Here is a 56,823-nt window from a genome sequence, read left to right as displayed (position 1 = left end):
TTACCGCGTTGCTGGCATGGCAACGCGGCGCCGCTCGAACCTTGCCGGCGCGCGCCGTGGTCATCACGGTGGACGACGACCATCGCTCCGTCTATCACGTGCTATGGCCCTTGCTGCGTGCCATTCAGCCCACCATGCCCATCACCCTTTTTATCTATCCTTCGGCGATATCGAATGCAGCATACGCGATGACATGGGACGACCTGCGCACGTTGGGTCGGGACAGTGCTATCGCGATAGAGTCTCATACGTACTGGCACCCCAACTTCCACACGGAACGTGGGCGGCACGATGCGGCCGGGTACCGGGCGTTCGTGCTGGACCAGCTTGCCCGGGCGCGCGTACGGATCCAGTCCGAAACAGGCGCAGAGGCCACCATTCTGGCGTGGCCGTTCGGCATCCATGACCGGGAACTTGAAGCGCTCGCAGCAGAAGCCGGCCACACTGCGGCGTTTACCCTGGACGCCCGCCCTGTCACGCGCCAGGACAGGGTCATGGCGCTACCGCGCTACCTGATAACGGATTCCTGCAACCAGTCCTGCATCCGGCAGATCCTGATCCGCTCGGAGACAACTGATGATTGACGCGTTACGCCGTTGCAGAATGTGGATGGCCCTCCCGACGATAGTCATCGCGGCAATCCTCTCTTCACCAGCTGGTGCGCAGGTGACGACGATCGTCCAAAGCGCCACATCGCACGATCCCATAGCAGGCGCCATCATTTCGCAGGGCGCTTACGAAGTTCGCACCGAAGCGGATGGTCGCTTCACACTGCCTTCCCATGTCGGTTGCAACCATGCGCCGGTCAACATCCGCGCGCCCGGCTATTGGCGCACTTCCGTGAGATTTGATTGCGAACGGACCGACTTCCCACTCGTGCAGTTGCAACCCCTGCGCCCGAAGGCCGTCTACTTGTCTGTCTATGGCATTGCGAGTCAGATATTGCGCGAAGACGTGTTGAGACTCCAACACCAGACTGCCATCAATGCATTGGTTATCGACGTCAAGGGCGATCGCGGCCTGACGCCCTACCCCAGTGCAGCACGCCGGAATGTCGGAGCCGAAGCGCACGCGCCCACCGCACCACCCAGAGTTCCGGATCTCCCTGCTCTCCTCAAGGAGCTGCACCGTCGCGGACTGTATCTGATCGCGCGAATTGTTGTATTCAAGGACGACCCCTTGGCGACTGCCCATCCGGAATGGGCGGTGCGTAATGCCAAAGGCGCGCCGTGGCGCGACCGGGAAACACTGCAATGGATCGATCCCACTATCCGCGCCGCATGGTCGCATCAACTCGACCTGGCAGAAGAAGCGGCCCAGCTAGGCTTTGACGAAATTCAGTTCGATTACTTGCGTTTCCCAGACGCGTTCGGATTGCGCTTCAGCCAAGCGAATACCGAGGTGAACCGCGTGCGCGCCATTACGGACTTTCTTACCGAAGCACGCGCGCGCCTAAGGCCTTACAACGTCTTCCTCTCGGTCGATATCTTCGGCTACGTATGCTGGAATCAGGATGACACGGCGATCGGCCAGAGGATCGAGATGCTCGTTCCGACAGTGGACTATATTGCACCGATGCTCTACCCCTCTGGCTTTACGTGGGGCCTGCCCGGGTGCGAACGGCCTACCGAACACCCATCCGAAATTGTCCGCCGATCGCTCGCAGAGGCCAAGCGCCGCACAGGCCTGCCGGGCGTCCGGTTTCGCCCCTGGCTGCAGGCATTTCGCGACTATGCCTTCGACAGGCGCGAGTTCGACGCCAACGCCATCCGCGAACAAGTCGACGCCGCAGATGCAGCCGAGACCGACGGATGGATGTTATGGAACCCCCGGAACCGGTACGATCCGGCGACCCTGCCGCATCCGTTGCCCGAGCACCGGTAACAACGACCTCATGAAGCTGCCCCTGATCGCTGCACGCTGTCTCGCAGCCGGATCCCTCTTCGTCAGCATCGCAGCCGGGGCAGCGTCTTTGCCCCCCGAGGTGGCAAAGACGTTGGACGCCGTTCTGGCAACCGAGGTCGCGGCCGGTCATCTCACAGGCGCTGTCGTGTTTGTAGGCGATGCCGAAGGCATTTTGTATCGTGGCGTGATGGGGGACCGGATCACAGGCACGCAACCCGTACCGATGTCCGCAGATACGATCTTCGACTTGGCGTCGGTTACGAAGCCTGTGGCAACGGCCACCGCTGTTCTGCAGTTGGTCGAACGAGGGAAATTGGCGCTAGACCGTCCCGTTGCCGCCTACTGGGCCGCATTTGGACGCCATGGAAAACAGTCGATTACATTGCGCCAGCTGCTCACCCACACATCCGGTCTCGCACCCGGCGTCTCGTCGAGACGGGCGCTACGGAGTCGAGCGGCGGTCCTGCAAGATATCCTCGCCATGTCAGCCAAGGATGCCCCGGGCGAGCGTGTTGTTTATAGTGACATCAACTACGTTGTGCTCGGCGAGATCGTCGAGCGCGCCAGCGGCGTACCACTCGATGTGTGGTGCGAGATAAACATATTCGCGCCCCTTGGCATGTCGCGTACCGGCTTTCGCCCGGACCCTCGCGATACCGCGCCCACGGCATGGCGAGATGGCAAGCTTCTGGCGGGCACCGTCCATGACCCGATCGCTGATGCGCTGGGGGGAGTGTCCGGAAACGCCGGCCTCTTCTCCACGGCGGACAATTTGGCGCGCTACGCCACCATGTTGCTCCGCGGCGGTGTGGCGTCGGGCACCGAGACACGCATCCTGTCGCCTGAGAGCGTGAATCTCATGTCGACGCCCGCCACGCTGGACAGCGGGGGGCCTGTTCGCTCGGTGGGTTGGAGTGTCGAGCCACCGCTTATTGCGAACCGGTACCGGACAGCCCCGGCGGGTACCCTCTCCCACCTTGGCTATACAGGCACAGGTCTCTGGATCGACCTCGTCACCAAACGTTTCATCGTGATCCTGTCCAGCCGCCTCTACCCCGCACAGGCGGGCGACGCCACGGTGCTACGTGCAAATATACTCGGCGCAATCTCAAGTACCTCGCCTCCGATGACGGCCAGGGCCATCGCGGCAGCCGTGCCGTCCATGGCTGCCGCGGTGGGGCGAGCACTGCAACTTCCCCAGTCCCGCGGCCCGGTGGAGAACGGGATCGATGTCCTGGAGGGCATGCAATTCGCACCCCTTGAAGGCCGACGCATCGCACTGATCACAAACCGAAGCGGCTTCGATGCCCAAGGCAGACGCACACTCGATGTGCTGGCCAGCGCGCCAAGCCTGAAGCTGGTGCGTATCTTCGCGCCGGAACACGGGCTTGACACCGACCTGGATGTGAAATTCGGCGACTCCCCAGATGAGCGCACTGGCCTGCCGGTGCGCAGCCTGTACACGGGCGAATGGGGCATTCCAAAGGGCGATCTCGCTGACATGGACGCTGTGGTGTTCGATATTCAAGATGCCGGCGTGCGATTCTTCACATACATTGCCATCCTTGGTCAGGCGCTGGAGTCTGCCTCCGCCGCAAGGATCCCGATATTCATCCTCGACCGCCCGAACCCCATGGGCGCGCGGCATGCGAGCGGCCCGGTCTCCGATCCGGGCCCAACCGTGCTAACGGCATACCACCCGCTGGCACTCGCTCACGGCATGACCGTTGGCGAGCTTGCGCGCATGTTCAACACAGAACGCGGAATCGGCGCGGATCTCCATGTCGTGCGCATGCGGGGATACGACAGAAGCATGTCATTCGCTGATACGGGCCTCGGATGGGTGCCCCCGTCGCCAAACTTGCGCGATGCGGAAGCATTGGCTTGGTATCCCGATATCGGCCTGATAGAAGGTGGGGCGATCAGCGTGGGGCGTGGAACGCCTACTCCATTTTCAGTTGTCGGGGCGCCGTGGCTCCGCCCCGAGTTGCTCTCGGCGCAACTGACGCGGTTGCGCGCTTCAGTAAACTTCACGCCCGTTCACTTTGTCCCCACGGAAGGGCCTTATGCAGGCAAGCTCTGTGCCGGCCTTCGTTTCACACGCCCCGGCACCGGCGTCCCCTCCAAGCCCGGACAACTTGGTCTTGCGTTGGCTATCGCGTTAGCGGCCGTCGACCCCGTCCGCTTCCGCCTTGAAGCGCTACGCACCTCTGTTGGCTCCGACGTCATCTGGCAAATGCTCAAGCATGGTCGATCGTTGACAGAGGTCTTCGCGACGGTGGACGAGCAAGTGGCGGCGTTCGAGAGTCGACGGGCCGCCTATTTGATCTATTGAATTGGATCGCGTGTCGGGGCGAAGGCGGCCCGCTGCGCCTTTGATGCACATCAAGTCAGAGCGCTAGTTGCGAGCTAGCCTTTCCATTGACGAATAGCCGTCGGCAGCATTTTCCTGGTCAACTGAACCGCCCTGCACAAGCCTCCTTGCGCTGGCTTCTCGCGCGATCTGCCTTGTATGCTCGGCAATGCCTTGCACTGCCAGTGGTTACCCCTAGACCCGCGTAGCTCTCGCCAAATGAGGCCCGACTTGCACACTGCCGCGACGGTGCCGCCTGCGCTGCACCATGCCGCAAGCTGCCAGGCCGACCAACTGCTCCACGACCTGCACGCCACCCATGACGGGCTGACGGAATCGGATGCGGCGCAACGCTTGCGTGATGTCGGCACCAACGAAGTCGTACCGGATGCCCGCACGCATCTCCTGCAGGATTTCCGCCGGCGGCTACTGACGCCCCTGACACTGATGCTGCTAACGTTGTCGTTCGTATCGGCGGCCATAGGTGATTTCAAATCAGCCGCGGTTACCGCTTCGATGGTCATCCTTAGCGTGGGATTAGCCACCGTTCAGGAACGCAAATCCGTACGAGCGGCCGCCTCGCTTCGGGCATTGGTGCACACGACAACGTCCGTAAAGCGGCGCCTATCGATCGCTGCAGCGCCACAAATCAGCGAAATTCCTCTCGTCGGGCTTGTCCCTGGCGATATCGTGCATATCGGCGCGGGCGACATCGTTCCCGCTGACATTCGCCTGCTTGCGACCAAAAATCTGTTCCTGAACCAGGCGTCCATGACGGGGGAGTCCGTTCCGGTCGAGAAAGTGGCGGAGGCGACTGGGCCGACCAACGACGTCATGCCCGGCGATCTTGGCAATGTGGCCCTCATGGGGACTTCGGTCGTGAGCGGTACCGGCTTCGGGGTAGTCGTGCTCACTGGGGCGCGGAGTGTATTTGGCGACATCTCCCGGCAGGTGACCCGTGCCATTCCACCCACCTCGTTCGACCTGGGCCTTAGGCGCGTGGCCACCGTGATGCTCAGGCTGATCTTCGTCATGACGCCCTTGGTGTTCCTGATCAACTACGTGACGAAGGGCGACCTGCTTCAGGCGCTGATGTTCTCGCTTGCCGTAGCAGTCGGCCTCACGCCGGAGATGTTGCCAATGATCGTCACCGTCACGCTTTCGAAAGGCGCGCTCATGCTGGCTCGCCGCAAGGTCATCGTGAAGGAACTCAACGCCATCCAGAACCTTGGCGCGATGGATGTTCTCTGCACGGACAAGACGGGAACGCTCACGCAGGACTGCGTCATCCTGCGCCGCCATGTCGATATCGAAGGCAAGGACTCCGACACGGTTCTCAGATTGACCTATCTGAACAGCTACTTTCAGACCGGCCTGCGCAATCTTCTCGATCTGGCCGTACTTGACGACGCGGAAGCTTCATTGCGCGGCGCCGAGGCGCGCGAGCGGTACCGGATCGTCGACGAAGTGCCGTTCGACTTCGAGCGGCGCCGCATGTCCGTCGTCATAGAGAGTGACACCGCGCGACTTCTGATTTGCAAAGGCGCGGTCGAGGAAGTGATTGGCATGTGCGATGCCTGTGAGCTCATGGGCCAGGTCGTGCCGCTCACCGACGCGCATCGACAACAAGCCGAAGCCTTCGCGCTACGCCTCAACGAGGAGGGATATCGCCTTTTGGCCGTGGCTAGCAAGTCCCTCCCACGATCGGGCGCCAGATCCTATGAATTGGCGGACGAACGCGGATTGGCGCTGGCCGGCTTCGTGGCGTTCGTCGATCCGCCGAAGGATACGGCCGCCGCCGCGTTGCAAGCGCTCCACGAGAGCGGTGTCACTGTAAAGGTATTGACCGGTGACAGTCCCGCGATTGCACGGCACATATGCCAGCTGGTGGGCCTCGAATTCGAATCGGTTGTGCTGGGGCGCGACCTGGACGCGCTTGATGCCTCCGCACTGGCGGACCTGGCCGAGAAATCCACCGTCTTTGCCAAGCTGACCCCGGATCACAAGGCTGCCCTGGTCCGCGCCCTTCGGTCGCGCGGCCATGTGGTCGGCGTACTTGGCGACGGCATCAATGACAGCCCGGCGCTGCGCGCCGCCGACGTCGGCATCTCCGTGGATACGGGCACCGACATAGCCAAGGAGACGGCGAGGATTATCCTGCTGGAAAAGAGCCTGCTGGTGCTGCACGACGGCGTCATCGAGGGTCGCCGGGTATTTGCCAATCTCGTCAAGTACCTGCGCATGGCCACAAGCTCCAACTTCGGTAACGTCTTCAGCGTGCTGGGCGCCAGCATCTGGCTACCCTTCTTGCCGATGGCACCCATCCAGATCCTTGCGTGCAATCTCCTCTACGATGTCTCCCAGGCAAGCATTCCCGCCGACAACGTCGACGAGGAGGCGACTCTCCTGCCTGGCACCTGGGATATCCGCTCGCTCTGGCGGTATATCGCCATCATGGGACCGCTCAGTTCCGTGTTCGACTACGTAACCTTTGCGGTCCTTTTCAGCGTACTGGGACTCTCCACGCCCGCGCACGCAATGTCGTTCCAGTCGGCGTGGTTCCTGGAGTCCATTCTCTCCGAGATCCTGGTGATCTACATCATTCGGACCCGCCGCATCCCATTTCTGGAGAGCCGACCGGCTACCGTGGTGTTGATAACAACAGTCTTCGTAGCCTCCCTCGCCGTCTGGCTGCCGCTCTCTCCCGTCGCGTCTGCCTTGCAACTCGTCGCCCCTCCCGTGATGTTCTGGCGATACCTGCCTGCGATTCTGGTCGCATACCTGCTCAGCGCCTATGCGGTGCGGTCCCGGCTGCATCCAGGGATGTATGAGCCCGGAACGCAGCGGAAGGAGCCGTCGATGGCTTGTTCCACATCAAGGGCCAGATCCTGACGCTTCCTATCTTTCAAGATGCGCAGAATCCCGCCCTCAGGGCGGTGGCCTTACCAACCAGGAGCGGAGGATGAAAACAGATATCGAACTCAAGACGCTGATCGATGATGAGTTGGAGTGGGATCCACGCGTTATCTCTCCCGACATTGGCGTAGAAGTCCATCAGGGTGTGGCGACATTATCCGGGCACGTCGGCACGTATGCCGCGAAACTTGCTGCGGAGAAGGCAGTCGGCAGAATTGGGGGCATCAAGGGCATCGTCGTCAGGCTGGAAGTCCGGCAAGACAGCCACCTTCGCGACGAAGCCGTGGCCCTGGCCGCGCGCAGTGCCCTGCAGTGGGCGGTTCACGTGCCCGTGGATGATCTTCAGTTGGAACTCGAAAAGGGCTGGATTACCTTGCGGGGGAACGTGCAATGGGGCTTTCAGCGCCACGCCGCCGAGAAAGCGGTCAGCCATATTCGTGGCGTCTCTGGTGTCACGAATCTCATCCGGGTAGTACCGAAGCTGGCGCCCGAAGAGATCGAGGGAAAAATCGAATCGGCGTTGCGCCGTCGGGCTGAACGCGAAGCCCACCACATTGCCATCTCGGAATCCGCCGGCGTCGTCACGCTGGAGGGCAGCGTCGATTCGTTGGCCGAACGTCGAGCCGCTGCGGGCGCCGCATGGTCTGCACCGGGCGTGTGCGAGGTCATCAATAAGCTCCGCGTTAGATAGAGGCATGCAAGAGACGACACCCTCCTTGCGTTATCTGCACTGACGGCGAGGTCGATGCATCCACGCAATATGCAGGTGGGCAACGGGCCGACCGCGTCCGCTAGGTCGTCTCGGCGTGGTCCGGTTCCGGGGTCGGCTCCCTGACTAGCAGGACCGGCACGGGGCTGGACCTGGCGAGGGTTTCCGCTACGCTGCCGAGAAACACCCGCTTTAGCCCGTGACGACCGTGTGTACCCGTCACGACGAGATCTGCGCCACATTCCCCCACGTGCTTCAGTACCTGGGCCGCAACGTTTCCCAGGCTAATCACGTTATCGATCAGCGTCTCCGTGTGCCGAATGCCGGCCCTCCGCGCCACGTCTGCCGCTTCCACGAGAATGCTCCGTCCGAATTCGAGCAATTCCGGCACAACATCAGCCCGGATGCCGTAACCCGTCTCATACTGCAGAAGCGTGTAGTCGATTACGTGAATGATCTCCAACTGCGCTCCGCATGCAGAAGCGATCGTGACCGCCTCGTCCAGTGCCCGGCGTGCACACGCGCTGCCGTCCACGGCAACTATGACATGCTGGTACATGATGCTCTCCTTTCGCAGATCCAACTATGCAGCACGATGCTGCGGGCGCCAGTCACCTTGGCAAGGCTGCGGGCTGCCTACTATGGATTAGCAGGGTTCGCGCGGTTCGCGTTGACGCACCGCAAGCTGGAGCGAGTCAGCAATGTGCGTGATAGACAACACACGGTGACGCCGCACGGGATTGATCGTCGTCAAAGCTTGCGCGAATTTGAGTCTGGCTCGGGCGATGTTTGGCTATCGTTTTAGGCAAACGGCTATGGCCATTCCATCTTTCGTCGTTCGGAGACAGTCCATGTTGAGCGCCCACGAGATTGCAGCGCTAATGATTCTCGATTCCCGGGGATCAGTCGCTGGCATCGACATCACGGATCTCGCCGAGCTGGCGAACCGCCGACTGATCGATTGTCGCAAGGCTCAGCCTTTGGGCCACCCTATTCGCCTCACGCCCGAAGGACATCGGTTTCTCGGCGCCATGGTGGGTGCTGCATGCGGAGAGGACGGGATCGGGTCCTCTCCTTGACGGTAGGCTTCTCCGCCTCCACCGAAGCGACGCACTCCCCCGGGGGGCGACGGCATTGCGATTGCGCCAGATCAAGCCTGCGCCACCGTGCATTCCTATATTGGAGTCATGAAACCCCATGAAATCTGGCTAGCCCCCATCCTTGCCATCCTGCTCGCGGCACCTCCGTCTCTCGCGCTGGCCCAGCGTCCTGACACGACCCGCCCTGGCCGGACGGACGCCGTCGCCGCAATCGGACTCGCGGATGCCGGCGTCGCGACGCTGCACGAGCAACAGCGGGATGGACTTGCCTACCTCAGCGGTGGGATCGGCCTCGACGAGGCTGCGGCGATGCGCCAGGCGGCGCCCAACTACAGCCTGCGCCTGACGTTCATGGGCAGCCGTGGCGAATATCTCTCCGACGTTGCGACAGAGATCTTCCTGGAGGATGGCAAGCAGGTGTTCTCGGTGATTTCCGAAGGGCCATTCCTGTTTATCCGCTTGCAGCCGGGAACCTATCGGGTCGTGACGAGGGCCGATGGCGTGGAGCGCACCAACAGGCTAACCGTGCCTGCGCGGGGCGGCGTGTCCCGCACCGTGACGTGGGCGACCTGACCTTGGCCAAAGGGCCCCATGCACCATCGGCACCGGTCGATGCGAAAGGGGTGGAAGATCCTTCCAATTTCGTTCGCGCGATGTGCGACGCCACGGCGTACCCCGACAAGGCATGGGATGTAACTCTCATCGAAACCCATATCTCGCAGGTCTTCCTGGCTGGCGACTTTGCTTACAAGGTGCGCAAGCCGGTTCGTCTGGATTTTGTAGACTTTTCCTCGCTGGACGCCAGGCGCATGGATTGTGAGGAAGAGGTGCGTCTCAATCGGAGGATGGCGCCTGAACTCTACTTGGGGGTGGTCCCCATCGTTGCGGGAGCCGGCGGCAGCGTCCGGGTAGATCGGTCCGCTTCGCCCATCGAGTATGCAGTCAAGATGCGTCGCTTCGATCAACGCGACGTGTTCAGCGTCATGGCGCAGGAAGGCCGCCTGACACTCGCGCATATGGACGCACTGGCGACCACGATTTGCGCATTCCACCACCAAGCGGACGTAGCCAGAGAATCAACCCCCTACGGCACTCCCGGAGTCATCCTGCAGACCGTGCAGAACTGCGCCGATGCCGTCGTGGCAATGACTGCTGGCGCACCCGTCGCTACCCGTGTGCGCAATGGTTTGTGCGAACGCGCGCGAGCCCTGTCGCCTGTCTTCGCGGCGCGTCGGCGGCACAACCATGTGCGCGAATGCCACGGCGACCTTCATCTTGGCAACATCGTGCTTCTCAACGGCTTACCCACGCCCTTCGATTGCCTGGAGTTCGACCCGATGCTGCGCTGGACGGACACCGCGAGTGACATCGCGTTCGCCTATATGGACCTGATTGCCCTCGGACACCCCTCGCTGGCCCACCACCTGATAAACGCCTATCTTGCGCGAAGTGGGGATTTTGGCGCGCTGCGGGTACTGCCGTTCTATGCCTCGTTGCGCGCGCTCGTGCGCGCCCGCATCGACCTGGAGCGGGCGCAGCAAGCTCGGCACGAGCTCGCAGAGCGTCCGACGGCATCCCCTTCCGCGTGGTCGCGCCTCACGCTGGCGGAGACGTTGCTGAATCCGCCTGCCCCCCGGTTGGTGTTGATGCATGGCCTCTCCGGCAGCGGAAAATCGACTGTGGCGCGCAACCTTGCCGATGCCATCGGCGCCATCTGGGTCCGCTCGGACGTCGAGCGCAAGCGTCTCCGCCGTACGCCAGACCACTACACGCCCGAGGCAATCGAGGCGACCTATCGTCGACTCCGTGCAATCTGCCGCATCGGCTTAGCGGCCGGATTCACAATGATCGCCGATGCGACGTTCCTGCTCGCAGCGCAACGACGGCCATGCATGGCCTTGGCGCAGCGGCTGGGCGTTCCCGTGACGATTGTCCACTGCGAGGCCCGCGCCGACGAACTCGCCGCAAGGATTCGCGGGCGGGCACGGCTTGGCGATGATCCGTCGGAGGCAAACCTTGCAGTTCTGGCGTCGCAGCAACGCAGCGAAGACGCACTATCGAGGGTTGAAATGGCGCTGGTAGTGCCATCTGAACACTGTGTGGCGGCGCTCATGCCCAGGCAAACGACATGATGCGAGCCGACCGAGTACAGGCGCTCTGCGCACGTGCCGGCTATGCCCGGTACGCGCGGTGCGACGCCTCACGTCTGGAGATCCGCCATTCGGCAAGGCTCCGTTGCAATATCGGATAAACACGGACGTACCAGGACTTGCCACTGAACAAGCCATAGTGGTCACAATCGGCAACGGTGACTTGTTCGTGGTGTGCGGGTGGCAGATGTCGGCACAACGCATGTGCGGCGTGAGTCTGCCCGGCGCCCGTGATGGCGTCGTCGGCACCTTCGATGGTCAGCAGGCGAGTGCTACGCATGGCGCCCGTGCGGACGCTCACGCCCGCGACGCGCCATTTGCCGCGTGGCAGCAGGAAGCGGCGAAAGACTACATCGATGGTATCCGCGATGAACTCTGCAGGGAGATCAACGGTCGCCGAATAGTCTATCGCCGCCGCCATGCTCGCGAAAATGCCAGCCGGATCGCCGCGCGAGACGCTGCGCATGGTGTCAAGGAAACGCGCGGACTGACCGTTCGCCAGAGCAGACAGCTGGAAGAAGCCCGGGTAGACGATCCGCCCTGCCCCAGGATAGCCTTGCGGCACTGCACCTGTATAACGGGCGGAAAATGATGCCCCCGAGAATTGGCTGGCGGTGCGACCAAGCATTGTCGGATTGCATCGCGCATCGATGGGGCCACCCATCAGAACGAGCGATCGAAGTTCCGGCCCGCGGCTCGCCGCCAGGCGCGCGGCGGCTGCCAGTGCCGGCACCGTCGCTTGGCAGACCGCCAATACATCGAGTTCCGCAGGCCCCAGGCTCGCCATGAATCGTTCGAGGGTCAGGACATGATCCTCGAGACGGAACATCCCTGCTTCGCGCGGAATGTCTCGCGCGTCGATCCAATCCGTCACATAGACATCGGATTCATCGAGTAATGACCGGACTGCGGCGCGCATCAGGGCAGCATGGTGGCCAGCTTGCGGCGCGCAAAGTAATAGCCTGGGGCGCGCGTCGGTGACTTTTCCGGTGCGCAGGGCAAACCGCAGAAGGCGGCAAAACGGCGTCTGCGCCGCTACGGTGACGCTAACCGGCACGGATTTTCCACTCTTGCCGATTGAGCCGATGCCGAACGCGGGCGTCCCGAACAGGCGCTGGTACGCCTGAGACATCTCATAGGCCTGCGCAAACTGGACCCGCCGGATGACGTCGGTGACGGCTGGCGAAAGGGATAACGGCCAAGACCCGAACCAGCCGACCTTCTCAACACCGCCTTGCTCCGGGTGTCGCAGTGCTGCTGTTCCGCCTTTCATTCCGGCCTCCCTGCTCCCGCAGTCCACGCACTGGTGACCTGCGCTCCTTGTGCTACCCCGGGCCTCAGCGAGCCGGACAGCGTGTCGTGCCGCAGAGCAGCCAGTCGTCCTCGAGTGTATTGACCGAGAGCCGATAGGTGATGTCCAGCGGCTCATCGGCGACTACGATATTGCGCATCTGGTCCCGCCCCTGGTAGCCCACGGATAGTCGATAGGCACCCGGCTTGAGCCGCATGTAGAACAACGGCCCGCTGGCGGTGGCGTGAAGCACGGTGCGACCCTCCTGGCTGGCCACGTCCACCATGGCACCGCCCAGTGGCTTGCCGCGTTCGGCATCCACCATCGTCAGCCGCACATTGAACTGCGCGGCGATGGCCAGCATGCCTTGCATGCTCGCCGCATCATCTCCACCTGATATGTAGGAGACGCCCTGCTGTTCCATGATCTTCCCTTCGTCACCAGCGGGCGTTGCACGGCTGGCGCAAGCCGTCGCGGCAACGGCAAGCGCCAGCCACGACAGCCCGAGGCCAAGGCATCTTGAGACCTTCATTTGCGTCACTCCGATCGGGTTTAGGGGTATACCCGGCCTGTTCCAGGGCGTTCAAGGATAGGAGGCAGCCATTCACGGCAAGAACAATGCGGCTCTACACGGCGACCTTGGCTATCGTTCTTTCCAAGCTAGCGGCACCGGGGACATGCAGGTTGATGCCAATCAACGAAGCCTCAAGTGCGGGAATTTCCGCCACGGCAACACAGGAAAGGCGCCCATACAGCGCCAGCGTGCGCAGGGGCACTTGTCGCGCCTTAGCCGTCTTTTCTCACGCCACCGACTCCGGTTGCGTTGGATCAAGCCACGGTGCCATTTCACCACTAGTGTGAATTCGTCAGTCGCTCGCTAGCGAGCACCCGGCGGAAGCTCCACATCCGGCGCGCTATTTCGGTACGAGCTCGTACAGAGGCGACCATGTAGACAGACCATCAGATTCAGAAGGACGTCAAGGTCGAAAGGGGCACGGCTGCGCTGAGTGGCCACGTGGACTCCCTGGCCGAGCCCCGCGCGGCCGTCGGTGCCGTATGGTCGGCGCCGGGCATATTGGCGGTCATCGACCAACTCGAAACCCGGCCGTGAGGCCAACGCCGCGCGCGCATGGCAAGCGGCACGCGCCGCCATCGCGCCTGAGGGCGCCAGGCAAACTGGAGACAACGGACATGAAGGGCGATATCCAACTCAAAGAGCGTGTGACCGAGGAACTGGCCTGGGACCCGGCCGTCGATGCCGCCGAGATCGGCGTCCAGGTTCAGGACGGCGTGGTAACGCTGACCGGCCATCTCAGCAACCATGCTGCCAAGTACGCCGCCGAGGAGGCCGTTAGGCGCGTGCCCGGCGTGAAAGGACTCGCCGTCGAAATCGACGTGCGCCTGCCCGATGACGCAGCGCGTACGGACGCCGACATCGCACGCGCCGCAAGCAACATTCTGGCGTGGACCTCGGTGTTGCCTGCGGATCGTATTCAGGTGATGGTTGAGGACAGCTGCATCACGCTGTCGGGCACAGTCGACTGGAACTACCAGCGCCTCGCCGCCGCGCGCGCGGTGGCTGGCCTGTACGGTGTGGTTAGCGTGGCCAACGCCATCACCGTCCAGCCCGCGATAGCGCCTGACAACATCAAGGAACGGATTGCAAAGGCGATCGAGCGCCAGGCGGTGGACGACGCGACCCATGTCACCGTCGACGTCAAGGACGGCGTGGTGACGCTACGTGGAAGCTTGCGCAGTTGGGCTGAGCGCGAGGCCGCGTCCGAAGCCGCATGGGCAGCGCCGGGCGTCACCGACGTATCGAACATTATCCAGGTAAATCTCTGACCTCCGGGGACCGACCAGGTTTTGGCGAAGACTACTGCGCAACGTCGCCTTCAACGGGCTGCCTTGCCCGGGGCCTCTTCCCAGCCACCGCCCAGGGCAACGAATAGCGCGACAGTGTCCTGCAGCCGTTGCGTACGCGCCTGCAGGTATCCAATGCTGGCCTGCTGGTATTGGGCGTTGGCGATCAACACCTGGAGATAGCCGGCGGTGCCGGCACGATAGTTCGCCTGCAGCTCATCCACCAACTGCCGGGCCGCCTGCCGTGAGCGGTACTGCGCATCGACAGCCAGTGCGTCATGCTCGAGCGCGCGCAGCGCGTCCGCCACCTGTGCGAATGCCGCCAGCACAACCTGGCGGTAGTTGGCTTGCGCGGCCGCGAACTGATCCAGCGCGGCGCGCCGCCGGAAGTACAGGGTTCCGCCTTCGAACAGCGGCGCCGCCACTGAAGCGGCGACGCCCCAAATGCCGCCTCCCATCTGGAACAGCGTGCCCGGCCGCGTACCCTCGCGACCATAGCTGGCGCTCAGGGCAATGCTTGGCAGCATGGCCGCCGTTGCCACCCCGATCCCTGCCGAGGCGGTATGCAGCTGCGCTTCCGCGGCCAGCACGTCCGGCCTGCGCTGCACAAGTTCGGAAGGCACCACGCGCGGCAGGTCCGCAGGCAGCTTGAGGGAATCCAGCGGTAACGCCAAAGGCTCGGACTCCGCAGGAAAGCGCCCCGCCAGCGTGGCGCCGAGGTGGTCCGCCTGCTCCATGCGCTGCGCCAGCGGCGGCAGGCTCGCCTCCAGCGTGCCAAGCTGGCTCAGCAGGCTTAGCTCGCTGGCATGGGTGGCGGTGCCAGCGTTGACCTGCGCGTGCGTGATCTCCACCTGGTCACGCACCACATTGACCAGTTCCTCGGTCGCCGCGATCTGGGCGGCGTAGCCTGCTCGGGCAATCGCCGTATTGACCAGCGTACCGGTCAGCGTCAGCCAGGTGGCGCCCAACACGTAGCGCTGCACTTCGGCCTGCGCGGCCATGGCTTCCAGGGCCCGGCGGTTGCCGCCGAACAGGTCCAATGCATAGCTGACCGTCGCGCCCAGCGTGAAGATGTTGAAGATGCCAGCCGGCGTCTCGGCGCCAAAACGGGCAGGCGTCGCTGTCTGCCGTGACGCCTGAGCCTGCGCCGACACCTGCGGATAAAACACACCAGCGCCCGCCCGCACAGCCGCCTCGGCCCCGCGCAGGTTTGCCTCGGCCACCTGCAGGCTTGGATTGCCGGCCAGCGCGTCCTCCACCAGCCGCTCCAGGTCCGGGCTGCCGAACATGTCCCACCATTTGGCGGTGACGCCCATGGATGCGGAAAACTGCTGGGCTTGTCCCGCGCCGGCCGACGTACTCGCGGCGTCGCCGCCACGCACATAACTGGGTACGTCCGGGGGCGCGGGCGGCACGAAATCGGGCCCGACTGCACAGCCTCCCCCCAAGGCAGTCAGCAAGGCCAGCATGACGGATCGATACCTGTGCTCGGTCACGATGCGCCGCCCAGGTAGACATCTACCAGTTGCCCTGGGTAGATCACTGGCTGCGGAGGCGGCTTGAAGCGGAAGATGACGGGCAACACGCGTACGTCAACGCGTTCGGTGCGCTGGTCCGAAAGCTGGATCTTCGGGGTCAGGTAGGGCTGTACCCGGACGAACTCCAGCGGAATGCTGACGTCCGTACCACGCACAAACATGCGCGCCTGCATTGCCTGCCCCAACTGCAGCCTGTGCACAAGAATCTCGTCGACATACACCCGGACCGCCAGGTGGTCCTGCAGGCTGCCCATGACGATGACCGGCATACTGCCTTGCGTATAGGTGCCGTACGTACCCTGCGGTGACACATAGGCGCCCACGGACGTGTTGACCGCCAGCACGATGCCATCCACGGGCGCACGGATGACGTACTTCTGCAGCAGGGCTTCGGATCCTGCCGCGGCCCTGCCCAAGGCGTCGCGTTGCTTCTCCTGATTGCGGATGTCATAGGACCACGCGCCGGCCTGTATCAAGGCCAATTGCCGGCGCGCCACGGCCAGCGCGCTGCGCGCCATGTTGACGGCGTTGGCAGCATTGTCCAGCGCATCCTGACTCACCGAGCGTGCGTCCAGCTGCCAGGACTTCCTGAGCTTCTCATACTGGTCGTCCACGGTCTTGAGGCTGGCCACCGCGGCATCCGCCTGCGCCTGCGCCACGTCCAGACTCTCCTTGCGCGGTTGGGCTTTCAGCTGCGCCAGCTGGGCCTCGGCGGCATCCGCCTGCGCCGCCTGTTGCGCGGCCAGCGCCCGCTGCACGGAATCCTCGAGCGCCAGCAGCTCGTCGCCGCGCTTCACGGGCTGCCCTTCGCGCGCCCCAATGCGCACGACCGTGCCGGTCACCTCCGGGTAGACATTGACGTTCGCCCCGTTCTCCTGATCGCTTTCAACGATGCCATTGGCATAGATGCCGCTGCGAAAGGGATTGGAGGCGGGCTGGAACACCGGCGGGAGCGGCGCCTTCTGCTGCGCGTAGATGGCGGCTGCCACAATGCCGATCACGGCGCCCAGCCCTGACAGAATGAAGAGCCAGCGGTTGCTTTTCATTGCCCGCCCCCTTGCTCGATTGCCTTGAGGCGACCATCTTCCATGTCGATGATCCGGGTAGCCATATCCAGGATGCGCGCATCATGGGTAACGATGACGATGCAGCGCCGCTCGGTGAGGATGTTGTCCCGGATAAAGCTCATGATCGAGCGCCCGGTTTCACCGTCGAGCGAGGCGGTGGGTTCGTCGAGGATCAGGATGTCGGGCTGGCTGACGATGGCGCGCGCAATGGCCACGCGCTGCTGCTCGCCACCGCTGAGCTTGACGGGCGGCAGTTGCGCCCGGGCCTCCAGTCCCACGATCTTCAGGCATTGCCGGGCCTCGGCCAGCGCATCGTCCCACTCGTAGTGGCGCAGGATCAGCGGAATGGCCACGTTCTCCAGCGTGGTCAGGCGCGGGAACAGGTGGTAATCCTGGAACACGAATCCCACTCTTCCCAACCGGAAGGTGGCCAACTCATCGTCACCCAGGCTCCACACATCGATGCCATCGATCATCACACGGCCGCCATCCGGGCGCAGGATGCCGGAAATGACGCTCAGCAGCGTGGTCTTCCCGCTGCCGGACGGGCCAACGATGAACAGTATCTCGCCCAGGTAGGCGTCGAAACTCACTTCACGCAGCGCGTGCGTGCGGGCCTCGCCCTCGCCGAACCATTTCTCGATGCGCTGCACTGAAATGGCGACACGAGGCATGGTCATCCCCGGAAGATGTCGAACGGTTCGATGCGCAACACCTTGCGCACGCCGATATAGCCGGAGAGCCCGGCGATCGCGATGACCATGGCCAGTGCCATCCCCAGGTTGGAGAAGGTGATCATGGCCGCATAGTCGGGCAGACGCAGCCGCGCCAGGGCGATCAGGATCGCGCACAGGCCGATGCCGAGGCCATATCCGGTCAGCGCTACGAACGTTGCCTGGAACACGATCATCGCGACCAGTTCGTGCCCTTTCGCGCCGATGGCCTTGAGCGCCCCGAACTTTTCCAGGTTTTCAATGATGAATGTGTAGAACGTCTGCCCGGAGATCGACAGTCCAACGATGAAGCTGATGACTGTCATCAGCAGGATGTTGGTCCCCAGACCGGTCTGGAACTTGTAGAAGTTGGAGATCCGCCGGATAAACTCATCGCGGGTCAGCGCACGGTAGCCAATCCGGCTGACGGCGCGCTGGATGCGTACCGTGTCCGCCGGCGACTTGGGTTCCACCAGGATATAGGAGATGGTGTACCGGGCCGTCGGCAGGTACTGGATCGCGCGCTGGTAGGTCGTGTACAGCGTCGGCACGCCAAACAGCCCGCTGGTCGCTACCTCCGCGATGCCGACGATCACGCCGCGGTGGTCGTTGATCTCGAAGACGGTGCCGATGTCCGGGCTCTCGAGTTTGCGAAATTCCGCATCCTTGACGACCAGGAACGCGTTTTCGGCAAAGATATCCTCGATCTTCCCCCGGAGGACATTGGGCCGGCCAAACAGGCTGGTGTCGTCGATGCCGACCACCGTAACCGGTTGGTATGTGCCACTTCCAAGGCGTACCAGCGCCCCGCCGGAGTACAGGGGCACCGCAAAGCGGACGCCGTCGATGCTCCGCACCGCGTCCAGCACATAGTCAGGCATACCGATCGTATTGGCCACCGTATTTACGGCCGGGTCCATGACCCAAATGCTCGCGCCGATGTTGTAGACCGTGGAGGACGACCGGTTCAGCACCCCTGCAAACAGCGAGGTCATCTCGATCATCAGGAAGACCGCGAAGGTAATCCCGACCAGCAGGCCGCTGAACTTGGCGCGATCATTTACCAACAGCTTGTACGCGAGCCGCAGGATGCCAAATTTGGCCGTGCGCCTGCCGCGCGTGCCCGATGGCACGGGCGGGATCCCGCTAGGGTCAGGTCGCACCGGCCGACCTCAGTGGGATTTCAGGCAGGCCACCACTTCGGCATCGCAAGGGGCAAGTGCCCCGCCATGGGGGCCGCCTTGTCTGTCGGCGCAAACGCAAGCACTTCTCCATGGCCTACCTCCAGGCCCTGCCCGGCTTCATAACGCAAAGCGGAAATGGCCACTGTGCAGCACGATATGCTGCGCCCCTGTCATCTCGCACAGAGCGCCCGCAACACGCTCGATGTCTTGGCGGTTACTCATGAATGCCGAAAGCAGATCCTCGCTGAGGTAGGAGCGTGCATTGAAATAATCCTCAAGCGCCTCTGCGGTCACCTCATACGTTGCCGTGATCTCCGACAGTTGCGTCGGCCTATCCAAGGTAGGGCAGCAAAGGCATGCAGCTTTGACATCAGTCAATGAAGTGCGATTGCCCTTCCCATGACATACTCAATTGGCCAGCGCATCTCGCATTTCGGGCTCGAGATCGTTCACTGTGTCATTGACATAGGTATCTTAAATGCGACATGGGCGCCGGCAACCTGGGAACGGGCGTCCGACGCCGGATAAAAACAAGCGACATGACTAACTCTGCTAGGCTCCATCACAGAACCTTCCTGCTGCTGCTCGCCGGAGTCAGTATTGCGTTTTTCTGGATTTTGCTGCCGTTCTACGGCGCCGTGTTCTGGGCCGCCGTGCTCGCCATCATCTTCGCGCCAATGCAGCGGCGACTCGTGCGGGCAATGCATGGGCATGCCAATATCGCGTCGCTGCTGACCTTGCTATTGGTGTTCGTTCTCGTAATCTTGCCAATGACCCTGGTCACGATGTCCCTGATCAGTGAAGGCATGAACCTGTACGAGAACATGCGCTCTGGCCGCATCAACTTCGGCCTGTACTTCCAACAGGCCATCGACGCATTGCCATCCTATGTTCGCTCGCTGCTTACGCGGTTCAACGTGGCGAGTATTTCCGACCTTCAGGAGAAGCTCAGCGCCAGTGCGTTGGAGACTAGTCAGTTCGTGGCTACCCGCGCCTTGAGCATCGGTCAGAACACGGCGCACCTGGTGATCGGTTTTGGCCTGATGTTGTACCTCCTGTTTTTTCTGCTTCGTGACGGCCCCCGACTCTCGCGGCGGTTGCGCATCGCCGTGCCGCTCAGCGACAGCCACAAACAGCACCTGACAGAGAAATTTGCGACCGTCGTACGGGCCACAGTGAAAGGCAATATCGCCGTGGCCGTCGTGCAGGGCACGCTTGGGGGAGCCGCCTTCGCGATCCTCGGCATCCAGGGACCTCTGCTGTGGGGCGCCGTCATGGCGCTCCTCTCACTGCTTCCCGCAGTGGGGGCCGCGCTCATCTGGGTTCCCGTCGCCGTTTATTTCCTCTTAACCGGCGAATTGGTCAAGGGTTGCGTCCTGGTGGGATTTGGCATACTGGTCATAGGAATGGTCGACAACTTCCTACGACCCATCCTGGTCGGCAAAGACACGCAAATGCCGGACTACGTGGTGTTGACCAGCACCTTGGGAGGCATGGCGCTCTTCGGGCTGAACGGCTTCGTGATCGGGCCCCTTGTCGCGGCATTGTTCATCGCGGCGTGGGACTTGAACAGTCTTGGTCAGGGTATATCTTCCGATGCACAGCCCGGGGGGGACCCTCTCTCCTGATGTGGCCGGCGCCACGATGAATTGGCGCCTCCCTGTCTCGTCGAGATGCATACTACTTGAGCGCTTCCTCCGCAGCGCGGGCTGCTTTCGCAACCAGATCGCGCAGCCACGCGTGACCGACGTCGTCGTCGTCCCGCCGATGCCAAACCGCTTGCATGGTCTCGGTTCCAACCTGGTAGGGCAAATGTCGGCAAATCAGGTCGCCGCGCTTCGTAAGAGCCATAGCCAAGGATGCCGGCACGATCGACAGCATGTCCGTATCGCGGAGAAGCGTTGGGATGGCCAGCGAGTGCGGGACTGTGATTCTCAACCGAGGCGCCTCCTGCGACTCGAGCAGCGCGTTCTCCAACGCACGCCGGTCGAACATCTCGGACTGTCGCGCGAGGCCGCGCTCCACGATGAAACCCTCTACAGCGCCTTCTTCCTGGCCTCCGACGGATAGGGTGACAAGCGGATACTTCGTGAGGTCCGCGAGCTTGAGCTTGCGGCGCGAAGCTGGATGTCCCTTTCGCATGACTATGGATTCCCCCTGTGCCATCAAGGTTCGGGAGTTCAGCCGGGGCGGAACCTGGGCGAAGATTCCAATCGCGAGATCGATTCGTCCCAGGTCGATCTGCTCAGCCAGGTCCAGCCGCGTGGAAGGACGGATGACCAGGTCCACGGACGGCGCGGACGCCTGCAGTTCCCGGGACAACGGCGCAATGATCACCTCCGTGACGTGATCGTTCGCCGCAATGACGAATCGGCGCCGGGATAATTCCGGAGAGAACGAAAACCGCTCTGATCCTAAGGCGTCCTCAATGCGGCGCAGGGAGTCCAGCAGCGTGGGAGCCATCGCCGCGGCACGGCCGGTTGGCACCATGCCCTTTCCCATGCGAATGAAAAGCTGATCATCAACAAGCTCGCGAAGCCTTCCAAGCGCGTGACTGACGGCCGATTGAGTGAGATTAAGACGCTTGCCCGCCAGAATCAGATTCCTCTCTTCGTAGACAGCCTCAAAGACTTTCAGAAGGTTCAGGTCCGTACGGCCGATGCTCATGACTGTATCCCTTAGAGTGAATTCCATGCATTATGAACTTGCATAGACACCAATTCCATTCAATCTATGGTTAGCGCATGATGAGGTCAACCCGTTGGATAGGAGACCCCAGAATGAAGGCTGAGAACCTCAACAAGGATAGGGAAGCACTGATCGAGCGATGCATTCCATTCCTTGAGACGGTGAAGGACTTGACCGCCGGCACCGTGGTCGAGCGTTGGCTAAACGAGAAGTACGGACCTGACAGCGAGTTCTACCAGACCGTCGCTCATATGATTAGCAGGGGTGTGGAGGACGGTTGGGCAGCAAATATCGAGATCGATGGCCCCAAATACCGCCGCAGCCGCATCGCGGAGCCCTCGGAGCGTACCCTTCACTTCAGCATCACCGCTGTGTACATGGATAGCTCCGGGAATAAGCAAGGGCATCCCGTCCATCGATTGCGAGGGCAATACCACCGTCATCCTTATGGCGAGTTCAATATGGTCGTTCCGCTACATCCGGGCGCCGTCCTGAACGGGCCGAATGGCTGGAGCGCCGGCGGATGGACCGCCCCGGCGCCGGGTAGTCATCACTATCCGGAAGCGAAGGGTGGCGCCGTTATCGCGCTCTTCTTCTTGCCTTCCGGGCGAATCTCCTACCATGAAGCACCGCAGGAGTAGCCCATGGAGCAATCCGCCTTTGAATGGTCACAAGAAGCGATGGCGCGTTGCGTCGCCACTGTCCTGAGTTCCCGGCGGTCGGTTCGCGCCTTCAGGGCTGAGCCGCTTCACCGAGAGCTCGTAGAGGAGATACTGGAGGAAGCAGCGACCGCGCCAAGCGGTGCAAACATTCAGCCCTGGCGAGTATATGTGGTAAGCGGTGCGATCAAGGACGCAGTGGTTGCCGGACTGGTCGCTGCCTACCGAGCGGGAACAGCCCCTGCACCCGCCCACTTCCCTGAGGTGTTGCCAGAAGTTTTCCGCACGAGACTGTCTGACTTCGGCGCACGTTACTACGCTTCGCTTGGGATCGACCGCGACGATGCCCCGGCGCGTATGCGGCAGACGGAGCAGAACTTCTCATTTTTCGGCGCACCGGTGGGTCTCATCATCGGTATCGATCGCAGATTGAAGCCGCACAGTTGGATCGACATCGGCCTTTTTGCGCAGAACCTAATGATCGCCGCGAAAGCGCGAGGTATCGACACCTGCCCACAGGTCGCCTTCGCACCGTTTCACAACGAGATCGCATCCTATCTGGGTATGCCGCCGGAAGAAATCACCGCCTTCGGCATGTCCATGGGATACGGAGACGTGGAAGCCAAGGTAAATCAGACAAGGATGCCGCGGGAGCGCGTGCAGGACTTCGCGCGCATCTTGGGGTTTCCCGCCAAAAATGTTGCGTAGGAGACAGTCGCGCCATTGACCGTCTCTTACGCAACGTCTGCAGTTCTCGAGACGACAGTTCTCGTTGATACCGATCAAAGGCCAACCCCGATCCGCCGCTATCTTGGATCGAGTACGCCTTCACAAGGCCCGGGTCTGTCTTCAGCACTAGGCGGGGATGACCTTCGCCGACGTCGCGCGCATCGACGAAGCCAAGGTGGAGCTGATGGGGACGGTCGCCTTTCTCAAGAGACCCGAGCGATACGGGCGCCTGGGCGGCAAGATCCCTAAGGGGGTACTCCTGCTGGGCGCCCCGGGCACCGGCAAGACCCTGCCCGATGAACTGGACGCACTGGGCAAGACGCGTCCCCTCAACGTGGCCGGCGGCCAAGATGAGCGCGAACAGACGCGCAACCAGCTGCTGGTGCAGATGGACGGAGGGCACTGCCGCACAGCATGAAGCACCCGTCATGAGTAGCCACTCGAGGAGCAGTCCATGACATCCCCGCTTACCCCGTTCCTTGCAGTCCGAGAGGCCGCACAGCGCTTGCAGGGCAATGCCTTCGACTACGATCCGCTGCTCGACATGGCCCGTGGAAAGGATCTTGTTTTGCTTGGCGAAGCCACGCACGGCACCGCCGAGTTCTACCGGATGCGGGCGGAGATCACGCAGGCGCTGGTGTGCAGCCAGGGCTTCAATGCCGTCGCCATCGAAGGCGACTGGCCCGACGCCTGGCGGGTCAACCGCTACGTGCAGGGCGAGGGCGACGACAGCGCCGAGGAGGCCCTAGGCGATTTCGAGCGCTTTCCTGCCTGGATGTGGCGCAACGGGGAATTCCTGGTGTTCATCGAATGGCTGCGTGGCCATAATTCCGCTCTGCCGCCGGAGCGGCGGGTCGGCATCTACGGGCTGGATCTCTACAGCCTGTACCGCTCTGCCGAGGCCGTGATCCGCTACCTGGAGCGCGCCGACCCGGTCCAGGCAGCGGCTGCCCGGCAGCACTACGCCGCACTTGACCATGTGCGCGACCCGGCGGCTTATGGCTACCAGGCCGCGACTGGGCTGCGGGCGCCAGCGCGCGACGGCGCGATCCGCCAACTGCTGCAGCTGCGCACCGACGAAGCCGCCTATATCTCCCGCAACGGCCTGGCGGCCATGGATTCGCACTATTTTGCCGAGCGTAACGCGACGGTCGTCGTCAATGCGGAAGCCTACTACCGCGAGATGTTCGGCCGCCGCGTCAGCACCTGGAACCTGCGCGATGCGCACATGGCACAGACGCTGACTTCGCTGGCCGCCTACGGGCAGCGCCGTGGCGGCAGCGGGCGCATCGTGGTCTGGGCCCACAACTCCCACCTCGGCGATGCACGAGCGACAGAATCGCAATTGCGCGGGGAGTGGAATTTGGGGCAGTTGATCCGACAGCAAGCCGGCGTGCGAGCGCTGCTGGTCGGCTTTACCACCTTCACCGGCTCTGTCTGCGCGGCCTCGGAGTGGGACGGCGACCCCGAAATCAAAGCCGTAGTCCCGGCACTGCGCGGCAGTTGGGAGGCACTCTTCCACAGCACCGGACTCGACCGCTTCTTCCTGCCGCTTGGGTCACAGGCCAGCGCCCCGCTCTTCGAAGTCATGCTGGAACGTGCCATCGGTGTGCTCTACCTACCGCGCACGGAGCGTGCCAGCCACTACTTCGATGCCTCGATCGGCGGCCAGTTCGACGCCCTCTTCCACCTGGACGAGACCACCGCGCTGGAGCCGCTGCAACCCGGGCACGCTGTTCCGGAGCTGGACAGCGAACGGCCGGACTGACGCGCACGTGCCGGCCGGGATGGTTCGCGCCATCCCTCCGACGCATTGCGCACTCCTTGCGATACATCAACCCCCGCCGAGGTTGTCCCCCTAGTCTTATCCAGACCGGGCCGGGTACGCCCAGGGGGCCCGGCGGTTGCCATGGGAGCCAGCCATGACTGTCCGTAACCTTGACGCACTGCTCCGTCCGCGCTCGGTCGCGCTCATCGGCGCGACGATGCGGCCGCATAGCGTGGGGGCAACCGTGCTGGCGAACCTGTCCGGGGGCTCCTTCACCGGCCAGTTGTACCTGGTGAACCCGAAATATGCGACGCTGGCCGGCCAACCCTGTTACCCGCGCGTAGGTGCGTTGCCGGCACCGCCGGACCTGGCGGTACTATGCACGCCCGCACCCACTATTCCGGGGCTCATCGCCGAACTCGGCGCCGCCGGCACGCGCGCGGCCATCGTGCTGACTGCCGGCTTTGAGGGTCCCGAGGACAGCGCCGGAGGCGCCCTGCGGCAAGCCATGCTGGATGCGGCGCGGCCTCATCTTCTCAGAATTCTCGGGCCAAACTGCGTCGGGCTCATCGCTTCGGGAATCGGCCTCAATGCCAGCTTCGCACCCGGCACGGCCCTGCAAGGCAAGCTGGCATTCGCCACGCAATCCGGCGCGCTGGCCACCGCTGTGCTGGACTGGTCTCGCTCACGGCAGATCGGCTTTTCCCATTTCATCTCCCTGGGCAACAGTGCCGATGTGGACGCAGCCGATGTGATCGACTACCTCGCCGGCGACGCCGAGACGCATGCCATCCTGCTCTACGTGGAAGCGATCCGCCGTGGCGCAAAATTCATGTCTGCGGCGCGCGCCGCCGCCCGCAACAAGCCGGTGCTGGTCGTCAAAGCCGGGCGCTCGGCGCAGGCGGCACGCGCTGCCGCCTCACACACCGGCGCCATGGCGGGTGCCGACGACGTTTACGACGCCGCGATCCGGCGGGCCGGCATGCTGCGCGTGGACACCACGGAGGCCCTGTTCGATGCGGTCGAGATGCTTGCCCGAATGCGCGCGCTGCGCGGAGAGCGCCTCGCTATCCTGACCAATGGCGGCGGTGCCGGCGTGATGGCGACGGACGCGCTTGCGCATGCCGGAGGGACCTTGGCCCGGCTGTCAGACCAGACCCTGAGCCGGCTGGACGCCGTGCTCCCCGCCACCTGGCCGCGCGCGAACCCCATCGACATCATCGGGGACGCGCCCGTCGAGCGCTACCTGAGTGCCTACGCCATCCTCTGCGAGGCGCCGGAGACCGACGCGGTGTTGATGATCCATGCGCCAACCGCCGTGGTGCCGGCCGCCGAGATCGCGGCCGCACTCATCAGCGCGCCGTTGGGCGGCAAGCCTCTTCTTGCGGCATGGCTTGGGGCGGATTCCGTGCAGCAGGCCCGTCGCTTGTGCCAGCAGGCGGGCGTGCCGACCTTCGACACCCCGGAGCGAGCAGTGCGCGGCTTCCTGCAGGCCTGCGATTACCACAGGAATCAACAGTTGCTGATGCGCACGCCGCCCGCAGACGGCCCCTACACGCCGGCCGACAAGGACCAGGTGTGGGCGATCATCGGCAACGCCCGGCGCGCTGGCAGGGCGTGGCTGACCGAGCCGGAGGCCAAGGCCGCGCTGGCCGCCTATGGCATCCCCGTGGTCTCGACCCAAACCGCGCCAGGCATCGACGAGGCCGTCGAACAAGCCACAAGGATCGGCTACCCGGTAGCGCTCAAGATCCTGTCCCCGGACATCACGCACAAGTCTGCCGCGGGCGGCGTGGCACTAGACCTCGCCGACGCCCCCGCGGTGCGCAGTGCCGCCAGCGCCATGCTCGAGCGGATCCGGCAGCATGCTCCGGAGGCACGGGTGGAGGGCTTCTCCGTCCAGGCGATGGTCCGGCACGGCGATGGCTTCGAACTGATCATCGGCGCCGTCACCGATCCCGTGTTCGGTCCTGCCCTGCTGTTCGGCCATGGCGGCGTCAACACTGAGCGCATCGGTGACCATGCTGTGGCGCTGCCGCCACTCGACACGCTACTCGCGCAAGACCTGGTGTCGCGCACCCGCATCGGACGGCTGCTGGAAGGCTGTCACGAACACCCCGGCGTCGACGCAGACGGCCTGCTCAATGTACTGGTACAGGTGTCACGCCTGGTCTGCGATATTCCCGAGATCGACGAACTTGATATCAATCCGCTGCTGGCGAGCGCGACAGGCATCATTGCGCTCGATGCCCGCATCGCCATCAAGGCGCCGGCGCCGGGCTTGCACCCGCGGCTAGCCATCCAGCCCTATCCGGATGCGCTGGAAGAACGCGTAGAACAGAACGGTCGCGCCATTGTGCTGCGGCCCGTGCGCCCCGCTGACGAAGCAGCCTACCGGGCCTACTTCCGCCAACTGACGGCCGAAGATATCCATGCGCGCTACTTCTGCACGTTCCGCGAGCCGGAACACAGCCAGTTGGCAAGGCTCACGCAGATCGACTACGCGCGTGAAATGGCGTTCATCGCGACAACTACCGATGCACGCGGCGAGACTTCCATCCTGGGCGAGGTCCGGGCGGTTGCGGATCCGGACAATGTCCAGGCGGAGTTCGGCATTGCCGTGCGCTCGGACTGCCAGGGACAAGGACTGGGAAAGCTGCTGCTCGACAAACTGATCCGCTACGCACGCGCAACGGGCATCGGCGCGCTGGTGGGCTGCACCATGCCGCACAACCGGGCCATGCTGACACTAGCGCGTAGCTGCGGCTTCAAGACCGACATCGCGGCCAGCTCCGACGGTGTCAGTTTGCACCTTGCGCTGCACAAGGAGAATGCCAGCGTTCGCACGCGGCGGTAGCGCCTGGAAGGCGCAGCAGCAGCGATGGACCGGGACCGTCCGGGCGCACTCGCACCGTTCGGCACTCGATCGCGCCTGCAGAACGAACCAGCGCGCCATCGTCGCCTGGGGCTAATCTTCTACTAAAGTCTACTGAGGCAGCCCGCTAGCGTGGCGTGCTCTTATTTGTGTGAGTGCGAGATAGCTCCGCTGGTCCGTTCCATGCGTATGGCTTTCCTGTTGCACACGAGATGTGGCCTGATCCGGCCAGCCGTGCGGCGCGCGCCAGGAGGAACCCCATGCGAATTGCACAAATTGCACCCCTTGCCGAGCGGTGCCCGCCAAAGCTATACGGCGGCACCGAGCGAATCGTGTCCTACCTTACGGAAGCCCTCGTGTCGCTGGGTCATGACGTCACACTGTTCGCCAGTGGCGATTCGGTGACCTCCGCGAGGCTTGTGCCGTGCTCGCGCGTGGCGTTGCGGCTGGACAGTCGCGTGAGGGACCCACTGCCTCATCAGTTGCTCCAACTCGAAAATGTGATGCATCGTGCCGATGAATTCGATGTGCTCCATTTCCACATCGACCTGATTCACTATCCGCTTATCCGCGACATCGCCGACCGTACGATCACCACGCTGCACGGGCGTCTCGACCTGCCCGATCTCTGGCCGTTCTACGACACTTTCCCGCATTACCCGCTGGTCTCCATCTCTGCCTCCCAGCGTTTGCCAATGCCCCCCGTGAATTGGCGCGGCACGGTCTATCACGGCCTCCCGGCCACGATGTTGCGGGCGCCCCCGCATCCGCGCGGTGATTACCTCGCTTTCCTGGGCCGCATTTCGCCCGAAAAGCGGCCTGACCGCGCCATCGACATTGCGGTGCGCACCGGTCTGCCGCTGAAGATCGCAGCCAAGGTCGATCGCGTCGACGAAGCATACTGGCATGGCACCATCGCGCCGATGGTAGCCGCCCATCCCAATGTCGAATACGTCGGCGAGATCGGCGACGCGGACAAGGGTGAATTCCTTGGAAACGCCAGGGCATTGCTGTTCCCCATCGACTGGCCCGAGCCTTTCGGCCTGGTCCTGATCGAGGCGATGGCCTGCGGGACGCCTGTGGTGGCGTTCCCGGCGGGATCGGTGCCGGAAATCGTCGAACACGGTGTCACGGGCTACATTGTGGAGACCATTGCCGACGCGGTAGGTGCCGTGGAGAGCATCAATGCCTTGTCACGCGCGAACATCCGTGCGGCCTTCGACGCGCGCTTCACTGCAGGCCGGATGGCGCGCGACTATGTTTCCCTGTACAACGCCTTGCCGGGCGTGGGTGGTGTCCCGCCCGTGCCGGACAAGCTCGAAACGTCCGAGATGCGGTTCGCAGCCTGAAATCAGAAGGGCTACAGGAGCCGGCGGCATCCGCCAAAGGAGCTCGACATGCAGTCGTCGCAACGCATCGACCCGGCATCGACCCCGGTCGAACTGGGCACGCACAACATGGCCCATATCGCGCAGTTCTACATTCCAGCGGCCGCTTCGCTTCAGGAGCGCCGTCCCCGCACGCTCAAGCATGGCGAGACGTTCGCCCTGTTCGATCACAACGGCGACGCGCTCGGTGCGCCGGGGAGCCCGGAAGGCGTGTTCTTCCGCGATACCCGACATTTGTCATACCTGTACCTGACCATCGACGGCGCGCGGCCCCTGCTGCTGTCTTCCACAGTGCGTGACGACAACGCCACGCTGACCTGTGACCTCACCAACCCCGACCTGGCCGACGCCAACGGCGAGATCTACCTCGAACATGACCTGATCCATCTGCGGCGCTCGCGCTTCATCTGGAATGGCGCGTGCTACGAGCGGTTGATGGTCAAGAACTACGACGAGCAGGCCCGTGACATCACCATTGGTGTCGCGTTCGATGCCGATTTTGCTGACCTGTTCGAGGTACGCGGCTCCCGGCGCCCGATGCGCGGGGAACGCCATCCGCCGTATTGCCAAGGTAATGCCGTGGTACTGGCCTATGTCGGGCTCGACGATATCCGCCGCGAAACCACGCTGCGCTTCGAACCGGCACCCGAAGCACTGACGGGCACCCAGGCCACGTTCCGGCTGCATGTGCCGGCTCACGCGTGCCGCGTCCTGCGGCTGCAGATCACCTGCGGTTCCGACGATGCTGCCGAGCGTATCCCGTTCCTCCGGTCACTGCGCCAGGCGCGGCGCGACCTGCACCGGGCGGCGTCGCGCGCGGTGACGGTCACTACCTCGAACGAAATCTTCAACGAATTGATGGGGCGCAGTGTCTCCGACCTGTACATGCTGTTGACGGATACGGCGCAAGGGCCGTACCCCTATGCGGGGATTCCATGGTTCAGCACACCGTTCGGCCGCGACGCGCTGATCACGGCGCTGGAAACGCTTTGGCTGGACCCTGCTATCGCCCGCGGGGTGCTGCGCTACCTGAGTGCCAACCAGGCCACCGCCATGGACGCCGCCACCGATGCCGAGCCAGGCAAGATCCTGCACGAAGTTCGGCATGGCGAAATGGCCAATCTGGGCGAGGTGCCCTTTGGCCGCTATTACGGCAGCATCGATTCCACCCCATTGTTCGTGATGTTGGCCGGTGCCTACCTGCGCCGGACTGGCGACGTCGACACACTGCGCGCCATCTGGCCCGCCATCGGCATGGCGATCGAATGGCTGCGCCACTATGGCGACCGCGATGGCGACGGCTTCATTGAATATTTTCGACAGACCGAGCATGGGCTCGTGAATCAGGGCTGGAAGGACAGTCGCGATTCGGTCTTCCATGCCAACGGTGTGCTGGCCGACGGGCCCATCGCGCTGATTGAAGTCCAGGCCTATGCATTTGGCGCCTGGCAGGCCGCGAGCGAAATCGCGACCGCGCTTGGCGATGCGCCGGCAGCCGCGAGCTACCAGGCTGCCGCTGACCACGTGCGAACAGCCTTTGATCGGACGTTCTTCGATGACGAGCTAGGCACCTATGTGATCGCCCTCGACGGCACCAAGGCGCCCTGTCGGGTGCAGAGCTCGAACGCCGGCCATGCGCTGTTCACGGGTATCGCCGAACCGGCCCACGCGGCGGCCGTCGTTCGGACGCTGATGCATAGTGCAATGTACTGCGGCTGGGGGGTGCGCACCGTCTCGTCGATGGCGGCACGTTTCAATCCGATGAGCTACCACAACGGCTCAGTCTGGCCGCACGACAATGCGCTGATCGGCGCGGGGATGGCGCGTTACGGCTTCAAGGACGAGGCCCGGCGTATCTTCCAGGGGCTGTTCGCGGCCTCAACCTATATCGACCTGCGCCGGCTGCCCGAGTTGTTCTGCGGCATTGCCCGGCAACGGACGCAGGGGCCGACGTTCTACCCGGTGGCCTGCTCGCCGCAGGCATGGGCCGCCGCCGCACCGCTACTGCTGCTGCAGGCATGCCTCGGGCTGGATTTTGATCCAACCACGCCGGGCATCAGCTTCAACCAGCCAGTGCTGCCTGATTTTCTCGACGAAGTGGTGCTGCGGAACCTGTCTGTGCAGGGCGCTTCCGCGGACGTGGCCGTACGGCGCTCGGGCGCGCGCGTGGTGGTGGATGTGCTGGACCGGAGGGGGGCGATATCCGTGGTGACGCGCCACTGAGCCTCCGCCATCGGGCGGCGCGCGGGACGCTCGCAGACCGAGGGCCCCGTGCGTCACTGATTTGTAAGGGCTCTAGGTTGGGACACCCATAACACCTATTCTGAGAAGGTGAAATGACCTGCACCGCGGACCTGCACCGCGGTTCCCAGGTTTCCCCACAATCTTTTCCAGACGCCCCTGCCCCTCCCCTGCATGCGATGCCAGACCTTGGTCATTGCATGCGCGGCCCTTCCCGTTCCCTCTTGCTAAAGCGCTCCGGATGCGATGCCGCGGAGTTCGTGCGCCCCGGGGCGTGTCCCGATGCATCGTGTCGTGTTCCAGGGGAACCTATGATGGAACCTGCAAATGATCTTCACAACCGGCTCGCACAACTGAGCCGCCACGCCGAGTTGGCCGCGCATTTCCTGACTGCGACGGCCGAAGCCGCTGCGGACCCACAATGGCACGCCATATTGGTTCAGCAGGCCAGGAACCTGCACTCTTCCGCGGCGCAACTGTCCCTGGACGCCGGATGCGCAGTCGGCATATCACCCTCCAGTTCTCCCGGCGGCGGCGCCCAAGCCCCCTTTCTCCCTCAGATGGAGTCAGGTGCCCTCATGCTGACGAAGCAAGCCTTTTCCCGCGTGAGTACATTGACATCTGAGTTGAGTGAAATACTGCGCGCAACAACCGCTGAGAGCCCCATCCAGAAGTCTCTGACGGCCTACTACCATGCCTGGCTGGAAGTTCTAGACATGCTGACAGCGCGCCTCCGCGAGGCTGCCCCTCACGACGACAACCAACTGGCGCCGCGCTTGCACACGAAATCCGAGTAGTTCAATGCGCCTTGCCCAATGCGAGAAATATATGCCTTCCTTCAAAGACAAAGCAGGTCAAACTTCAGTCGGCACCGTCGGCGCGCTTGCCGGAATAGGGATGGCGCTGGCCGGAGGGGCCACTGCACTATGGGTGCGAAACCAGGCACGCAAGGCGCAACACGACAATCCCCCGCTCGGGCAATTTGTCGAGGTGGATGGCGTGCGCCTGCACTACGTCGAGAAGGGTGCTGGCCCGCCCGTCCTTTTGCTCCACGGAAACGTCTTACAGCTAGAGGACTTCATCGCCAGCGGATTGCTGGAGGCGCTGGCGCGGCACCACCGGGTGATTGTGTTCGACCGACCAGGCTTTGGTCACAGTGACCGGCCCCGCGACCGGCAGTGGACGCCAGAGGCGCAGGCCGCGTTGATGACCGCGGCCCTGGCGAAGCTGGGTGTGGACCCACTCGTGGTAGTCGGGCATTCGTGGGGCGCGTTGGTGGCGCTCGGCATGGCACTCGACTTCCCCACAGCGGTGCGCGGCCTGGTGCTGATAGGCGGCTACTACTACCCCACCGTCCTGGCCGAAGGAGCCTTGGCCGCGCCGACGGCCATTCCTGTGCTCGGTGATGCCATGCGCTATACGGTGGCGCCGCTCGCCGGCCGCTTGCTCCTGAAGCAGACGGTGCGCAAGATGTTTGCGCCCGCGCCCATGCCGCCCAACTTCTTCGACGTGGTGCCGCGTGAAATGCTGCTTAGGCCGTCGCAGATCAGAGCCGCTGCAGAGGATGCCGCGACCATGACCCCAACGGCGAGAAGGTTTCAAGATCGCTACGCCAGCCTGGAGATGCCGGTAACCCTCTTCGCAGGCGCGGGGGACAAGATCGTTGATCTCAAGGCGCACGGGGCCCGCCTGCATGATGAGTTGCCCCACAGCACGTTAGTTATTGCGCCTGGTGCGGGTCACATGGTTCATCACGCGGTGCCGGGAGATATTGCGCAAGCGGTCGAGTCCATGTTGCGTGGCCCGGGTGCGTTGCGGCTGGCGCAGACGGGACCGTCCTCGTCACCTGTCGACGCCGGCGGTGAAGTGGACGAAGGCGGCAGCACGACCCCGGCCCGGGTGTAACACCCGCGTGGCAGTGTAGTGACCGGAAACTCGCGCCCAAAAAACAAAACCCCGGAAGACCGCGATCTTCCGGGGTTCGCCGCCAATACGATGTAGTGGCGGAGACGGAGGGATTCGAACCCTCGATCCAGGTTTTGGCCCGGATGCTCCCTTAGCAGGGGAGTGCCTTCGACCTCTCGGCCACGTCTCCCAAACTTGCGTTGTGTGAGGGAGGCCACACAACGAAGCGCGTATTCTAGCGGGGTCGACTCAACTGGTCAATGACATTTCCATGACCAATCGCGTAAAAAACGCGACACCAACCCTACCAGACACAACACTCACCAGATCACGCCTGATCCAGCTCAAACACCTTGTGGAGCGCGCGCACGGCCAGCTCCATGTACTTCTCGTCGATCAGCACCGAGATCTTGATTTCCGAGGTGGAAATCATCTGGATGTTGATGCCCTCTTCCGAGAGCGTGCGAAACATCTTGCTGGCGATGCCCACGTGCGAGCGCATGCCCACGCCCACCACCGACACCTTCGACACCTTCGGGTCGCCGGACACGCTGGCGGCGCCGATATGGCCCTTCACGCTGTCGGTCAGGATGGTCAGCGCGCGCTGGTATTCGCCGCGCGGCACCGTGAACGTGAAGTCGGTCTTGCCGTCCACGGACTGGTTCTGGATGATCATGTCGACGTCGATATTGGCGTCGGCGATCGGGCCCAGGATCTGGTAGGCGATGCCCGGCTTGTCCGGCACGCCCAGAACGGTGATCTTGGCTTCGTCACGGGCAAAGGCGATGCCGGAGATGACGGCTGCTTCCATGTCAGACTCTTCCTCAAAAGTAATCAGCGTGCCCGAGTGCATTTCCTGCTCGAGCGGCATCAGGGGGTCGGTCAGCGACGAGAGCACGCGCGTCTTCACGCGGTACTTGCCGGCGAACTCCACCGAGCGGATCTGCAGCACCTTCGAACCCAGGCTGGCCATTTCCAGCATTTCCTCGAAGGTGATCTGGTCCAGGCGGCGGGCGTCCTCGACCACGCGCGGATCGGTCGTGTACACGCCGTCCACGTCGGTATAGATCAGGCACTCGTCCGCCTCGATGGCGGCGGCGATGGCCACGGCCGAGGTATCGGAGCCACCACGGCCCAGCGTGGTGACGTTGCCGCTGTCGTCAATGCCCTGGAAGCCCGTGATCACGACCACGCGGCCGGCATCCAGGTCACCCAGGATGCGCTCATCGTCGATCGACTCGATCCGCGCCTTGGTGTAGGCCGAATCGGTCTTCACCGGCACCTGCCAGCCCGTATAGCTGACCGCGTTGATGCCTTCGCCGTGCAGCGCGATGGCCAGCAGGGCCACGCTGGCCTGCTCGCCGGTGGAGGCCAGCATGTCCAGTTCACGCGGGTCCGGCTGCGCGGAAATTTCCTTGGCAAGGCCCAGCAGGCGATTGGTCTCGCCCGACATGGCCGAAGGCACCACGACAACGCGGTGACCGGCGCGGTGCCACTTGGCCACGCGCTTGGCGACATTCTTGATGCGTTCCGTGGAACCCATCGAAGTGCCGCCGTATTTGTGAACGATGAGAGCCATCTTCTTGTCGACGCCAGCGATTGTGCAAAGCCCTTGAAAATACACGATCGCCGACCATCAGGCAAGGCTGTGGCGGGGCGCAGCCCCAGCTCCCGGTGGGTGCCCTAGTCGAGTTCCACCCACTCCACACGCCAGCGTGGCGCATGGGGCGCATCGGCGGGCCAGCGGCGATGCATGCCGAGCCCGGCTGCCAGCACGATCTGCGCGCCGCTCCACAGCAGCGGCAGCCAGGCGCGCCGCCACGCCGGCACAGCCGCCTCCTGGTACGCCTGCTTGAGCGCGCGCGCCGGGCCGCCGGGCCGCAGCACGATCCGTTCGCCGCCCTGCCGCGCCGCGAGCCGCAGCGGCCCTTGGAGCACCGCTTCCGGCACGCCGAAGGTGTCGTCGCGCGTGAATCGCAGCGCACCCCGCCATGCCGGCACGACGATTCGATCCTCGCCGCGCCAGACGAAATCGAACGCTGCCGGCGCGGCGTCCGGCACCGCGCGGCAGGCCAGCGCCTTGTCGCGGAAGCGCCGCAGCACCAGCCCGTCATGCGCGATGGCGGGCTCGCCGCCGTCACGCTCGATCAGCTGCGCCCGCATCGCGGCCAGCCGCGCCGTGGAGGGCGGTTGCGCGCCGAGGTCGCGCAGCCAGTGGCGCAGCACAGCGTCGACATGGCCGGATGGCAAGGCACGCAGGCCAGCCAGATCGAGCTCCGCAAGGGTGTCCGCATCGCGTCCCGGCGAGACGAGACGGGCCAGCTCGCCCGCCGCGAGCCCGTCGAGCATGGCCGCCGCCTGGCCGAAATGCGAAGCTGCCTGGATCACGTTCTCGTACAGCGCGGGGAAGGCCTCGCGCAGCGCCGGCAGTTGCGCGCGCAGCGCATTGCGGGCGAAGCGGGTATCGACATTTGAAGGATCTTCGATCCACGACAGCCCGTGCGCGGCGCAATAGGCGTCGATCTCGTCGCGCGAGACCTCGAGCCAGGGCCGCAGCAGTTGCACGTCGCCCTGAGCGTCCAACGGCCGCCGCGCGGGCATGCCGGCCATGCCGGCCACGCCGGCGCCGCGGAACAACCGCAGCAGCACCGTTTCCACCTGATCGTCGCGATGATGGGCGAACAGCAGCAGCGCAGCACCCTGCGCCCGGCACATGCGGCCGAGCGCGGCATAGCGGGCACGGCGCGCGGCGGCCTCGATGCCCTCGCCCGCCAGCGCCTGCACGGTCACACGCTCGGTGATCAGCGGCACCTGCGCCGCGTGGCACAGCGCCGCGCAGAAGTGCTCCCACTCGTCGGCCGGCGCCTGCAGGCCGTGATGGACATGCAGGGCCACCACGCGCACAGCCGGGGCCAGCGCCGTGCCTTGGGCCACCGCGGCGCACGTGGCATGGAGCAAGGCGACCGAATCGCGCCCGCCCGAGAGCGCAACGGCCACCGTGACCGGCGCCGCCCCGCCAGAAACAACAAAGGCCGCACCGGCCTGGAGAGCCTGTGCGACCTTGTCGGTCAGGGGTGCGGTCAACGGCACCACACCGGCGCGCCCGTCATTCCTGGACGCCGGTTTCCTTGAACTTGCCATAGGCCATCAACCGTTCGTGCCGGCGTGCCTGCAGTTCCTTGACGCTCATGCCCTGGAACTGGCGCAGCGATTCCGCCAGCGAGCGCTTGAGCATCGTCGCCATGTTCTTCGGATCGCGATGCGCGCCGCCCAGCGGCTCGTTCACGATCTTGTCGATCAGGCCCAGCGCCTTCAGGCGGTGCGCGGTCAGGCCCAGTGCCTCGGCGGCTTCCGGCGCCTTCTCCGCGGTCTTCCAGAGGATCGAGGCGCAGCCTTCCGGCGAGATCACCGCGTAGGTGGCAAATTGCAGCATCTGCACCACGTCGCCCACGGCAATCGCCAGCGCGCCGCCCGAGCCGCCTTCACCGATGATCGTGGCGATCAGGGGCACCTTCAGGCCGGCCATCACGAACAGGTTATGGCCGATGGCTTCCGACTGGCCGCGCTCCTCGGCGTCGATGCCCGGGAACGCACCCGGCGTATCGACGAAGGTGAAGATCGGCAGGCCGAACTTGTCCGCCAGCTCCATCAGGCGCTTGGCCTTGCGGTAGCCCTCGGGCTTGGACATGCCGAAGTTGCGCAGCGCGCGCTCCTTCGTGTCGCGGCCCTTCTGGTGGCCAATCACCATGCACGCCTGGCCATTGAAGCGGGCCAGGCCGCCGACGATGGACAGGTCGTCCGCAAAAGCGCGGTCGCCGTGCAGTTCATGGAAGTCGGTGAAGATCTCCCGCACGTAGTCCAGCGTGTACGGACGCTGCGGATGGCGGGCGATCTGCGCAACCTGCCACGGGGTCAGGTTGGCGTAAATATCTTTGGTCAGCTGCTGGCTCTTGCCGGCCAGCCGCGAAATCTCTTCGGAAATATCGACAGCCGAGTCGTCCTGCACAAAGCGCAGTTCTTCGATTTTTGCCTCGAGCTCGGCAATCGGCTGTTCAAAATCCAGGAAGGTGGTTTTCATAGAAACACGGACCTGTCTGTGAAGGGGCGCATTCTACCGGAAAAAATCCCGGTTTCGACCGCCCGATATGTTGATTTTCAAGCACTTATGCGCAAAATCAACGCCGTCACTGCCTGTTGATGGACTGCCTGGTTCCTAATAAGTCACCGGTACGGGGTCAAGGCTGCGCCACATGTACCACGTGGCAACCGTGCGCCACGGCTCCCAGTTGGCCGCCACCTCGCGCGCCTCACTGCGGGTGACGGGTTCGCCACTAAAGTAATTGGCGGAGATCGCGTTGATCAGCCCGACGTCGTCGAGCGGCAGCACGTTCGGCCGCATCAGATTGAACATCAGGAACATCTCGGCCGTCCAGCGGCCAATCCCACGGATCTGGATGAGCTCGGCGATCACCGCCTCGTCGTCCATCGCCGCCCACTCCTTCACATGGACGCGCCCGGCCTTGAAATGTTCAGCCAGATCGATGATGTATTCGGCTTTGCGGCGAGAAAGGCCACAGGTGGCGAGCTGCTCGGCGCCGGATTTCAGGAACTGGGCCGGCGTGAGCTTCGGACACATCGTGACCAGCCGCTCCCAGACCGACTGCGCGGCCTTCACCGAGATCTGCTGGCCGACCACCGATCGCGCCAGTGTGACGAAAGGATCACCACGCGAGATCAGGTGCGCGGGGCCATAGGTCGGAATCATCTTCTTGAGGATGCGGTCGCGCTTCATCAGGTCGGCGCAGGCCTCGTCCCAATAGGCGGGGCGCACCGCATCGACGACCGTCTCCACCGGCAGCGGCACCGCCTTGGCTTCGGGAAGTGCCGGCTTGGCGGCCTTGCCCGCCGCCTTGGGCGCCACCTTGCCGGCCACCTTGGCAGCCGGCTTCCCGGCCACCTTCGGCTTGCGCGCGGCAGCGTTCAAGCACGCCTCCACTCGGTGGCACCGCCCGGCTTGTCCTCGAGCACCACGCCGGCCGCGAGCAGTTCGGCACGAATGCCATCCGCCTCGGCGAAGTTGCGCGCGGCCTTGGCGGCCTTGCGTGCGGCGATGCGTGCCTCGATGTGCTCGGCTGTGGGGCCATCGGCCACCTTGCCGCCCTGCAGGAAGGTATGCGGATCGCGTTCGAGCAGGCCCAGCGTGCCCGCCAGCGACTTGAGCTGGCGCGCCATCTGTGCCGAGCCGGTGCGATTGACCTCGCTGGCGAGGTCAAACAGCACCGCCATCGCGATCGGCGTGTTGAAGTCGTCGTTCATCGCCTCGGCGAAACGCTTGGCGTGCGGCTCTTCCCAGTCCACCGCGCAGCCGCCGGGCTGCGTTTCCTTGAGCGCCGTGTACAGCCGCGTCAGCGCGTGGCGGGCATCGTCCAGGTGGGCATCGCTGTAGTTCAGCGGGCTGCGGTAGTGGGCGCGCAGGATGAAGAAGCGCACGACTTCCGGGTCGTAAGCCTTGAGCACCTCGCGGATCGTGAAGAAGTTGCCGAGCGACTTCGACATCTTCTCGTCGTTCACGCGCACGAAGCCGTTATGCATCCACATATTGACGAACGGCTTGCCGCTCGCGCCCTCGGACTGGGCGATCTCGTTCTCGTGGTGCGGGAACTGGAGGTCGGCGCCGCCGCCGTGGATGTCGAAATGCTCGCCCAGCAGCGTGCAGCTCATGGCCGAGCACTCGATATGCCAGCCCGGCCGGCCACTGCCCCACTTCGAGTCCCATTTGGTCTCGGGCGGCTCGGTCGGCTTGGCGGACTTCCACAGCACGAAGTCGAGCGGGTCCTGCTTGGCGTCGTTGGCGGTCACGCGCTCGCCGGCACGCAGGTCTTCCAGCGACTTGCCGGACAGCTTGCCGTAGCCCTGGAACTTGCGCACCGAGTAGTTCACGTCGCCATCGGCCGCCTGGTAGGCCAGGCCGTTGGCCTCGAGCTTCTCGATCAGGTTCAGCATCTGCGGCACGTAGTCGGTGGCGCGGGGTTCGTGATCGGGGCGGATGATGCCCAGCGCAGCGGCATCCTCGTGCATGTACTGGATGAAGCGCGTGGTCAGCTGGCCAATCGTCTCGCCATTCTCGGCCGCGCGGCGGATGATCTTGTCGTCGATGTCCGTGATGTTCTGCACGTACGTCACGTCATAGCCGGCGGCGCGCAGCCAGCGGTGCACCATGTCGAACACCACCATCACGCGCGCGTGGCCGACGTGACAATAGTCGTACACGGTCATGCCGCACACATACATGCGGACCTTGCCCGGTTCGATTGGCACGAAAGGCTGCTTTTCACGCGCGAGCGTGTTGTAGATGTTCAGTTGCTGCATGAAGCGATCGAAGAGTGAAGGAGGACGCACCGGCACCGCGGGACGCCGTTCGGCGGACGCGCCCCGGCATGCGGGCTACGGCGTGCGGGCCCCATATCTTACCGGAAGCCCCTGCGGCCTGTGCTGCACGCCCTGCCGCTTTGCTAGAATGCCGCGGAGTATAACGGACCGCCCTTACATGAGCCTGCTTCTGCCCACCCCGACCATGCCCTCCCGCCCCGCCCCTGCCGCCGGCCGCCGTGCCGGCCCCTTCCGCGCCGTGGCGGGCGTACTGGCCATGGCCGGCGCCCTGCTCGCCGCCCCGGCGCTTGCGCAGAGCGGCCCGATGTCGCTGACGCCGCCGCCGGCCCCCGGCAGCGGCCCGCGCTCGGCGGACCCCGGCATGGTCCCGGCGGAGAAGGCCGTCCGGGACAAGCGCTACGACGACGCCGTGCAGGACTTCGACCGCGTGCTGGCGGCGAACCCGCGCAATGCGCAGGCGCGCTTCCAGCGTGCGTGGTCCCTGGCCCAGGCCGGGCGCGAGGACGACGCCATCAAGGCTTTCTCGGAAATGGCCCAGGACTTCCCCGAACTGCCCGAGCCGCACAACAACCTCGCCCTGCTCTACGCCAAGCGCGGCGACCTGAAGCGCGCCGAGGCCGAACTGCTGGCCGCACTGGATGCGCGCCCCGACTACGCCATCGCCTACAGCAATCTGGGCGATGTGTACCGCCGGCTGGCCGAACAGGCCTACAGCCAGGCCGTGAAGCGCAACCCAAAGGACACTCGCGCCGCCGCTGCGCTGCAGCAGGTACGCCCGGCCGCCGCCGCGCCCGCCCCGTCCGGCGGCGCAAGCACACCGTCCGCCAAACCCGCGCCGGCCAGTGCCCCGGCGGCACGCTGATCATCCATCCCTAGCAGGCTTGCGCGCGCAGGCGACCGTTTCCGAACGTTTGCCAGGCGCCGCCAGCCACCTCATCCCGCATCACGGAGTCCAGAACATGACCGTTTCCCGCCGCATCGTCCTGGCTGGCCTGATGGCCGCCGCCCTGTCTCCACTGGCCGCGATGGCCCAGGGCGCCAGTCCGGCCGCCGCCGCGCCCAAGACCGAGCGCGTGCAGTTCGTCACGAGCGCCGGCAAGTTCACCCTCGAGGTGTACCCGGACGCCGCGCCCAAGACCGTCGCCAATTTCATGGAATACGTGAAAAGCGGCTTCTACGCCGGCACGATCTTCCACCGCGTGATCAACGGCTTCATGGTCCAGGGCGGTGGCTTCGACCGCGACATGAAAGAGAAGCCGACGCGCGCGCCGATTCCGCTCGAATCGCAGAACGGCCTGAAGAACAAGGCCGGCACCGTGGCCATGGCCCGCACGTCCAACCCGAACTCGGCCACCGCGCAGTTCTTCGTCAATGTGGTGGATAATCCGAACCTCGACTACCCGCAGCCCGATGGCAACGGCTACGCCGTCTTCGGCAAGGTGGTGGAAGGCATGGACACGATCGACAAGATCAAGTCGGTGCCCACCACGGCCTACGGCGCCATGCGCAACGTGCCGGCCGCGCCGGTCGTGATCGAATCGGCCACTGTCGTCAAGTAACACCCCGAACACCAACCGCCACAGAATAGAGGTAACGCCATGTCCAAGGTACAACTGCACACCAACCAGGGTGTCATCACCATCGAACTCGACGCCGAAAAGGCACCGAAATCGGTCGAAAACTTCCTGTCGTATGTGCGCAAGGGCCACTACGACAACACGGTTTTCCACCGCGTGATCAAGAACTTCATGATCCAGGGCGGCGGTTTCGAGCCCGGCATGAAGCAGAAGGACACCGACGCGCCGATCGAGAACGAAGCCGGCAATGGCCTGAAGAACGACAAGTACACCGTGGCGATGGCCCGCACCAACGCCCCGCACTCGGCCACGGCCCAGTTCTTCATCAACGTGGTGGACAATGACTTCCTGAACTTCAGCTCGCCCACGCCGCAAGGCTTCGGCTACGCCGTGTTCGGCAAGGTCGTGGAAGGCACCGAAGTGGTCGACCAGATCAAGGCCGTGCGCACGGGCAGCTCGGGCTTCCACCAGGACGTACCGGTGGATGACGTGGTGATCGAAAAGGCCGTCGTGGTCGAATAAGCGTCTTTGCACCAGTCCTGTTGCAATTGAAACCCTCAGCTGGCGGCATGATCCCGAACCCTCGACGCGCATGACCGCCACGCCCCGCCCGCCGGCCGCCGCGCCCCTGCCCTTGCAGGTGCCGGCGCCGGCGTGGTTCATTTCCGACCTCCATCTCACGCCGGGCATGCCCCGCACGCTGGCCGCGTTCCGGCGCGTGCTGGACCGCGCCGCGCAAGACGCGCGCGCGCTGTTCATCCTTGGCGATTTCTTTGAATTCTGGGTCGGCGACGAAGAAACGGCCTCGCCGTTTGCCGCCGATGTGGCCGCGTCATTGCGGCGCCTGGCCAAGGCCGGCGTGCCCGTGTACCTGATGCACGGCAACCGCGATTTCCTGATCGGCGCGCGCTTCGCGGCGGCGGCCGGCGCCACGCTGCTGCCAGATCCCACGCTGATCGAGTGTGCCGGGCAGCGCGTGGTCTTGAGCCACGGCGACATGCTGTGCACCGATGACGCGCGCTACATGCGCTTTCGCCACTGGACGCGCAAGCGCTGGGTGCAGCGGCTGTTCCTGGCGCTGCCGCTCTCGGCGCGCATGGCCGTGGCGCAACGGCTGCGCGCGGACAGCGAGGCAGGCCGCGCGCGGCAACTGGCCAATCCGGCCGCCACCCCGCCCACCTACGGCGATGCCACGCCCGCCGCCGTCGCCGCACTGCTGGACGCCCACGGCGCCACCATGCTCATCCACGGCCATACCCACCGGCCCGCGCGCCATGCCCACGGCGAGACCGTGCGCTGGGTGCTGACCGACTGGGATCTCGACGGCCGCCATCCGCGCGCGGCCGTGCTGCGGCTGGATGCCGATGGCTTCACGGTGCTGCCCCAGGTCGACTAGTTCGACCGGTTCGATCAGCTCGACTGAGGCAGCCCTCGCCTACTTCATCATCTTGCGCAGTTCGCTCGCGTCGAAACGGTCGTTCGGCGTGTTTTCGAGATGCTCGCCAAGGCGGTCGAGCGCGGCCAGCACCGCCTCGATGCGGTCATGCTGCTTGGCGGCGTTGTCGATCAGGCCCTTGAGCGCCAGCGACACCGGGTCATCCGCGTTCGGCGTGATGCCGTAGGCCGAGAACTCCTGCCTGGCGCCCTGCTGCGCCGCCGGCGCGTCGGGCATGATGATGCGCGCGGGAATGCCCACGGCCGTGGCGCCCGGTGGCACCGGCTTCAGCACCACGGCGTTCGAGCCCACGCGCGCGCCATCGCCCACGACGAACCCGCCCAGCACCTTGGCCCCGGCGCTGACCACCACGCCCGCACCCAGCGTGGGATGCCGCTTCTGGCCCTTGTACAGCGAGGTGCCGCCCAGCGTCACGCCCTGGTAGATCGTGCAGTCGTCGCCAATCTCGGCGGTCTCGCCAATCACCACACCCATGCCGTGATCGATAAACACCCGCCGGCCCAGCTTGACCGCCGGATGGATCTCGATGCCGGTAAGAAAGCGCGACCAGTGCGAGATCCACCGGCCCAGCCAGTGCAGGCCGCCGCGCCAGCACCAGTTGGCCACGCGGTGGAATATCACGGCGTGCAGCCCGGGATAGCAGGTCAGCACTTCCAGACGGCTGCGCGCGGCGGGGTCGCGCAGCATGATCGTGTCGATATCTTCCTTCAGGCGAGTGAACATCTTTATCGTGTCGTGAGCGGCCGCCGGCGCCGTGTTTGGCCGGAGCGCTTTTTTTAGTATCAAGGGACAGGACTCGGGGGACGTCCAGGCGCGCGAGCAGGGAGTGTAAGAGATTTGTGAGCCTGCCGCCCGGCCACGGGCGCCGCCCCCGACGTCGTCAGGGACTTTGCGCGGGGCCCGGGTTCAACATCGTGCCGGCGTGGGTGCCGGGGATGCAGGGAAAAACACTGCCGCGATCGTCGTCACAGTCTTACTGTTCCTTGTCAGTCTCGCCGGGCGTTAGCGACGTTTGGGACGTTTGGGACGTTTCGATCTTGTCCGATTTGTCCCCCGCCGCGATCATCATCCGCTTGGCAATGCCACGCAGGATATTGACCTCCTCGCGCTCCAGCCCCGCCCGCGCGAACAGGCGCCGCAGACGCGGCATCAGCTTGCGCGGGTTGGCCGGATCGAGAAAGCCGATGGCCGCCAGGCCCGCCTGGAGGTGGCCGAACATCGATGCGATCTGCTCGGCCGTGGCGGGCTCCCCAGCATAGCCGATATCACGCGAGGCGTCCGGGCGGGCCTCGGGCGCCGCCAGCAGCGCCAGACGCATCTCATAGGCGATGAGCTGCACCGCCTGGGCGAGGTTCAACGAGGCATAGGCCGGATTCGCCGGAATATGCGTCACGGCGGCACAGCGCTCCACCGCGTCGTTGGGCAAGCCAAAGCGCTCGTTGCCGAATACGAAGGCCACCACGGCATCGGGTGCCGCATTCAGCACCTCATATCCGCGCGCCGCGGCATCGCGCGGCAGCAGGCGCGGCGGGCCGAACTCGCGCTGGCGGGCGGTCATCGCCACGGTATAGGCCGCGCCAGCCAGCGCGGCTTCGATATCAGGGACGATCTGTGCAGCAGCAAGCACATCGTCGGCACCGCTGGCCATCGCCACGGCATCGGGGTGGCGCAGCACATCCGGCTCGCGCGGCGACACCAGCACGAGGCTGCCAACCCCGGCGCCAAAGCCCATGGTCTTCATCGCCCGTGCGACCGATCCAACGTTGCCGGGGTGGCTGGTTTCGACGAGCACTACGCGGACACGGTTAAAAATGGTCGATGCATCACTTGCGGGCGTCGTCCCGCCTGGCAGGGTCTTATCGGTTTCCGGAGCGGAGTCTTTGTTCATTCGGTGGAGTTCAGGAGGCCGGGCTCGTGCGGTGAGCCGGCTTCCTATACAATGCAGCCTTCAAATTTGTGGGTGCGGCGCCGGTTGTCCAGGCGGCGTGCCTCGTTCTTCTACAATTCGTTGTGTTGTTCGGCCGGTTCCTGGGCCCCCGCACGCGCCGCCGCAAGGCCTGGCGTGCCGGTGCGCGCCCCTGCCCCGCCGCCTGGAGAGATTCATGCATCCGATGCTCAATATCGCCGTCAAGGCGGCCCGCAAGGCGGGTTCCATCATCAACCGCGCGTCCATGGACGTCGATCTGGTACGCGTTTCGCGCAAGCAACACAACGATTTCGTGACCGAGGTGGATCGCAGCGCCGAAGCCGCGATCATCGAGATCATTCGCACCGCCTATCCCGAGCACGCCATTCTAGCGGAAGAGTCCGGCCAGTCCTGGGTCGATGGCGATCCGGAAGCCGAATACACGTGGGTCATCGACCCGCTCGACGGCACCACCAACTTCATCCACGGTTTCCCACAGTATGCGGTCTCGATCGGCCAGCTGCACAAGGGCGTGCCCGTGCAGGCCGTGGTCTACGACCCCACGCGCGATGAACTGTTCACGGCCAGCAAGGGCGCCGGCGCGTTCCTGAACAACCGCCGCATCCGCGTGACGCGCCGCGACAAGCTGGCCGACTGCCTGATCGGCACCGGCTTCCCCTTCCGCGACCTGGAAGGCATGGACGAATACCTCGAAATGTTCGCGCTGATGACGCGCAGCTGCGCCGGCCTGCGTCGCCCGGGCGCCGCCGCGCTGGACCTGGCCTACGTGGCCTGCGGCCGCCTGGACGGCTTCTTCGAACGCGGCCTGAAGCCGTGGGACATGGCCGCCGGCATGCTGCTGATCACCGAGGCTGGTGGCCTGGTGGGCAACTACGCAGGTGAGTCGCGCCAGATGGAACAGGGCGAAGTGCTCGCCGGCAACCCGAAGGCATTCGCGCAGATGGTGCGGCTGTTGTCGCCATACTCGCTGGACAACGCCAAGCCGTCCGCCGCGATCTAACCGACCCACGCGGCTCGCTGCTCCCTGCAACAGGCGCCTCCGGGCGCCTGTTTTCGTTAACCGTCGAGCGTGCAACCAGGCGGCAGCACCATCGACGTGAGGCCATCGCCGCGCACAGCACAGGTCCATCCGCCGTTCGTGAGCCGGCCCACCGTGATGCGCGCGCCACGCACCACGGGATGGACATCGCCATTGAGCAGCACGACGATCGCGCCCGACCCATCGGCATTGAACGCGAAGGTGTCGTCTGCAGCCGTCAGCGTCGAGCGCACATAGCCAAGCGTACCCGCCGGGTCCGGGAACACGAACACGCCGTTGTGAAGGCGCTCCTCCACCGCCGTCTTGTAGTTCGAGGCCTCCCAGAACCCGCGCGAGATCTGCGTCTTGACGATGTAGTGCTGGTAGGCCGGTATCGCCAGCGCGGCAAGGATGCCGATGACGGCCACGACGATCATCATTTCGATCAGCGTAAAGCCCCGCCGCAGCCGCTGCGGCAGGCGGGTGGTGTCCGTTGAAGGGTTGGGCATGAGGCGATTCCGGCAGGGTTGGTCGCCTACCCCTATCCAAACTGCGTGCCAGGCGCGAACGCCCCAAAAAGTGACAGGATTTGGCGCGTTTCCGTTCATCAAACCGGTCTGGGTGACAGTTCGCCGCGTGACACATCCGCCGCCTGACAATTCTCGTCAGGCGCGCCGGCATTTTTTCAGAATCGTCCCAAAGACCCTGGGTAGCCCTGCTCCTACGATGAGCTGCACCAGACAACTCTCAAATTTTATGCATGGGCAAAAAATATGTTGACCCCTTTCATTGTTGTCCATACACTAATTCCGTCTCGATCGAGTTCGATGCCGCCAAGGATCTCGCCAACAGTTTCAAGCACGGCGTGTCGCTGGAGGTGGCAGCGATGCTCGACCTGGACGCCGCGCAGTTCATCAACGACACCCGCCACGACTACAACGAGGCCCGCACGATTGTGGTGGGGCCGATTGGTCCACGGGTCTACGTGATGGTCTACACGATGCGCGGCAATGTGATGCGGGTGATCACCCTGCGCAGGGCAAACCGCCGTGAGGTCTTGAACTATGTCGACAAAGCAAACGATCCACATTCCTGACGATGCCGAGGACGCCGCGATCACGCAAGGCGCGCTCAGCGACCCCGACAACCCGCCGCTGACCGACGCGCAGCTGGAGCAACTGCGCCCGGCCCCGCGCCGCGGGCGCCCCGCCCTGCCGCCGGAGGCCCGCAAGGTCACGCTGAACATGCGCGCGGACCGAGACGTGGTGGAGGCGTTCAAAGCCACCGGCGACGGCTGGCAGACGCGCATCAACGAGATCCTGCGCGCCTATGCGCACACGCACCGGATGCTGCCGCGCTGAGCGCGGCGTGATTTCCGACAAGAAGGCCAGCGCTGAGAACATTTCTCACGCATTTTCAGAATTTGCCTCAAGGTGCGGGCACGGGCAGGCAGTAAAATGCCGCTTTGTGCCGTGGCGGAGGCAATCCGCCTGACGGCAATCGATATACCGGCGGCCGCCCGTGGCCGCCCGAGAGGAATGCATGTCCGTAGAAGCCCTTTCCGCCGATCGTGATGCCGGGGACGCCCTCGGCCCCATCCCTGACGTGCCTGCCACGCCAGAGACGTCCGCCGAGGCGGCGCCTGGAGACACCACCGCCGCGCCGGACACCAAGTCCGCCGCGAAGCGCGGCGCACCCGAGAAGCACACGCCGATGATGCAGCAGTACCTCCGCATCAAGGCGGATCATCCGGACACGCTGCTGTTCTATCGGATGGGCGACTTCTACGAGCTGTTCCATGACGACGCCGAGAAGGCCGCGCGGCTGCTGGACATCACGCTGACGTCGCGCGGACAGTCCGGCGGCGTGCCGATCCGCATGGCCGGCATCCCGTTCCATTCGGTCGACCAGTACCTGATCAAGCTCGTCAAGCTGGGCGAGTCGGTGGCGATCTGCGAGCAGATCGGCGATCCGGCCGCGAGCAAGGGCCCGGTGGAGCGCAAGGTGGTCCGCATCGTCACCCCCGGCACGCTGACCGACGCCGCGCTGCTGCCGGACAAGGTCGACACGTTCCTGATGGCCGTGCACCAGCAGACCACGCGGCGCGGCATCAGCAAGACCGGCCTCGCCTGGCTGAACCTCGCCAGCGGCGAGCTGCGGCTGATGGAGTGCGAGGCGGCGCAACTGGGCCGCGAACTCGAACGGATCCGCCCCGCCGAACTGCTGTTTGCCGATGGCATCGACCTGCCGGCGCTGACCTGCGCGCGGACGCGACTGCCGGAATGGCACTTCGACCAGGACGCCGGCACGCGCCGGCTGCGCGAGCAGATCGGCGTGGCAAGCCTGGAGCCGTTCGGCTGCGCAGGACTCGGCGCGGCGTTGGGCGCGGCCGGCGCGCTGCTGAACTACGCGGCGGCCACCCAGGGCCAGTCGCTGCGGCACGTGCAGGGCGTGACCGTCGAACGGGAGTCGGAATTCGTCGGCCTCGATTCGGCCACGCGACGCAACCTGGAACTGACGGAAACGCTGCGCGGCGGCGAGTCGCCGACGCTGTTCTCGCTGCTGGACACCTGCGCCACGGCGATGGGCAGCCGGGCGCTGCGCCACTGGCTTCATCACCCGTTGCGCGACCCCGCGCTGCCGCGTGCGCGCCAGCAGGCCATCGGCGCGCTGATCGCCCAGGACCCGGATGCGCTGCGTGCCAACCTGCGCCGGCTGGCTGACGTCGAGCGCATCACGTCGCGCCTCGCCCTGCTGACCGCACGGCCCCGGGACCTGTCGTCGCTGCGCGACACCCTGCGCGCGCTGCCCGACGTGCGCGCCACCGTGACGCTGGCCGACGACGCCCCGCTGCTGGCGCAGACCCTCGACGACCTGGAAATTCCCGAGGACTGCCTTGACCTGCTGGTGCGCGCCGTCGCCGAGGAGCCGTCCACGGTGCTGCGCGATGGTGGCGTGATCGCACGCGGCTACGATGCAGATCTGGACGAACTACGAGACATTTCCGAGAACTGTGGCCAGTTCCTGATCGACCTTGAGGCACGCGAGCGCTCGCGTACGGGCATCGCCAACCTGCGCGTGGAATACAACCGCGTGCATGGCTTCTATATAGAGGTAACGAATGGCCAGGCGGACAAGGTGCCCGACGACTACCGCCGGCGCCAGACGCTCAAGAACGCCGAACGCTATATCACGCCGGAACTGAAGTCCTTCGAGGACAAGGCGCTGTCCGCGCAGGACCGCGCACTGGCACGTGAAAAGGTTCTCTACGAGGCGCTGCTCCAGGCCCTGCTGCCCCATATCGCCGCCCTGCAACGCGTGGCCGGCGCGCTGGGTCGGCTCGATGTCCTGGCGGCGCTTGCCGAACGGGCCCGCACGCTCGACTGGGTCCAGCCCGAGCGCGTGAGCGAGAACGTGATCGACATCGTGCAGGGCCGCCACCCGGTGGTCGAGGGCCAGCTGGCCGCCGATTCGACCGAGTTCATTCCCAACGATTGCCAGTTGACCGAGGCGCGCAAGCTCCTGCTGATCACCGGCCCGAACATGGGCGGTAAGTCGACGTTCATGCGCCAGACCGCACTGATTGTGCTGCTGGCCTGCGTGGGTGCCTGGGTGCCGGCGCGGCGCGCCGTGATCGGCCCGGTCGACCGCATCTTCACGCGGATCGGCGCGGCGGACGACCTGGCCGGTGGCCGCTCCACGTTCATGGTGGAAATGACCGAGGCGGCCGGGATCCTGCACCACGCCACGCCGTCCAGCCTGGTGCTGATGGATGAGATCGGCCGGGGCACCTCGACGTTCGACGGGCTGGCGCTGGCCTGGGCCATCGCCCGTCACCTGCTCTCGCACAACCGCAGCCATACGCTGTTTGCCACGCACTATTTCGAGCTGACGCAGTTGCCGCAAGAGTTCGCGCAGGCGGCCAACGTGCATCTGTCCGCCGTGGAACACGGCGACGGCATCGTATTCCTGCACGCCGTGCAGGACGGACCGGCGAGCCAGAGCTATGGCTTGCAGGTGGCTCAGCTGGCCGGCGTGCCGCAGCCCGTGATCCGTGCCGCGCGCAAGCATCTGGCCTGGCTGGAACAGCAATCCGCCGATGCCACGCCCACGCCGCAGCTAGACCTGTTCGCCGCGCCTGCTGCGCCGCCGGACGAGGAGGAGGCAGCGGATGGGGAAGGCGGCGCCGCGCACTCGGCGGTCAATGCAGCCGCCCTGGAGGCACTCGACGCGCTGGCCGACATCGACCCCGACAGCCTGACGCCGCGCGACGCACTCGATGCGTTGTACCGACTCAAGGCGCTGGCGGAGAGCAAGCACTCCGTATGACGGCACACCGGCGGGCGTGGCGGCACATGGTGGTGGCCGCGGTTTGCTGGACGGCATTTGCCGCGCCCGGGCTCGCCCACGCGGCACGGACCGGCCGCGTCGCGCCCCCCCCATCGGCAGCGGCGCAGCCCGTGCGGATCGCCCTGATCGCCGATGTGCCGCAATGGCCGGCGGCCGAGGCCGACACGGCCGCACTGTTCGATCTCATGGCGAACCAGCAGATGGCGCTGATCGTCCATGCTGGCGGCATCAAGGGGGATACCGAATCGTGTGGCGATGCCGTGCTGAACGTGCGCCAGCGCGTGCTGGACGATGCGCCACTTCCGCTGCTCTATGTGCCGGGCGAGAACGACTGGGCCGAGTGCCAGAAACCGGTGAACGGCGAGTTCGACGCGGTGGAGCGGCTGAACCGGTTGCGGGAACTGTACTTCCCGGTGGACGCCACGCTCGGGCGCCGTACGCTGCCGGTCACACGCCAGTCGGATCAGGCCATGTTCCGCAGCTACCGGGAAAATGCCCGCATGGTGCTGGGCAACGTGCTGATCGTCGGCATGAACCTGCCCGGCGACAACAACCATTACCGCACCGAGGGTGGCCGCAACGGCGAATTCGAAGACCGGCGCGAAGCCAATCGACAATGGCTCTCCCGTGCGTTCTCGCTGGCCGAGCAGCGCGACCTCGACGGCGTGGTCGTGGTGGGCCATGCCGACCCAATGTTCGGCAATGGCTGGGAGAAGCGCGGCAAGCCGACGCTGCTCGACGGCTTCCTGCGGCGCGGCACGCGTGATGGCTATCTGGAGTTCAAGCGTCAATTGCGTGAGCTGGCTGGCAAGTACAAGGGCCAGGTGTTGCTCGTCCATGCGAGCGACAGCGGTTTCAGCGTGGACAAGCCACTGCGGGACGCGGCGGGCAAGGCCATGTCAAATGTCACGCGGGTGGCCCTGCCGGTGGGATCGCCGTCGCGCTGGACCGAGTTGACCGTGTCGCCGGGGTCGCGGGCAGTATTCCAGGTGAAGCTGCGGGACGGGGTGAAAGGCAACTGAGCGGAAGCTCGGCGGAAACGAAAAGCAAAGTTACTACGAGCCCCAGGACCAAAGAAAAAGCCGGCAAGTGCCGGCTTTTTCGTTTTCCTGCGACGACCCCATCGCAGCACTGCGGCCCGCCTTGCGGACGGGCTCACGCATCGCTCAATTGTTTGGGAAGATCAGTGGAGCGTGCGAGGGCTGTCATCGCCGTCCTCGTCCTCATCCACCACTTCGATGCCCGAGGCACCGTGGGCGTGGCCGTGCTCGACTTCCTCGCTGGTCGCCTCGCGCACTTCCGACACCTTCAGCCAGAAACGCAGCGCCATGCCGGCGAGCGGATGGTTGCCGTCAAGCACCACCTTGTCTTCGGCCACATCAGTGATCGTGTAGATGATGGAGTCTTCGTCGTCGCCGTCCTCGGGCACACCCTCGAACTGCATGCCGACTTCCAGCGGCTCCGGAAAGCGATTGCGCGGCTCCACCTTCACGAGGTCGGCGTCGTAGTCGCCGAACGCCTCATCGGGTTCCAGCTGCAGCTGGGTCTCAAAGCCGGCGTCGTGGCCGTCCAACGCTTCCTCGATCTTCGGGAACGTGCCATCATACCCGCCGTGCAAATAGACCATGGGCTCATCCGACTCTTCGATCAGATTGCCCTGCGCGTCCGACAGCTTGTACACCACGGACACCACCGTGTTCTTAGCGATTTTCAATTCTTGACTCCATGAGCGATTCCGCATTATACGCGCAGGCCTTGCCTGCGGGCCCCATCGATCCCGACGCGCCGCTCACGCTGCTCGGGGGCATGACACCCGCCGTGTTCATGCGCGAGATCTGGCACCGCAAACCTTTGCTGATTCGACAGGCTGTGCCCGGAATCGTGCCGCCTGTGTCGCGTGAAGCGCTTTTTGATCTGGCCGACCGCGAGGACGTGGAGTCTCGCCTGGTGTCGTACTTTCGCAACCGTTGGAAGCTCGAGCACGGCCCGTTTGCCGAGGACAACCTCCCGTCGCGCAAGACCAGCAAGTGGACGCTGCTGGTGCAGGGCGTCAACCTGCACGACCAGGCCGCGGCCGACCTGATGAGCCAGTTCCGTTTCGTGCCCGACGCGCGGCTCGACGACGTGATGATCAGCTACGCCACGGACGGCGGTGGCGTGGGTCCGCACTTCGATTCCTATGATGTCTTCCTCTTGCAAGTATCGGGCCGACGCCGCTGGCGCATTTCGTCACAAACCAGGCTCGACCTGATTCCCGACATGCCGCTGAAGATCCTGTCGGATTTCACGGCCGAGGAGGAATGGGTGCTGGAACCAGGCGACATGCTGTATCTGCCGCCGCAGTACGCGCACGACGGCGTGGCCGAGGGCGAATGCATGACCGCATCCATCGGCTTCCGCGCCCCTGCCTACCGGGAGCTGGCCGGCCACTTCCTCGCATGGCTGTCGGAGACCGTGGAAGGCAACGAGGGCCTCGACGGCCGCTATGCGGACGCCGGCGAGACCGCCACGGCGCATCCGGCCCAGATGCCGGCCGGACTGGGGCGCGCGGTAGCCGAGCGGCTCCAGGCGATGAAATGGAACGGCGCCATGGTGTCCGAATTCCTCGGCTCGCACCTGTCCGAGCCGAAGCAATCCGTGATGTTCGCCGAGGTCGAGGAGATTCCGCTGCGCAAGTACACGAAGCTGGCCCAGGCGCATGGCGTGGTCCTTGCTCCAGGTTCCATCGCGCTCTATGACCGCACGCATTTCTTCCTCAACGGCGAGGCCTACGAACCGCCGGCATCCCTGGCGAAATGGCTGCGTCGGCTGGCGGACCACCGCCATCTCACGGCTGAGGAGGTCAGTGCATGTGCCGCGCTACCCGACTTGATGGACACATTCCACGACTGGACGCTCGAAGGCTGGTTGCAGATTGCGCCTGTACGCGTGTAATAATGCGTAACAAAGAGAACCAGCAAATTTCGACTGTACACAAGCAGGGGAAACGCGGATATAATCGCCCGCTGGCTAGTACTGTGTACCACTGCATTGTCGGCACCCGGGAGAGCCTCAAATTTGCAGTTCAAGAGCGATAATTACCGGTAATTATTCATCGCCTGTTTTCAGTAATTAAAAGTTAAAGGACGAAAAATGAAGAAGTCTCTCCTGATCGCATCCCTGCTGGCAGCTGTTGCCCTGGCCGCTTGCGGCAAGAAGGAAGAAGCTGCCGCTCCGGCCGCTGACACGGCTGCTCCGGCTGCCACGGCTCCGGCTGCTGACGCATCGGCTCCGGCCGCTGCTGCTCCGGCTGCTGACGCATCGGCTCCGGCCGCTGCCCCGGCTGCTGACGCTTCGGCTCCGGCCGCTGACGCTTCGGCCCCGGCTGCCAAGCAGTAATCGGATTACTCCGATAAAAAGCCGACCTTCGGGTCGGCTTTTTTATTGCCCGCGATTTACTCGCGGCGCGCCCGGTAGTCGGGCGCATCCTCTCGGCTTCAGCACCGTTCCGGCATCAGATAATCTTGAATCACATGCCGCGGACCGGTTGCCATCCCAACCCCTCCTCCTGATCCGCAATCAGGATGTCGTCCGGCATCACCCCCAACACAGCCGCAAGCGCCCCCGAGGCCAGCGCCCGCGTATTGTTCTGCTTACTCAAATGGGCGGCCACGACGCGTGACAGACCCGCATGCGCCACCTGCGACAGGATCGCTGCCGCCACTTCATTGGCCAGGTGCCCGAAATCCCCGCCGATACGGCGTTTCAGCGAATACGGATACGCCGAATTCTGCAGCATCTCGCGGTCGTGGTTGCACTCCAGGACAAGCGCATCCACCCCGGCCAGCCGCGCCGTGACGTACGGCGTCTCCATGCCGGCATCCGTCAGCACACCAAGCCGCGCGTTGCCATCGGTCAGCACGAACTGGAGCGGCTCGCGGGCATCGTGCGGCACCGTGTACGGCAGAATCTGCAGGCCGCCTACCGAGAACGCGTGGTCGGCGCAGCACACGCGTACATCGGCCACATCGGCGCCGCGCATGTGCGCGGTGGCGAGCCAGGTACCGTGACTGGTATGAACGGGAAGCTTGTGGCGCGCGGCGAAAGCGTAGGCCGAGCCCACGTGGTCGCCATGCTCGTGCGTGACCAGCACGGCGTCGAGCTGGTCCGGCGTAACGCCGAGCCGCTCGAGCCGGCGTGCGGTCTCGCGGATGCCAAACCCGCAGTCAAGCAGCACACGGGTCACCGTGGTGCCGTCGACGGCCTCGATCAGCAGCGAGTTACCCTCGCTGCCACTGCCCAAAAAAGCAAAGCGCATCATCGATGCGCTCGCTCGGGGTGGTTCCCGACGGCCGGAGCCGTCGGGACCGTCTGACTGCGACAAAGACCCATCAGTGCAGTTGCTCGTCCAGCAGCGACAGGATTTTCTTGCCGATTTCGGTGTTCTCCGGCTGGCCGGCGTCGTTCAGCACGGTGACCGTGGTGCCGGTACCGTTGCCCTTGAGCGCCACGCGGTACTTCTTGGCCGTCTTGCCGTCGTTCGGCTTCGTAAACAGCTTGGAGAAGAAGCCGCGATCGTCCACGCTGGTACGCGGATCCACATAGCGCACGTAGTACAGGCCCTGGGCACGGTCACGGTCTTCCACCGTGAAGTTCACGCGATCCAACGACAGGCCGACCGAGCGCCAGGCGCGGTCGAACGGCTCCGGCAGTTGCAGCGCCGGAGCGCCGTTGACCTGCGACAGGAACGACTTGCTGCTGTCGGCCGACGGTGTGCCGGTGGCTGCGGCGGCGCCGATGCCCGTGGCGGCGGCGGTACCCACCGCGGGCGCGGCGGCTCCCGCGGTGGTCGCGGTGGCGTCATTCGTACCGATGCCGGCCGGCGTCGGGTTCTTGGCCATGCGGTCGGCCTGTTCCTTCTGCACGCCCAGGCGCTGGGCCAGGCGCGACAGGAATTCGGCTTCCAGCTCAGGATCGGCCGGGCGCGGGGTCCAGACCGTGCTGGTCTTGTCCACGCCGGTCAGCTGTTCCTGCGCGCCGCGATGGCTGATGAACACCTCGAGCTGGCCGTTCTGCGAACGTTCCACACGCGTGCGGAACTTGTCGCGCTCTGACGTCGAGTACAGGCCGTCGAACACCTTGCCGATGGTGTTGCGGATGATGTCTTGCGGAATCTTGGCGCGGTTCTCGGCCCAGTCCGTTTCCATGATGCCGGTCTCGGGCGAGTCCTGCACCAGCAGGAAACCGCTCTCCTGCCAGAAGCCGCGCAGGGTCTGCCAGAGCTGGTCGGCACGCATGCCGTTGCTGATCACGAGCCAGCGCTGGTTGCCATCGCGCTCCATGCGCACGCCCTGGGCGCCCGGCAGTACATTGTCGGTCGGGCTGGCCTCGCGGGCACGGCCGGCGTTGGCCTGGGTGTAGTTCGAGAGCGTGGACGTGCCGGAGGCATCGGGCACCGTGTAGCGGCGCTCGCCGTCGAGTTTGGTCAGGTCCGGCGGAATATCCAGCGATGCCGTCTTCTTGCCCTGGGACTTGTAGTCGATCTTGTCCGGCTGCATGGCCTCGTTGATGCTGCTGCAGCCGGCGATCAGGGTCAGGGCCAGCACGGGCGCGACCATGGCGGCACGGCGGACTTGCGTCGCGCCGCGACGGTTAAGCTTCTGTTTCATTGACACGTAATCCTGGTTTCAAGAAGGCGGCGATACGCCAAGGTTCAGCCGGTATGGTTATGGTCAGGCGAGCAGGCCGGCGTTGGCCAGCGCGCGGCGCACGGTCTCGTGCTGCGCTTCGGCCAGCGGGGTCAGCGGCAGGCGGATACCGCCGGCCATCTTGCCCATCTGTTGCAGCGCCCACTTCACGGGGATCGGGTTGGCCTCGACGAACATCGCGCGGTTCAGCTCGATCATTTCCATGTGCAGGCGGCGTGCGGTCACCACATCGCCGTTGCGTGCCGCCACGCACATCTCGTGCATCTTGCGCGGCGCCACGTTGGCCGTCACGGAAATATTGCCGTGGCCGCCCAGCAGGATCAGCGCCACCGCGGTGGGATCGTCGCCGCTGTAGATCGCGAAGTGTTCCGGCGCATCCTTGATCAGTTGCGCGGCCCGGTCGATGTTGCCCGTGGCCTCCTTCACGCCAACGATGCCAGGCACCTGCGCCAGGCGCAGGATGGTGTCGTTGGTCATGTCGGCCACGGTGCGGCCCGGCACGTTGTACAGCAGCACCGGCAGGTCCACCGCTTCCGCGATCGTGCGGAAATGGCGGTACATGCCTTCCTGCGTCGGCTTGTTGTAGTACGGCACCACCTGCAGCGACGCATCGGCGCCTACCTTCTTGGCGAAGGCGGTCAGCTCGATGGCTTCGCTCGTGGAATTGCCGCCCGTACCGGCGATGATCGGGATGCGCTTGTTGGACTGCTCCACGGCCACGCGGATCAGCTCGCAATGCTCTTCCACGTTGACGGTCGGGGACTCGCCCGTGGTGCCCACGATCACGATGCCATCGGTGCCTTCCGCCGCATGCCAGTCGATGAGGGCGCGCAGCGCGGGGTAGTCCAGGCTGCCATCCTCATGCATCGGGGTGACGATGGCCACGATGCTGCCGGTAATCTGTGTCATAGCTTAAGGAAACTCGGGAAATCGAATATCCGGGATTGTACCGGAACCGTCAGCCGCTCCGGACTCCCCCGGGGTGAGGGAAAACATCAGGATTTTCAACGTGTGAAGCGCCCTGCGCGCTGACATGGGGCCGGGCATACCGCCCGACCGGCCAGCCTAGGGCCGCGCCGGCAGCCCGTAGCGTGGTGGCGCGGTGCCCGGCGCGCCGCCCGCAGGCTCGCGCACAGCACATATCCGCTGGACGAACGCCGTTTTCGGCACTTCCACCACACCGTCCTCGTACCCCACCACCCGCAGGGCGCCGCGCGCCACATCGAGCAGTTCGCCCGGCTTCAGCAGGAAGTCTGGCCGGGACGGCTTGCCAACGGTTTCGTTACCAATTGCAAATGTTTCATAGATCAGCACCCCGGCCGGCGCCAGCGCCGCCAGCAGGTGCGGCCAGAGGGGGCGGTGCAGGTAGTTGGTGA

At 64.6% G+C, this 56,823-nt stretch carries 52 protein-coding genes, 1 tRNA gene and 1 pseudogene (2 of these 54 cut by a window edge); 31 read left to right on the top strand and 23 right to left on the bottom strand.

All coding sequences use genetic code 11. The annotated features are described in order from the left end of the window. From AB4120_RS06900 to AB4120_RS06880, 5 genes are all read left to right on the top strand, one after another. Positions 1–584, top strand: the 3' portion of a protein-coding gene (locus tag AB4120_RS06900) for a polysaccharide deacetylase family protein (protein ID WP_441642061.1). 262 nt of this gene lie to the left of the window's left edge; only the last 584 of its 846 coding nucleotides appear in the window; the start codon falls outside the window, past its left edge; the stop codon is at positions 582–584. A 25-nt stretch (positions 585–609) separates the two neighbouring features. Further along, positions 610–1,884, top strand: a complete 1,275-nt coding sequence (locus AB4120_RS06895) for a putative glycoside hydrolase (protein WP_441642060.1) — start codon at positions 610–612, stop codon at positions 1,882–1,884. Positions 1,885–1,894: 10 nt separating this feature from the next. Then, positions 1,895–4,240, top strand: a complete 2,346-nt coding sequence (locus tag AB4120_RS06890; protein WP_441642059.1) for an exo-beta-N-acetylmuramidase NamZ domain-containing protein — start codon at positions 1,895–1,897, stop codon at positions 4,238–4,240. A 249-nt stretch (positions 4,241–4,489) separates the two neighbouring features. Further along, positions 4,490–7,150 carry a magnesium-translocating P-type ATPase gene (mgtA, locus tag AB4120_RS06885; protein WP_441642058.1) on the top strand — a complete coding sequence of 887 codons (2,661 nt, stop codon included), beginning with the start codon at positions 4,490–4,492 and terminating at the stop codon, positions 7,148–7,150. A 70-nt stretch (positions 7,151–7,220) separates the two neighbouring features. Then, a complete protein-coding gene (locus tag AB4120_RS06880) occupies positions 7,221–7,865 on the top strand; it encodes a BON domain-containing protein (protein WP_441642057.1) in 645 nt (214 codons plus the stop codon). 100 nt (positions 7,866–7,965) lie between these two features. Here AB4120_RS06880 and AB4120_RS06875 read toward each other — a convergent pair whose 3' ends face one another. Beyond that, positions 7,966–8,442, bottom strand: coding sequence for a universal stress protein (locus AB4120_RS06875; protein ID WP_149136287.1), 477 nt, complete (start codon positions 8,440–8,442; stop codon positions 7,966–7,968). Positions 8,443–8,734: 292 nt separating this feature from the next. Between AB4120_RS06875 and AB4120_RS06870 the strand changes: the two genes are divergently transcribed. From AB4120_RS06870 to AB4120_RS06860, 3 genes are all read left to right on the top strand, one after another. After that, a complete protein-coding gene (locus AB4120_RS06870) occupies positions 8,735–8,962 on the top strand; it encodes a hypothetical protein (RefSeq protein ID WP_149136288.1) in 228 nt (75 codons plus the stop codon). A gap of 108 nt (positions 8,963–9,070) precedes the next feature. After that, entirely contained in the window at positions 9,071–9,556 is a 486-nt protein-coding gene (locus AB4120_RS06865) for a carboxypeptidase regulatory-like domain-containing protein (RefSeq protein WP_149136289.1), read from the top strand. After that, positions 9,544–11,115, top strand: a complete 1,572-nt coding sequence (locus AB4120_RS06860; protein ID WP_441642056.1) for an AAA family ATPase — start codon at positions 9,544–9,546, stop codon at positions 11,113–11,115. The genes AB4120_RS06865 and AB4120_RS06860 overlap by 13 nt, the downstream gene beginning before the upstream one ends. Before the next feature lie 40 nt (positions 11,116–11,155). On the opposite strand, the gene phaZ is transcribed toward AB4120_RS06860, so the two are convergent. Both phaZ and AB4120_RS06850 read right to left on the bottom strand, forming a co-directional pair. After that, positions 11,156–12,406: a polyhydroxyalkanoate depolymerase gene (phaZ, locus tag AB4120_RS06855; protein WP_441642055.1), complete on the bottom strand. Its 1,251-nt coding sequence runs from the start codon at positions 12,404–12,406 to the stop codon at positions 11,156–11,158. Between the two features lie 64 nt (positions 12,407–12,470). Then, on the bottom strand, positions 12,471–12,956 hold the full coding sequence (locus AB4120_RS06850; protein ID WP_441642054.1) for a carboxypeptidase regulatory-like domain-containing protein: 486 nt from the start codon (positions 12,954–12,956) through the stop codon (positions 12,471–12,473). 432 nt (positions 12,957–13,388) lie between these two features. On the opposite strand from AB4120_RS06850, the gene AB4120_RS06845 reads away from it, so the two are divergent. Beyond that, positions 13,389–13,535: a BON domain-containing protein gene (locus AB4120_RS06845; protein WP_441642109.1), complete on the top strand. Its 147-nt coding sequence runs from the start codon at positions 13,389–13,391 to the stop codon at positions 13,533–13,535. Positions 13,536–13,615: 80 nt separating this feature from the next. Then, positions 13,616–14,269 (top strand): BON domain-containing protein, encoded by a 654-nt coding sequence (locus AB4120_RS06840; protein ID WP_149136292.1) that lies wholly within the window; start codon positions 13,616–13,618, stop codon positions 14,267–14,269. Between the two features lie 50 nt (positions 14,270–14,319). Here AB4120_RS06840 and AB4120_RS06835 read toward each other — a convergent pair whose 3' ends face one another. From AB4120_RS06835 to AB4120_RS06815, 5 genes are all read right to left on the bottom strand, one after another. Beyond that, a complete protein-coding gene (locus AB4120_RS06835) occupies positions 14,320–15,756 on the bottom strand; it encodes an efflux transporter outer membrane subunit (protein WP_149136293.1) in 1,437 nt (478 codons plus the stop codon). Positions 15,757–15,779: 23 nt separating this feature from the next. After that, positions 15,780–16,871: an HlyD family secretion protein gene (locus AB4120_RS06830; RefSeq protein WP_149136294.1), complete on the bottom strand. Its 1,092-nt coding sequence runs from the start codon at positions 16,869–16,871 to the stop codon at positions 15,780–15,782. Next, positions 16,868–17,566 (bottom strand): ABC transporter ATP-binding protein, encoded by a 699-nt coding sequence (locus AB4120_RS06825; RefSeq protein WP_149136295.1) that lies wholly within the window; start codon positions 17,564–17,566, stop codon positions 16,868–16,870. Before AB4120_RS06825 ends, AB4120_RS06830 begins: the two co-directional genes overlap by 4 nt. Positions 17,567–17,568: 2 nt before the next feature. Further along, complete coding sequence (locus AB4120_RS06820; protein WP_441642053.1) at positions 17,569–18,738, bottom strand: ABC transporter permease; 1,170 nt, start codon at positions 18,736–18,738, stop codon at positions 17,569–17,571. A gap of 168 nt (positions 18,739–18,906) precedes the next feature. Next, the gene (locus tag AB4120_RS06815) at positions 18,907–19,128 is read right to left on the bottom strand and encodes a DUF1488 family protein (protein WP_441642108.1); all 222 of its coding nucleotides are present in this window, start codon (positions 19,126–19,128) and stop codon (positions 18,907–18,909) included. Positions 19,129–19,328: 200 nt separating this feature from the next. On the opposite strand from AB4120_RS06815, the gene AB4120_RS06810 reads away from it, so the two are divergent. Then, a complete protein-coding gene (locus AB4120_RS06810; RefSeq protein WP_149137556.1) occupies positions 19,329–20,417 on the top strand; it encodes an AI-2E family transporter in 1,089 nt (362 codons plus the stop codon). A gap of 52 nt (positions 20,418–20,469) precedes the next feature. Here AB4120_RS06810 and AB4120_RS06805 read toward each other — a convergent pair whose 3' ends face one another. Next, a complete protein-coding gene (locus AB4120_RS06805; RefSeq protein ID WP_149136297.1) occupies positions 20,470–21,456 on the bottom strand; it encodes a LysR substrate-binding domain-containing protein in 987 nt (328 codons plus the stop codon). A gap of 113 nt (positions 21,457–21,569) precedes the next feature. On the opposite strand from AB4120_RS06805, the gene AB4120_RS06800 reads away from it, so the two are divergent. The 9 genes and pseudogenes from AB4120_RS06800 to AB4120_RS06760 all read left to right on the top strand — a co-directional run bounded on the left by AB4120_RS06800 (position 21,570) and on the right by AB4120_RS06760 (position 33,042). Next, entirely contained in the window at positions 21,570–22,118 is a 549-nt protein-coding gene (locus AB4120_RS06800) for a 4-hydroxylaminobenzoate lyase (RefSeq protein ID WP_441642052.1), read from the top strand. 3 nt (positions 22,119–22,121) lie between these two features. Next, a complete protein-coding gene (locus tag AB4120_RS06795; RefSeq protein ID WP_149136298.1) occupies positions 22,122–22,844 on the top strand; it encodes a nitroreductase in 723 nt (240 codons plus the stop codon). Between the two features lie 154 nt (positions 22,845–22,998). Then, positions 22,999–23,262, top strand: a pseudogene (locus AB4120_RS06790) (cell division protein FtsH); the annotation flags it as partial. Positions 23,263–23,319: 57 nt separating this feature from the next. Further along, positions 23,320–24,633: an erythromycin esterase family protein gene (locus AB4120_RS06785; RefSeq protein WP_441642051.1), complete on the top strand. Its 1,314-nt coding sequence runs from the start codon at positions 23,320–23,322 to the stop codon at positions 24,631–24,633. 154 nt (positions 24,634–24,787) lie between these two features. Further along, on the top strand, positions 24,788–27,490 hold the full coding sequence (locus tag AB4120_RS06780; RefSeq protein WP_441642050.1) for a bifunctional acetate--CoA ligase family protein/GNAT family N-acetyltransferase: 2,703 nt from the start codon (positions 24,788–24,790) through the stop codon (positions 27,488–27,490). A gap of 278 nt (positions 27,491–27,768) precedes the next feature. Next, entirely contained in the window at positions 27,769–28,857 is a 1,089-nt protein-coding gene (locus AB4120_RS06775) for a glycosyltransferase family 4 protein (RefSeq protein WP_441642049.1), read from the top strand. Positions 28,858–28,965: 108 nt separating this feature from the next. After that, on the top strand, positions 28,966–31,119 hold the full coding sequence (locus AB4120_RS06770; RefSeq protein ID WP_149137557.1) for an amylo-alpha-1,6-glucosidase: 2,154 nt from the start codon (positions 28,966–28,968) through the stop codon (positions 31,117–31,119). Positions 31,120–31,448: 329 nt separating this feature from the next. Then, positions 31,449–31,934 (top strand): hypothetical protein, encoded by a 486-nt coding sequence (locus AB4120_RS06765; protein WP_149136300.1) that lies wholly within the window; start codon positions 31,449–31,451, stop codon positions 31,932–31,934. A 31-nt stretch (positions 31,935–31,965) separates the two neighbouring features. Continuing rightward, positions 31,966–33,042, top strand: a complete 1,077-nt coding sequence (locus AB4120_RS06760; protein WP_441642048.1) for an alpha/beta fold hydrolase — start codon at positions 31,966–31,968, stop codon at positions 33,040–33,042. Between the two features lie 96 nt (positions 33,043–33,138). On the opposite strand, the gene AB4120_RS06755 is transcribed toward AB4120_RS06760, so the two are convergent. The 6 genes from AB4120_RS06755 to cysS all read right to left on the bottom strand — a co-directional run bounded on the left by AB4120_RS06755 (position 33,139) and on the right by cysS (position 39,411). Then, positions 33,139–33,232 (bottom strand) — tRNA-Ser (locus AB4120_RS06755). Between the two features lie 138 nt (positions 33,233–33,370). Continuing rightward, complete coding sequence (locus AB4120_RS06750) at positions 33,371–34,621, bottom strand: aspartate kinase (protein ID WP_092292692.1); 1,251 nt, start codon at positions 34,619–34,621, stop codon at positions 33,371–33,373. A 104-nt stretch (positions 34,622–34,725) separates the two neighbouring features. Continuing rightward, positions 34,726–36,183, bottom strand: coding sequence for a tRNA lysidine(34) synthetase TilS (tilS, locus tag AB4120_RS06745; RefSeq protein WP_149136302.1), 1,458 nt, complete (start codon positions 36,181–36,183; stop codon positions 34,726–34,728). Then, complete coding sequence (locus tag AB4120_RS06740) at positions 36,149–37,120, bottom strand: acetyl-CoA carboxylase carboxyltransferase subunit alpha (protein ID WP_149136303.1); 972 nt, start codon at positions 37,118–37,120, stop codon at positions 36,149–36,151. The genes tilS and AB4120_RS06740 overlap by 35 nt, the downstream gene beginning before the upstream one ends. A gap of 135 nt (positions 37,121–37,255) precedes the next feature. Continuing rightward, the gene (locus AB4120_RS06735; protein ID WP_149136304.1) at positions 37,256–38,026 is read right to left on the bottom strand and encodes a DNA-3-methyladenine glycosylase family protein; all 771 of its coding nucleotides are present in this window, start codon (positions 38,024–38,026) and stop codon (positions 37,256–37,258) included. Next, positions 38,023–39,411: a cysteine--tRNA ligase gene (cysS, locus tag AB4120_RS06730; protein WP_144195999.1), complete on the bottom strand. Its 1,389-nt coding sequence runs from the start codon at positions 39,409–39,411 to the stop codon at positions 38,023–38,025. The genes AB4120_RS06735 and cysS overlap by 4 nt, the downstream gene beginning before the upstream one ends. Before the next feature lie 178 nt (positions 39,412–39,589). Between cysS and AB4120_RS06725 the strand changes: the two genes are divergently transcribed. The 4 genes from AB4120_RS06725 (at position 39,590) to AB4120_RS06710 (ending at position 42,405) form a co-directional block, all read left to right on the top strand. Further along, positions 39,590–40,294, top strand: a complete 705-nt coding sequence (locus AB4120_RS06725) for a tetratricopeptide repeat protein (RefSeq protein ID WP_149136305.1) — start codon at positions 39,590–39,592, stop codon at positions 40,292–40,294. Positions 40,295–40,391: 97 nt separating this feature from the next. Next, entirely contained in the window at positions 40,392–40,991 is a 600-nt protein-coding gene (locus AB4120_RS06720) for a peptidylprolyl isomerase (RefSeq protein WP_149136306.1), read from the top strand. A gap of 39 nt (positions 40,992–41,030) precedes the next feature. Further along, positions 41,031–41,531 carry a peptidylprolyl isomerase gene (locus AB4120_RS06715; protein WP_144196003.1) on the top strand — a complete coding sequence of 167 codons (501 nt, stop codon included), beginning with the start codon at positions 41,031–41,033 and terminating at the stop codon, positions 41,529–41,531. Between the two features lie 70 nt (positions 41,532–41,601). Next, the gene (locus tag AB4120_RS06710) at positions 41,602–42,405 is read left to right on the top strand and encodes a UDP-2,3-diacylglucosamine diphosphatase (RefSeq protein WP_149136307.1); all 804 of its coding nucleotides are present in this window, start codon (positions 41,602–41,604) and stop codon (positions 42,403–42,405) included. A 39-nt stretch (positions 42,406–42,444) separates the two neighbouring features. Here the strand turns inward: AB4120_RS06710 and cysE are convergent, their stop codons facing one another. Continuing rightward, on the bottom strand, positions 42,445–43,188 hold the full coding sequence (gene cysE, locus AB4120_RS06705) for a serine O-acetyltransferase (protein ID WP_149136308.1): 744 nt from the start codon (positions 43,186–43,188) through the stop codon (positions 42,445–42,447). Between the two features lie 250 nt (positions 43,189–43,438). Further along, positions 43,439–44,353: an RNA methyltransferase gene (locus AB4120_RS06700; protein WP_441642047.1), complete on the bottom strand. Its 915-nt coding sequence runs from the start codon at positions 44,351–44,353 to the stop codon at positions 43,439–43,441. A 214-nt stretch (positions 44,354–44,567) separates the two neighbouring features. Between AB4120_RS06700 and AB4120_RS06695 the strand changes: the two genes are divergently transcribed. After that, positions 44,568–45,392, top strand: a complete 825-nt coding sequence (locus AB4120_RS06695) for an inositol monophosphatase family protein (RefSeq protein ID WP_149136310.1) — start codon at positions 44,568–44,570, stop codon at positions 45,390–45,392. A 56-nt stretch (positions 45,393–45,448) separates the two neighbouring features. Here AB4120_RS06695 and AB4120_RS06690 read toward each other — a convergent pair whose 3' ends face one another. Next, on the bottom strand, positions 45,449–45,919 hold the full coding sequence (locus AB4120_RS06690) for a pilin (protein WP_149136311.1): 471 nt from the start codon (positions 45,917–45,919) through the stop codon (positions 45,449–45,451). Positions 45,920–46,170: 251 nt separating this feature from the next. Here AB4120_RS06690 and AB4120_RS06685 point away from each other — a divergent pair, with 251 nt between their 5' ends. From AB4120_RS06685 to AB4120_RS06670, 4 genes are all read left to right on the top strand, one after another. After that, entirely contained in the window at positions 46,171–46,506 is a 336-nt protein-coding gene (locus AB4120_RS06685) for a BrnT family toxin (protein ID WP_441642046.1), read from the top strand. Then, complete coding sequence (locus AB4120_RS06680; RefSeq protein ID WP_144196015.1) at positions 46,475–46,771, top strand: BrnA antitoxin family protein; 297 nt, start codon at positions 46,475–46,477, stop codon at positions 46,769–46,771. Before AB4120_RS06685 ends, AB4120_RS06680 begins: the two co-directional genes overlap by 32 nt. A 352-nt stretch (positions 46,772–47,123) precedes the next feature. Next, complete coding sequence (gene mutS, locus AB4120_RS06675) at positions 47,124–49,739, top strand: DNA mismatch repair protein MutS (RefSeq protein WP_149137558.1); 2,616 nt, start codon at positions 47,124–47,126, stop codon at positions 49,737–49,739. Next, on the top strand, positions 49,736–50,782 hold the full coding sequence (locus AB4120_RS06670; protein ID WP_149136313.1) for a hypothetical protein: 1,047 nt from the start codon (positions 49,736–49,738) through the stop codon (positions 50,780–50,782). The genes mutS and AB4120_RS06670 overlap by 4 nt, the downstream gene beginning before the upstream one ends. Before the next feature lie 161 nt (positions 50,783–50,943). On the opposite strand, the gene AB4120_RS06665 is transcribed toward AB4120_RS06670, so the two are convergent. After that, complete coding sequence (locus tag AB4120_RS06665; RefSeq protein ID WP_144196017.1) at positions 50,944–51,474, bottom strand: FKBP-type peptidyl-prolyl cis-trans isomerase; 531 nt, start codon at positions 51,472–51,474, stop codon at positions 50,944–50,946. Between the two features lie 11 nt (positions 51,475–51,485). Here AB4120_RS06665 and AB4120_RS06660 point away from each other — a divergent pair, with 11 nt between their 5' ends. Further along, on the top strand, positions 51,486–52,694 hold the full coding sequence (locus AB4120_RS06660) for a ribosomal protein uL16 3-hydroxylase (protein WP_187645167.1): 1,209 nt from the start codon (positions 51,486–51,488) through the stop codon (positions 52,692–52,694). Between the two features lie 198 nt (positions 52,695–52,892). After that, a complete protein-coding gene (locus AB4120_RS06655; RefSeq protein ID WP_144196019.1) occupies positions 52,893–53,138 on the top strand; it encodes a hypothetical protein in 246 nt (81 codons plus the stop codon). A gap of 130 nt (positions 53,139–53,268) precedes the next feature. Here AB4120_RS06655 and AB4120_RS06650 read toward each other — a convergent pair whose 3' ends face one another. From AB4120_RS06650 to AB4120_RS06635, 4 genes are all read right to left on the bottom strand, one after another. Further along, a complete protein-coding gene (locus AB4120_RS06650; protein WP_149136314.1) occupies positions 53,269–54,060 on the bottom strand; it encodes an MBL fold metallo-hydrolase in 792 nt (263 codons plus the stop codon). Positions 54,061–54,130: 70 nt separating this feature from the next. Further along, positions 54,131–55,408 carry an outer membrane protein assembly factor BamC gene (bamC, locus tag AB4120_RS06645; protein WP_441642045.1) on the bottom strand — a complete coding sequence of 426 codons (1,278 nt, stop codon included), beginning with the start codon at positions 55,406–55,408 and terminating at the stop codon, positions 54,131–54,133. Between the two features lie 63 nt (positions 55,409–55,471). Further along, positions 55,472–56,356, bottom strand: a complete 885-nt coding sequence (dapA, locus tag AB4120_RS06640) for a 4-hydroxy-tetrahydrodipicolinate synthase (protein ID WP_144196026.1) — start codon at positions 56,354–56,356, stop codon at positions 55,472–55,474. A gap of 156 nt (positions 56,357–56,512) precedes the next feature. Next, on the bottom strand, positions 56,513–56,823 hold the 3' portion of the coding sequence (locus tag AB4120_RS06635) for a class I SAM-dependent methyltransferase (RefSeq protein WP_149136317.1). The gene runs 280 nt beyond the window's last position; 311 of the gene's 591 nt are visible here — the last part of the coding sequence; its start codon lies beyond the right edge, outside the window; it ends in the stop codon at positions 56,513–56,515.

This window comes from Cupriavidus sp. 2KB_3, assembly GCF_052115685.1.
Classification (GTDB): domain Bacteria; phylum Pseudomonadota; class Gammaproteobacteria; order Burkholderiales; family Burkholderiaceae; genus Cupriavidus; species Cupriavidus campinensis.
The sequence above is the reverse complement of the archived record's forward strand: the minus strand, read 5'-3'. Positions and strand labels throughout refer to the sequence as shown.

Excerpts from the sequence above, each read along its gene's own strand:
- AB4120_RS06715 (WP_144196003.1), top strand. The coding sequence starts at position 41,031 with ATGTCCAAGGTACAACTGCACACCAACCAGGGTGTCATCACCATCGAA.
- AB4120_RS06880 (WP_441642057.1), top strand. The coding sequence starts at position 7,221 with ATGAAAACAGATATCGAACTCAAGACGCTGATCGATGATGAGTTGGAG.
- AB4120_RS06660 (WP_187645167.1), top strand. The coding sequence starts at position 51,486 with ATGAGCGATTCCGCATTATACGCGCAGGCCTTGCCTGCGGGCCCCATC.
- AB4120_RS06760 (WP_441642048.1), top strand. The coding sequence starts at position 31,966 with ATGCCTTCCTTCAAAGACAAAGCAGGTCAAACTTCAGTCGGCACCGTC.
- AB4120_RS06840 (WP_149136292.1), top strand. The coding sequence starts at position 13,616 with ATGAAGGGCGATATCCAACTCAAAGAGCGTGTGACCGAGGAACTGGCC.
- AB4120_RS06800 (WP_441642052.1), top strand. The coding sequence starts at position 21,570 with ATGAAGGCTGAGAACCTCAACAAGGATAGGGAAGCACTGATCGAGCGA.
- AB4120_RS06775 (WP_441642049.1), top strand. The coding sequence starts at position 27,769 with ATGCGAATTGCACAAATTGCACCCCTTGCCGAGCGGTGCCCGCCAAAG.
- AB4120_RS06700 (WP_441642047.1), bottom strand. The coding sequence starts at position 44,353 with ATGAACAAAGACTCCGCTCCGGAAACCGATAAGACCCTGCCAGGCGGG.
- AB4120_RS06710 (WP_149136307.1), top strand. The coding sequence starts at position 41,602 with ATGACCGCCACGCCCCGCCCGCCGGCCGCCGCGCCCCTGCCCTTGCAG.
- AB4120_RS06780 (WP_441642050.1), top strand. The coding sequence starts at position 24,788 with ATGACTGTCCGTAACCTTGACGCACTGCTCCGTCCGCGCTCGGTCGCG.
- AB4120_RS06750 (WP_092292692.1), bottom strand. The coding sequence starts at position 34,621 with ATGGCTCTCATCGTTCACAAATACGGCGGCACTTCGATGGGTTCCACG.
- AB4120_RS06655 (WP_144196019.1), top strand. The coding sequence starts at position 52,893 with ATGAAGAAGTCTCTCCTGATCGCATCCCTGCTGGCAGCTGTTGCCCTG.
- AB4120_RS06680 (WP_144196015.1), top strand. The coding sequence starts at position 46,475 with ATGTCGACAAAGCAAACGATCCACATTCCTGACGATGCCGAGGACGCC.
- AB4120_RS06720 (WP_149136306.1), top strand. The coding sequence starts at position 40,392 with ATGACCGTTTCCCGCCGCATCGTCCTGGCTGGCCTGATGGCCGCCGCC.
- AB4120_RS06785 (WP_441642051.1), top strand. The coding sequence starts at position 23,320 with ATGACATCCCCGCTTACCCCGTTCCTTGCAGTCCGAGAGGCCGCACAG.
- AB4120_RS06870 (WP_149136288.1), top strand. The coding sequence starts at position 8,735 with ATGTTGAGCGCCCACGAGATTGCAGCGCTAATGATTCTCGATTCCCGG.
- AB4120_RS06865 (WP_149136289.1), top strand. The coding sequence starts at position 9,071 with ATGAAACCCCATGAAATCTGGCTAGCCCCCATCCTTGCCATCCTGCTC.
- AB4120_RS06770 (WP_149137557.1), top strand. The coding sequence starts at position 28,966 with ATGGCCCATATCGCGCAGTTCTACATTCCAGCGGCCGCTTCGCTTCAG.
- cysE (WP_149136308.1), bottom strand. The coding sequence starts at position 43,188 with ATGTTCACTCGCCTGAAGGAAGATATCGACACGATCATGCTGCGCGAC.
- dapA (WP_144196026.1), bottom strand. The coding sequence starts at position 56,356 with ATGACACAGATTACCGGCAGCATCGTGGCCATCGTCACCCCGATGCAT.
- AB4120_RS06670 (WP_149136313.1), top strand. The coding sequence starts at position 49,736 with ATGACGGCACACCGGCGGGCGTGGCGGCACATGGTGGTGGCCGCGGTT.
- AB4120_RS06695 (WP_149136310.1), top strand. The coding sequence starts at position 44,568 with ATGCATCCGATGCTCAATATCGCCGTCAAGGCGGCCCGCAAGGCGGGT.
- AB4120_RS06850 (WP_441642054.1), bottom strand. The coding sequence starts at position 12,956 with ATGAAGGTCTCAAGATGCCTTGGCCTCGGGCTGTCGTGGCTGGCGCTT.
- AB4120_RS06690 (WP_149136311.1), bottom strand. The coding sequence starts at position 45,919 with ATGCCCAACCCTTCAACGGACACCACCCGCCTGCCGCAGCGGCTGCGG.
- AB4120_RS06835 (WP_149136293.1), bottom strand. The coding sequence starts at position 15,756 with ATGCTGGCCTTGCTGACTGCCTTGGGGGGAGGCTGTGCAGTCGGGCCC.
- AB4120_RS06825 (WP_149136295.1), bottom strand. The coding sequence starts at position 17,566 with ATGCCTCGTGTCGCCATTTCAGTGCAGCGCATCGAGAAATGGTTCGGC.
- tilS (WP_149136302.1), bottom strand. The coding sequence starts at position 36,183 with ATGGCAAGTTCAAGGAAACCGGCGTCCAGGAATGACGGGCGCGCCGGT.
- bamC (WP_441642045.1), bottom strand. The coding sequence starts at position 55,408 with ATGAAACAGAAGCTTAACCGTCGCGGCGCGACGCAAGTCCGCCGTGCC.
- cysS (WP_144195999.1), bottom strand. The coding sequence starts at position 39,411 with ATGCAGCAACTGAACATCTACAACACGCTCGCGCGTGAAAAGCAGCCT.
- AB4120_RS06810 (WP_149137556.1), top strand. The coding sequence starts at position 19,329 with ATGACTAACTCTGCTAGGCTCCATCACAGAACCTTCCTGCTGCTGCTC.
- AB4120_RS06650 (WP_149136314.1), bottom strand. The coding sequence starts at position 54,060 with ATGATGCGCTTTGCTTTTTTGGGCAGTGGCAGCGAGGGTAACTCGCTG.
- mutS (WP_149137558.1), top strand. The coding sequence starts at position 47,124 with ATGATGCAGCAGTACCTCCGCATCAAGGCGGATCATCCGGACACGCTG.
- AB4120_RS06725 (WP_149136305.1), top strand. The coding sequence starts at position 39,590 with ATGAGCCTGCTTCTGCCCACCCCGACCATGCCCTCCCGCCCCGCCCCT.
- AB4120_RS06740 (WP_149136303.1), bottom strand. The coding sequence starts at position 37,120 with ATGAAAACCACCTTCCTGGATTTTGAACAGCCGATTGCCGAGCTCGAG.
- AB4120_RS06765 (WP_149136300.1), top strand. The coding sequence starts at position 31,449 with ATGATGGAACCTGCAAATGATCTTCACAACCGGCTCGCACAACTGAGC.
- phaZ (WP_441642055.1), bottom strand. The coding sequence starts at position 12,406 with ATGAAAGGCGGAACAGCAGCACTGCGACACCCGGAGCAAGGCGGTGTT.
- AB4120_RS06805 (WP_149136297.1), bottom strand. The coding sequence starts at position 21,456 with ATGAGCATCGGCCGTACGGACCTGAACCTTCTGAAAGTCTTTGAGGCT.
- AB4120_RS06875 (WP_149136287.1), bottom strand. The coding sequence starts at position 8,442 with ATGTACCAGCATGTCATAGTTGCCGTGGACGGCAGCGCGTGTGCACGC.
- AB4120_RS06795 (WP_149136298.1), top strand. The coding sequence starts at position 22,122 with ATGGAGCAATCCGCCTTTGAATGGTCACAAGAAGCGATGGCGCGTTGC.
- AB4120_RS06895 (WP_441642060.1), top strand. The coding sequence starts at position 610 with ATGGCCCTCCCGACGATAGTCATCGCGGCAATCCTCTCTTCACCAGCT.
- AB4120_RS06830 (WP_149136294.1), bottom strand. The coding sequence starts at position 16,871 with ATGAAAAGCAACCGCTGGCTCTTCATTCTGTCAGGGCTGGGCGCCGTG.
- AB4120_RS06890 (WP_441642059.1), top strand. The coding sequence starts at position 1,895 with ATGAAGCTGCCCCTGATCGCTGCACGCTGTCTCGCAGCCGGATCCCTC.
- AB4120_RS06685 (WP_441642046.1), top strand. The coding sequence starts at position 46,171 with ATGGGCAAAAAATATGTTGACCCCTTTCATTGTTGTCCATACACTAAT.